General features: G+C 49.7%; 27 protein-coding genes (1 of these 27 running past the window's edge). 11 read left to right on the top strand and 16 right to left on the bottom strand.

Annotated elements, in window-relative coordinates:
* A partial coding sequence (locus tag ACN0YH_RS23760) for a DUF1559 domain-containing protein (RefSeq protein WP_417382085.1) occupies positions 1–215 on the bottom strand: 215 nt, incomplete at its 3' end.
* A 664-nt stretch (positions 216–879) separates the two neighbouring features.
* On the opposite strand from ACN0YH_RS23760, the gene ACN0YH_RS23765 reads away from it, so the two are divergent.
* The 3 genes from ACN0YH_RS23765 to ACN0YH_RS23775 all read left to right on the top strand — a co-directional run bounded on the left by ACN0YH_RS23765 (position 880) and on the right by ACN0YH_RS23775 (position 4,877).
* On the top strand, positions 880–1,104 hold the full coding sequence (locus ACN0YH_RS23765) for a FeoA family protein (RefSeq protein WP_417382177.1): 225 nt from the start codon (positions 880–882) through the stop codon (positions 1,102–1,104).
* Between the two features lie 75 nt (positions 1,105–1,179).
* Entirely contained in the window at positions 1,180–3,483 is a 2,304-nt protein-coding gene (feoB, locus tag ACN0YH_RS23770) for a ferrous iron transport protein B (RefSeq protein ID WP_417382086.1), read from the top strand.
* Positions 3,484–3,938: 455 nt separating this feature from the next.
* Positions 3,939–4,877 carry an SPFH domain-containing protein gene (locus ACN0YH_RS23775; protein ID WP_417382087.1) on the top strand — a complete coding sequence of 313 codons (939 nt, stop codon included), beginning with the start codon at positions 3,939–3,941 and terminating at the stop codon, positions 4,875–4,877.
* A gap of 14 nt (positions 4,878–4,891) precedes the next feature.
* On the opposite strand, the gene ACN0YH_RS23780 is transcribed toward ACN0YH_RS23775, so the two are convergent.
* Complete coding sequence (locus ACN0YH_RS23780) at positions 4,892–7,228, bottom strand: aminotransferase class III-fold pyridoxal phosphate-dependent enzyme (protein ID WP_417382088.1); 2,337 nt, start codon at positions 7,226–7,228, stop codon at positions 4,892–4,894.
* Positions 7,225–8,055, bottom strand: a complete 831-nt coding sequence (locus ACN0YH_RS23785; RefSeq protein WP_417382089.1) for an HpcH/HpaI aldolase family protein — start codon at positions 8,053–8,055, stop codon at positions 7,225–7,227. Before ACN0YH_RS23785 ends, ACN0YH_RS23780 begins: the two co-directional genes overlap by 4 nt.
* Before the next feature lie 224 nt (positions 8,056–8,279).
* Between ACN0YH_RS23785 and ACN0YH_RS23790 the strand changes: the two genes are divergently transcribed.
* A complete protein-coding gene (locus tag ACN0YH_RS23790; protein WP_417382178.1) occupies positions 8,280–8,945 on the top strand; it encodes a FadR/GntR family transcriptional regulator in 666 nt (221 codons plus the stop codon).
* 296 nt (positions 8,946–9,241) lie between these two features.
* Here the strand turns inward: ACN0YH_RS23790 and ACN0YH_RS23795 are convergent, their stop codons facing one another.
* Together ACN0YH_RS23795 and ACN0YH_RS23800 are read right to left on the bottom strand one after the other, a co-directional pair.
* Complete coding sequence (locus ACN0YH_RS23795) at positions 9,242–10,918, bottom strand: hypothetical protein (RefSeq protein ID WP_417382090.1); 1,677 nt, start codon at positions 10,916–10,918, stop codon at positions 9,242–9,244.
* Positions 10,918–11,463, bottom strand: coding sequence for a sigma-70 family RNA polymerase sigma factor (locus ACN0YH_RS23800; protein ID WP_417382091.1), 546 nt, complete (start codon positions 11,461–11,463; stop codon positions 10,918–10,920). Before ACN0YH_RS23800 ends, ACN0YH_RS23795 begins: the two co-directional genes overlap by 1 nt.
* A gap of 414 nt (positions 11,464–11,877) precedes the next feature.
* On the opposite strand from ACN0YH_RS23800, the gene ACN0YH_RS23805 reads away from it, so the two are divergent.
* Positions 11,878–12,471: a hypothetical protein gene (locus ACN0YH_RS23805; RefSeq protein ID WP_417382092.1), complete on the top strand. Its 594-nt coding sequence runs from the start codon at positions 11,878–11,880 to the stop codon at positions 12,469–12,471.
* 156 nt (positions 12,472–12,627) lie between these two features.
* A complete protein-coding gene (locus ACN0YH_RS23810; protein ID WP_417382093.1) occupies positions 12,628–12,969 on the top strand; it encodes a hypothetical protein in 342 nt (113 codons plus the stop codon).
* Between the two features lie 77 nt (positions 12,970–13,046).
* On the opposite strand, the gene ACN0YH_RS23815 is transcribed toward ACN0YH_RS23810, so the two are convergent.
* From ACN0YH_RS23815 to ACN0YH_RS23830, 4 genes are all read right to left on the bottom strand, one after another.
* Positions 13,047–13,751 (bottom strand): hypothetical protein, encoded by a 705-nt coding sequence (locus ACN0YH_RS23815; protein WP_417382094.1) that lies wholly within the window; start codon positions 13,749–13,751, stop codon positions 13,047–13,049.
* Positions 13,751–17,494 (bottom strand): hypothetical protein, encoded by a 3,744-nt coding sequence (locus ACN0YH_RS23820; protein WP_417382095.1) that lies wholly within the window; start codon positions 17,492–17,494, stop codon positions 13,751–13,753. Before ACN0YH_RS23820 ends, ACN0YH_RS23815 begins: the two co-directional genes overlap by 1 nt.
* A gap of 50 nt (positions 17,495–17,544) precedes the next feature.
* Entirely contained in the window at positions 17,545–19,959 is a 2,415-nt protein-coding gene (locus tag ACN0YH_RS23825; RefSeq protein ID WP_417382096.1) for a hypothetical protein, read from the bottom strand.
* Positions 19,960–20,032: 73 nt separating this feature from the next.
* The gene (locus ACN0YH_RS23830) at positions 20,033–20,494 is read right to left on the bottom strand and encodes a hypothetical protein (protein WP_417382097.1); all 462 of its coding nucleotides are present in this window, start codon (positions 20,492–20,494) and stop codon (positions 20,033–20,035) included.
* 426 nt (positions 20,495–20,920) lie between these two features.
* Between ACN0YH_RS23830 and murC the strand changes: the two genes are divergently transcribed.
* Both murC and murB read left to right on the top strand, forming a co-directional pair.
* Positions 20,921–22,381, top strand: coding sequence for a UDP-N-acetylmuramate--L-alanine ligase (gene murC / locus ACN0YH_RS23835; RefSeq protein ID WP_417382098.1), 1,461 nt, complete (start codon positions 20,921–20,923; stop codon positions 22,379–22,381).
* On the top strand, positions 22,338–23,216 hold the full coding sequence (gene murB / locus ACN0YH_RS23840) for a UDP-N-acetylmuramate dehydrogenase (protein WP_417382099.1): 879 nt from the start codon (positions 22,338–22,340) through the stop codon (positions 23,214–23,216). Before murC ends, murB begins: the two co-directional genes overlap by 44 nt.
* Before the next feature lie 59 nt (positions 23,217–23,275).
* On the opposite strand, the gene ACN0YH_RS23845 is transcribed toward murB, so the two are convergent.
* The 6 genes from ACN0YH_RS23845 to ACN0YH_RS23870 form a co-directional block, all read right to left on the bottom strand.
* Positions 23,276–24,550 (bottom strand): PQQ-binding-like beta-propeller repeat protein, encoded by a 1,275-nt coding sequence (locus ACN0YH_RS23845; protein WP_417382100.1) that lies wholly within the window; start codon positions 24,548–24,550, stop codon positions 23,276–23,278.
* Between the two features lie 47 nt (positions 24,551–24,597).
* Entirely contained in the window at positions 24,598–26,007 is a 1,410-nt protein-coding gene (locus tag ACN0YH_RS23850) for a DUF1501 domain-containing protein (protein ID WP_417382101.1), read from the bottom strand.
* A 19-nt stretch (positions 26,008–26,026) separates the two neighbouring features.
* Positions 26,027–29,386, bottom strand: coding sequence for a PSD1 and planctomycete cytochrome C domain-containing protein (locus tag ACN0YH_RS23855; protein WP_417382102.1), 3,360 nt, complete (start codon positions 29,384–29,386; stop codon positions 26,027–26,029).
* A gap of 198 nt (positions 29,387–29,584) precedes the next feature.
* On the bottom strand, positions 29,585–30,949 hold the full coding sequence (locus tag ACN0YH_RS23860; protein WP_417382103.1) for a DUF1501 domain-containing protein: 1,365 nt from the start codon (positions 30,947–30,949) through the stop codon (positions 29,585–29,587).
* A gap of 105 nt (positions 30,950–31,054) precedes the next feature.
* Positions 31,055–31,825, bottom strand: coding sequence for an HpcH/HpaI aldolase family protein (locus ACN0YH_RS23865; RefSeq protein WP_417382104.1), 771 nt, complete (start codon positions 31,823–31,825; stop codon positions 31,055–31,057).
* Positions 31,826–31,990: 165 nt separating this feature from the next.
* A complete protein-coding gene (locus ACN0YH_RS23870; protein WP_417382105.1) occupies positions 31,991–32,950 on the bottom strand; it encodes a hypothetical protein in 960 nt (319 codons plus the stop codon).
* 520 nt (positions 32,951–33,470) lie between these two features.
* On the opposite strand from ACN0YH_RS23870, the gene guaA reads away from it, so the two are divergent.
* Both guaA and ACN0YH_RS23880 read left to right on the top strand, forming a co-directional pair.
* Positions 33,471–35,069 (top strand): glutamine-hydrolyzing GMP synthase, encoded by a 1,599-nt coding sequence (guaA, locus tag ACN0YH_RS23875; protein WP_417382106.1) that lies wholly within the window; start codon positions 33,471–33,473, stop codon positions 35,067–35,069.
* Between the two features lie 283 nt (positions 35,070–35,352).
* Positions 35,353–38,415 (top strand): PVC-type heme-binding CxxCH protein, encoded by a 3,063-nt coding sequence (locus tag ACN0YH_RS23880; protein ID WP_417382107.1) that lies wholly within the window; start codon positions 35,353–35,355, stop codon positions 38,413–38,415.
* A gap of 83 nt (positions 38,416–38,498) precedes the next feature.
* Here ACN0YH_RS23880 and ACN0YH_RS23885 read toward each other — a convergent pair whose 3' ends face one another.
* On the bottom strand, positions 38,499–39,725 hold the full coding sequence (locus ACN0YH_RS23885; RefSeq protein ID WP_417382108.1) for a hypothetical protein: 1,227 nt from the start codon (positions 39,723–39,725) through the stop codon (positions 38,499–38,501).
* Positions 39,726–40,562: 837 nt separating this feature from the next.
* On the opposite strand from ACN0YH_RS23885, the gene ACN0YH_RS23890 reads away from it, so the two are divergent.
* On the top strand, positions 40,563–57,671 hold the 5' portion of the coding sequence (locus tag ACN0YH_RS23890; RefSeq protein WP_417382109.1) for a choice-of-anchor Q domain-containing protein. The gene runs 105 nt beyond the window's last position; the window shows 17,109 of its 17,214 coding nt (coding positions 1–17,109); its start codon is at positions 40,563–40,565; its stop codon lies beyond the right edge, outside the window.

Genomic DNA, 57,671 nt, shown 5'->3' on the forward strand with positions numbered 1-57,671 from the left:
TCTCCCGGGGGGAACATCTGGAAGTTGTCATGATAGTTGTGCAAAGCGAGCCCAATCTGCTTGAGATTGTTTTTGCACGTTGAGCGGCGCGCTGCTTCGCGTGCCTGTTGAACTGCAGGTAACAGCAGGGCGATCAGAATTGCGATGATGGCAATCACGACCAGCAGTTCGATGAGCGTGAAACCACGCTTTTTAGTGAGCAACACTTTTTCCATTACTTGAACTCCAGAAAAGTTAAAAAAGAGGTCGACAAAAAATGTCGAGTAACAAAATATGAGTCTGCGTTCCTTCGACGTACTTTGGGCGTCAAAAAAGACAGTACGTGGAAAAGAAAAAAGCAGTTGAGCGCCGGTTCTCTCAGATATAAGTAATAATTGTGCCTGCCTGAAAGAAGTTACTCTGGAATTTTTGAAAAACCAGGTTCAGGGTAGCTGATAACTGTATGTGTAGAACACAAATTAAGTTTAAGCAACAGCTTATAGCCACACTGTATTTTACGAGTTGAGTAAGCGAGAGGCAATCACTTGATTCACAAAATCTTCATCAAACCCCCTGTTTTTAATGTGGAAAAGTATGTTTTTATGTACATTTTCATCTGGGGTGTGTGAGGTAAGTGACCGGAGTGATATGGCTTTAGTATATCAAGCCCTGTCACCAGTATTCTCAGGTCGTTTCCCTGAAATCGGGAAAAAAACCACAGAATCCTAATCCACATTCGATCCAGCAGGGCAATAGGTTACATCCATTTCTGACTCTGATAAATTCAAGATCTGAGTTGAAACTGAGTCTCAATTTCCTTATATTGGAGTGCTCTCTGCTGAGTGTTCACAAGATGACTTCCTTCCTCCGGCTTCTTTTGCGTCGAGTTTCTTAACAGTGATGACATTGAATCAGCTTATTAAAGGTCAAAGTGCTCGTATCACACAGATCAAAGGTGAAGATGCCATTTCCATTCGTCTGATGGAAATGGGACTTATCGACGGGGAACAGATTCAATTGCTCGGTAAAGCACCACTGGGAGACCCGCTGGAGTATGCAGTGCGTGGTTACCGGTTATCACTGCGTTTAAACGAGGCTAAGTGTGTTGAAGTCGAGCTTGTATAAAACAATCCCTCCTCTGATTCAGAGGGGGCTGCCTGTCCTTCCTGATGAAAGCTGCGCTTTCAGATTATAAATTCCATGACCAACACTTCCACCGTCCCAAAACAACAAGCTGTGCAACAACAGAAAATGACGATTGCCATTATCGGGAATCCGAATACGGGAAAGAGCACACTGTTCAATCTGCTCTCGGGGGGGCATGCCCATATTGGTAATTTTCCCGGTGTGACTGTCGAAAAAAAAGTGGGCAGTGTGAATTGGGACGGGCGGCCGATCGATCTGATCGATCTGCCAGGTACTTATAGCCTGGCGCCACGCTCGATCGACGAGATGCTGGCAGTGGATGTGCTGTTGGGCAGGCAGAAAGGTGTTCCGCGCCCCGACGCCATTATCTGTATTGCCGATGCCTCGAACCTGGAACGGAACCTGTACCTGTTCAGCCAGGTACTTGATCTGTCCACACCTGTAGTGCTGGTATTGAATATGTGTGACATGGCCCGGTCGCGCGGTATTGAGATTGACGCTACGGCGCTTTCAGAAAAACTGGGGCAGCCTGTTGTTTGCACAGAAGCACATCGCGGTAAAGGGATCCAAGATCTCAAGGCGGCGATTTTAAATATTGACCCGGGTAGCCGGCATGAAGTTCAGCAGTTGTTTCCGGATTCATTTTATGCAGAGCGTTCACAATTGCGGGAAAAACTGGAGTCGAATCAGGATGAGAGTCCACCTGATTTTCTCATTGATCGTCTGTTACTGGATGTCGGTGGATATGTCGAATCTTACTTTGAGCACCAGACTCATATTGGACTGATTGATCATCTGCATGAAGCGCGGGCACGCCTGAAAGAAGCGGGATGTGCGGTGCCTGCAACCGAAGCCCGTGTGCGTTATGGCTGGACACGTGAGCTGTTAAAGGGAGTGCTTCAGCAACCAGAGGTTCAACAGGAAACGACTTCAGATAAAATCGATCGCTGGCTGACACATCCTGCTTTTGGTTTTTCGTTCTTTTTCGTTCTGATGTTTTTTGTGTTTCAGTCTGTGTTTACCTGGGCAGGTCCTGCGATGGATCTCATTGACGGTGGGGGAGGGGCGGTTGCAGGAGTGGTCGAGTCGATGATTGCCCCCGGTCCCCTGCGGAGTCTACTGGTGGATGGTGTCATAGCGGGAGTGGGAGGGGTTCTGATCTTCCTGCCACAGATTGTAATTCTCTATTTCTTTATCGCCGTTCTGGAAGACAGCGGTTACATGGCACGGGCTGCATTTATCATGGACCGGCTGATGCGCAGTCTGGGACTGAGTGGGAAATCGTTTATTCCCCTGATGTCATCCTATGCATGTGCAGTCCCCGGGATCATGGCGACGCGGGTGATTGAAAATCGCCACGAACGTCTGACGACGATTCTGGTGGCACCTTTGATGAGCTGTTCGGCACGCTGGCCCGTTTATGTACTGTTCATCGCCGCATTCATTCCCAATGTTGTTTACTTTTCGATCGGCAGCGTGACGTTGGTGACTCTGCCTGGAATCGTGCTGTTTGCCATGTCAACCATTGGAGCCGTCGTCGCTATTCCTGTCGCCTGGTTTTTGAAGCGAGTCTGCTTTAAAGGGGATGTGGCACCTTTTGTGATGGAACTGCCCGGGTATAAATGGCCGTCACCGCGGAATGTGATCTATCGCGTCTATAGCCGGGGTAAATCATTTGTCGTGAAGGCAGGCACACTGATTTTTGCAACATCGATTCTGGTCTGGGCGGCCGGTTATTTTCCCGGCAATCATAGCGAGCAGTTCACGCTGCAGGAGCAGATCGAAACGGTAGATGCTTCTGTGGAACATGCTGAAACTCAATTGGAAGTGGCCCGCTTAGAGACTCCGGAGAATGTGGAAAGCCTGGAAATTCAGCTGACTAATCTGGAAGCGACTCAGTCACTTCTGTATGAACGACAGAACCATGTCAGCAGCCAGCTGATCGAAAACAGTTATCTCGGCCAGGCAGGTCACCTGATTGAACCGGTTGTGAAACCATTAGGCTGGGACTGGAAAATTGGTGTCGGCGTGATTGCTTCGTTCCCTGCACGGGAAGTGATCATCTCCACGTTGGGAACGATCTACAGCCTGGGGGGGGATGTGGGAGAAGACGACGAGGGACTAATTGGATCCATTCGCGCTGCCACCTGGCCGGATGGTCAGAAGGTGTTTAATATTCCCGTGGCAATTTCGATCATGGTCTTTTTCGCCTTGTGTGCCCAATGCGCGGCAACTCTCATGGTGATGCGACGGGAAACCAACAGCTGGTTCTGGCCGGTGGTTTCATTTACTTATATGACGACGCTGGCCTATCTGGGGGCCCTGGTTTCTTACCAGGTCGGTATGCTGCTAATCTGATTCCGATGTGTTTCGGGGTTGGAGATCCATTCTGATAGAGAAGGGGGCACGATGAATCAGTATGACTGGCAAATGTTAATGACAGTGCTCTGTATAACCGCTGCAGGACTGTTTCTGGTACGCCGCTGTATCCGATTCTTCAAACAGCGTTCGGGGTGCGCCGGGGGTTCCTGCTCCGGATGCCCTTCTTCTTCCGGGGAGCCTGCGAATTTTATTTCGCTGGATCAACTGAAAAAAACGAAGTAGCTTTCGCTTTACCGCCCCTGCGAACTTTTTCATGTAAACAACCGCTCTGCTTTCAATTGCTGGGGGAGACCTTATTATTCTGGCAGGTCGCAGCCAGTTTCACTTTCAAGCTGTTTTAAGGCATGAAATTATTTTTAATCCTTTATTGAATTGAGTTCGTTTGACAGGGTGTACCGCTGAAACGAGCCAACTCAATCCGGAGCATGAAAATGACTGAAGAACGTGTCTATCATCCAATGTCGGGCTGGTTCCCGCTGTCCGTCTGCCTGGCGGGCCTGCTGACAGCAGTGCTCTTGATTATTTTTGGGGCTGTTCAAGAGAGCGTCCCGCTGGTTTTGCCTGGAATTTTAACCGGTCCCGCCTGTCTGGTCGGGCTGTTTGGCTGCATGGCGATTGCCCCTAATCAGGCGCGCGTCCTGTTGCTGTTTGGGGAATACAAAGGCTCGGTGATGCAGTCTGGTTTTTTCTGGGTGAATCCATTTTATTCCAAGAAGAAGATTTCCTTAAGGATTCGTAATTTTGAAACCGGGTCGATATCTACGCCGGAGCAGAAGGATCAGGCAGGGAATATCATCCAGCACAAAACACGGTCAGGGGGGCGGCCTTCGAAGGTAAATGATCGGGATGGGAATCCGATCGATATTTCAGCAGTCGTGGTCTGGCGTGTGGTGAATACCGCAGAAGCGATGTTCGAAGTGGATGACTACGAAGACTTTGTGTCGGTTCAAAGTGAAGCGGCATTGCGTAATCTGGCCAGCCGCCATCCTTATGACAGTGAAGATCATGAGCTTTCGTTAAGAGGTAATACTCAGGATATCTGTGATCAGTTGATGGTCGATATTCAGGAGCGTCTGGATAAAGCGGGTGTGGAAGTCATTGAAGCCCGCATCAGTCATCTGGCTTATGCACAGGAGATTGCCGCCGCGATGTTACAGCGACAGCAGGCGCAGGCCGTTGTTGCAGCTCGGACTAAAATTGTAGAGGGCGCTGTTGGAATGGTAGATATGGCGCTGAAACACCTGTCCGAGGGAAAGATTGTAGAACTGAATGAAGACCGCCGCGCAGCGCTGGTTTCTAACCTGCTGGTTGTCCTGTGCAGTGACCGGCATACACAGCCTGTGGTGAATACGGGGTCATCAGGCTCTTAACGTTTCAGGCTTGTTTATGTTTTCGGGCTGGGAGTCAGTCGGGCGAAACCGGAGTGCCTGACCGGTGTTTTGAGGCGACCGGAAAGGTCGCCAGACGACAGGGCCAAGGCGAGTTCAGCAAAAATCGAGTCGGCAGCGGCGAAGTAATTCTGAATATGGCGTGGCTGATGGGCGAGTGTCGGATAAAAGCCACTCCCTGTCAGGAAGCCTTTTTCCAGCATGCGAATCGTGAAAAGAGTTCCCAGTTCGGCTGCCTGTGGATGGTCGAACTGATGATGCAGCAGGACGGCATGGCCGACGGCTTTGACTGGTATGCCATGCTGCTGACCGAGTTTCAGCCAGCCTGCGCGAAAGGCTTCGCCAATCTGGTGGATGTGTTCGCGGACGTTGACTGTCTGCATTTTTCGAATGGTGGCCAAGGCAGCCGTTGAACCTACACCTTCGGTCCAATAGGTACTGGAGATGAAGGACGTTTCCGCTGCATCCATCACAGAACGTCTGCCGATGATGGCAGCCACCGGATGCCCGTTCCCCAACGCTTTGGCGAACACAGCGATGTCGGGTTCAATTCCGTAGTGCAGATGGGCACCACCTAGAGCGAGCCGCCAGCCCGTTGTGATTTCATCAATCACTAAGACAGCGCCGCATTCGTCGCAGATTTCCCGCACTGCTTCCAGGAATCCGGGATCGGGGTGAATGTAACGTGTTGGCTCCATGACGACCGCTGCCAGTTTTGATCCCCGTTCTTTCACGATTTGTCTTAGCCCGTCAAGATCATTGTAGGTAAAGGGGTGAGTGGTTTCAGACAAGCCAGAGGGGACACCGGCCGGGTCGAGTCCAGGCAGCAGGTGCTTATCGAGGGAGGTTCCGGCCTCCGTTGATTTGCGGGGCAGGTTTGTCGCCAGGTACCAGTCGCTCCAGCCATGATAGCCACACAGGGCAATTTCGTCGCGTCCTGTTTTCGCGCGGGCGATACGGACAGCAATGGCCATCGATTCTCCGCCGGTCCGACAGAAGCGAGCCTGATCAGACCAGGGATGCAGGCTGGTTAACAGCTCGGCCAGTTCGACTTCTTCGGGTGAATTCAGCGAACTCATGGATCCCAGTTGAACGCGACGAACGACGGCGTCGGTTACATCAGGATCGCGGTAGCCCAGCAGGCAGGAGCCGATGCCTGAGGTTGAGAGATCGTGATATGTTTTTCCGTCAAGGTCGATAACTTCACATCCATTCGCTTCCTGGTAGTAGGCGGGCCAGCAATCGGGGGCGAACATTTCAGGCCGCTTGCTCAGCAATTGGGTGCCGCCGGGAATTAACTGTTTCGCCCGTTTGTAGGTGTCCTGGGTGATATTTGTGCCTGGGTTCGTTTTAATACCCAGCATGGCACGGGCGTTGTGGCAGAAAATGCGTTCGACGTCCGCGTCGTTCAGGCGTAGCGTATGGCAGGCTTGTTTGATCGCCAGCAGAGATTCGAGACCGACACGGACCGGCCTGGCGAAGGTGGATGATTCCCATTCAACATTCTGTTCGCCCAGCCAGAGGAAGCCATCACCGATACTGACACAGCGACCATATAATTCGCTGACAGAAAAATCAGTTCCGAACAGCAGGCGGCTCGTACCAAATTCGCGCAGGATCGCTTCAAAAGGCTGTGACTCGCAGACGGCAGAAGTGTCGAAGAACACGTTGTCGAGCCCTCGGAGGGACGCGATGCCTTCTGTGGTGTGGTTTCCACAGAAACCCCGGGCCGCATGCGCGAGGATGAGTTTTGCCTGCGGGTATTGCAGGCAGTGTTCGCGAATGTAGGTCTGATTAATGGGGTCTGCGATGGCCCGGGCACGGACCATGTGTAACATGATGGCGAGGCTGTACCGGTTTGAGAGTTCCCAGACCCATTCAGGAATATATTCCTGAGGTTCTGCCTGTAAGGTATCTTTTCGATTGGCGTAGACATGGTAGACTTTGAAGCCGCTGTATTTGCCGGCGAGTATTTGTGCTTCGACTTCTTCGGGTGAATCTTCAGGCGTAACCAGCAGGAGTGCACGACATCCGGGCTGATCTTTCAGTTCACTGAGAATGAATTGATTGGCAGGCTTGCGATCAAGGGTTGGATTGGGAATCGCAAAAAACAGACCGGCAGAAGGACGGAGCGATCCCATCCAGAGTTCCAGGTTCACGCAGAATTCATTCCACCCTGAAAAGCCCTGTTCATTTTCGGCAGCGGCAGGCAAGCTGGGAATGCCATCCTGTGGTCGATACAGGTGGGCATGGGCGTCAAAGCTGTCGGGGGGCACAAAGTCTTTGAGCTGGCTGGCAAACAGTTCCTGATCATCGGGTAAAAACTCAGTCATGATTTCTTTCCCTGCGAGTAGTGTGTGGCTGAGCCTGTCAGCTGGTTATCAAATGTAAAACCGATCTGGCTGAACTGTTGCTGCATCTGTTCGAGGCCGTTTTTGACGAAGATTATATCAGCCATGTGGTAGAGCATTCTTGCACCCCGCTGCATCAATTCCTGGGCGTGTTCCAGGTTAAACGTAGGCATCCCCCAGTGTTTTCCCTGATTTGCAGCGGCGGTGGCAATCGTTTCGATAGCAGCTTGCATTTGTGGATGATTGAACTGACCGGGAAAACCTTCGAGAATCGAGAAGTCGGCAGGGCCCAGCATCAGGGCATCCACGCCTGGGACTGCAGCGATTTCTTCTGCTTGATCGACGGCGGACTGTTCTTCGAGTTGAATGGTGATAAAAGTGTTTTCGTTTGCCTGCTGCACATAATCAGAGACGGGCATGGTGCAGTAAGGCATATCTGCTCCGGACCCGTCGAAGCCTCGTTTCCCCAGAGGGGCAAACTTGGACCACTTCACGACTTCCGCCGCTTCAGCAGCATTACTGCAACGAGGATACATGATGCCTTGCGCCCCCGCTTCGAGCATGCGACCGATTCGCATGTATTCTCCATTACCAGGTCGGGCCAGGATGTCAGAGGAGCCGATGCGGGCTGCCCGCATGAGTTGTGTGGCTGTCTCCAGGCTGTAAGTATGGTGCTCCATGTCCATCCAGATGCCATCGAAGCCCATCAGGCTGGTGAGTTCGAAGAGGGAGGCATCCAGCAGGTGCAATTGAGTAATCAGTACTGGTTCGTTCTGGCTGAGCTTGTGTTTGATACGGCTGGCTCTCATCGAGTCATTCCTGTTTCTGTGCTTTAAGGAGTTAGAATACTTCCGGGTATTACGTTATTATATGACAATAAGGTTCGCAAGTGTGATTAGGTAATTATTGGTTGATGCAGTATAATGTTGCTGATACAGGGTTGTTTAGCATAGATTTCCTCTTCTGGAAATTGACATCACTGGTTTAATTATATGATAATAAGTCCGATATGGCCGAACCACTACAAAATTCGATGGCGACAGTTTTAGCGGAGAAAATCCGTCGGAGGATCATGAAAGAACAGTTGCCTGAAGGCCATGTTTTTATGACTGAGGGACAGCTGGCTGAGGAGTATCAGGTTTCCAGGCCCATTGTGAGAGAGGCGGTTAGTCGCTTACGAGCCTTGGGGATACTGGATGTCAGGCAACGAAAGGGGCTGGTTGTGCAACGTCCTGACTTGATGCAGCTACTCTCCGACAGCATTCCCTTGTTGGCTGTTTCGCAGCAGGAGCAACGTGAATTGGGTATGTTGCGTTATGTGCTGGAAATTGGTGCCATCGAACTGGCGGTCAAATATGCGACTGCCGACCAGCTGGATCGACTGGATCAGATCGTGGCTGAGATGGAGCAGTATCTTGAGCGAGAGGATTGGGAGCAGGAAATCGAACTCGATCTGGCATTTCATTCGCTGGTACTGGAAATGACAAACTCCGTTTACGTGTCTGGCATGCAGCAGATTCTGGCGAAGTATTTTCGGAACATCTCTGAGACCGGTCAAACCAGTTCAGGCCAGAAAGCCCGAATTATCTGGGAGCATTCAGAGTTGGCGGCAGCGATTCGCAATCGGGATCTTGAGCATGCGCGTGTGATGATCCGGATGCAGTTTCAGGGGCTTGTTTCAGAAGTTCCAGGACAATAAAAAATGGGGCTTGAGCAAATACTCAAGCCCCACCGTTCAGGGACTAGATGATTATAATACCTGAGAACCAGGTGAATTATGCCTGCTAACGATCAAAGGTCGCCTGCTGTAGAATGATTGTCGTTCAATTCTTGATTTTTACTATTAAAAAGCGGAGATAAATAAATTTATCGTGAAATCGCGATATATGAGGTTAATGCCTGTCTTTTGGCATGGGGATTCACCTGGCGGCGTGTTGCAAACTTCCTGAGATATGCCCTGGGAAATTATGAGGCGAATCTGAGCCAGTCAGAAGATCAGGGAGCCAATTCTGGGGATTGGGTATTGATTACAGAATCCCATGTTGTGCCAATGCGTAATTCGTCAAACAGAAATTCTGCATTGCGGGCGGCGTGCAGCCTGATTTGATCGTATACGGAGGAATCCCGGAAGGGGGCGGTAGCACAGGTCCAGACCGGGGGTTCATGGCTGGGAATGGTTTCTTCAGGAGCAAACGCACGCATGAAGACCTGGTCCGAAGCATTTTCGCTGGCAACAATCTTGGCGACAAAGAAATAAGTTTTCCCTGTCTGTAACGGGGGAGCGTTTTCAATCACTTCCATTCCGGCCTGCAGGGTTGAGAAATTAGGGGAAGTGATGCCAAGTAAAATTCTAGTCTGATGTTTTGCCGGCTTCGAAGTTTGCAGAGACAGGTTCCCGTATTGGTTATCTGCCCCATTCCCTGTATTCTGTTTCTGGATGTAGAAACTCAAATAGTAGATCGCGTCTTTATTCAGGCGGACTGGTCGTTCCAGGGTGCGCCAGGCAGTATTTCCTTTTCTGAGTTCGACGAGGCCCAGTTGGTCTTGAGCCAGTTCGGAGCCCGTCAGTGATTTGAGAGGCTGGCTGTCACCCCGCGCGGGATCACCACCATTGAGCTTGTTTCGCCAGGGGTTCTTCCAGCCAATTCCGGCGTTTCTCCAGTCTGAGAAGCTTTCCGGGTCACTGATCACAACAGGATGAAAGCTGTCGTATGCTCTGGTTTCCTCGCGAATCGCCTGAAGGTTTTTGGGGTTGGTGGGGACTTCCCGTTTAAAATCTTCCGGTTTGAGTTCAATATCGTCGATGCGATTCTCGTTCAGATGCTTCGCCTGTCCTTTATTGATAATGATCGATTCCGTAAACATTAAATTATCCTGATTTGGATCGACGCGGACGGCGCCTTCGAACACATGCAGATCGACTTCTCCGTCGGCGTCGATTTTGGCGCCGTATTCCGTTCCAATATCGTGGAACGTCAATTGAGGAGTGATTAATGCAAATTCAGGAGCCGCTTCATAACCATGCAATACAACCTTCCCGGATGAAACGGTCGCACAGCAGGCGGAATTCATTTTGATTATTGTTGGGCCTTCAATCACCAGCCGAACTCCGGTGTCAAAGCGAAATTCTGCATAGCCTTCTTCAAGGAAGAGGTCTTGTGATAACAGTCTCTGTCCGGAAAATTTGGGGGGGGAGTCTCCCCCCCAGACACAATCAGTAGCACGGGTGAGTGTTGCGATATAAGGCAGGTCAACTACCTGTGGTTCGGTTTTGACGATCTGGGGCCCATTCCAGAAGAAGCGACCGGTGATACTCCATTCCATGACCAGGAGTAACATCATGGATGCGGCAGCCACCAGCACGTAGTTGATTAGTGAAGGGCGTCGTGGACTCGGTCGATTGATCTGCGTGTCGGGAAGAGTAGGGGTAATAATAGCGGCGGAAGTTTCGTGAGTGACAATCTGTTCGAGGGACTTGAGCCGTTCGTTCCAGTTAGATTTGATACCGGTATTGATGTCGATGTATTCAAAATACTGGCGCATGGCCTCGGGGGAGCTCTCCAGAATGGTTTGAAATTCATCGAATTCAGTAGACGAAAATTCTCCCTCTGGGCTATCCAGGAGCCGATTCAGCAGTTCTTCAAATTCAGGTGGGATGTCCTGTACCGACATTATGTTTGACGCTCACTTTGAAGCTTACGGGATATACAAGCCGCTAGTTCTCGTCTGAGGAGTGAGAGGCGGTTATAAAGGGTTTGGATGGTTTTTCCAGCAGTCCTGGCAATGTCTTTCACCGACTGATTTTCAAATACAGCATTTTTGAGTAACTGCTGGTCTGAAGTATTCAAGTTCTGCAGACAGTCCTGGAGAAAATCGAGGCGAATATCGTGGTTTTTTAGATGTTCTTCACGTTCATGCGACATTGTTTCAATGAGTTCCTGATTGAAAAAATGTCGATCCCTCCCAATGCTTCTTCGATAATTGCATACAGTAAAAAAAGCGACTCCACAGGCCCAGGAGAAAAAATCCCGATCCTGATCGAATTCATCAAACTTGTTCCAAAGTGTTAAACAGACATGCTGATAAACATCTTCTGCATCTGAATTATTGGGGACAAGCGTTCGTATATAACCGAAAATCCGTAAACGATCTTTACTCAGTAAAGATGTAAACAGCCCCCTGGTATCTGGATGTAACGACGATGTGGAAGTCGACATAAAAGTCGGGAACTCCGTTCGGTAGAGACAAAATCGATTTGCAATCGTTTAATCATAATGAAATTAGCAGATCATTAAAATTAAATAGAAGCAAACTTTGCTTTAGAACGGGAATCTTCGCCGATTCTTACGTTATCCACAATACATATGGTTAGTATTCTTTCAAGTAAATAATGCTGGTTGTCTATTGAAACTTGTTCTCAAAGCGTTGCGATTTACTATATAAAATTGCGAAAAATGAGAATTCATCTCAGGAAACCAAAAAGCGTCGGATTTCTTAATGAAAGTCGTGTTATTTCCTTTGATTGATTATCAAGGATTTAGATGCAACTCTTTCCTGGATATGGTACTCTGACACTTCAATCTGTGTAGTTTCTGAAATCTCATCATTGAAAAAATGGACGAGTGTGAGCGATGACAAAGAAGACACGAAGTATATTGGGGAGTATCAGCCTGCTCTTAGCTGGAGTGCTGGTCATGCTGGCAGGAAATGGATGTAAGGATCCTAATGAAATTGCCCGTCAACAGGGTGAAGTAATTCAGGAACAACCACCGCAGAAAAAACCACAAGAGCCGGATGCGGAAAATGCAGCTGCCGAGGAGCAGGCAGGCAAACCGAATGACAATAAGAAAAGTATTATCCACAAGACAACCGCTGTAGTTGTGGATGCAAAAAAAGCACTGGAGAATCCGGACATCATTGTCGTGGATGGGAAAATCAAAGGGGTCGATCCTTTCACCCAGGCTGGCAGTGCTTATGTCTCCATGGCGTCCCGGGTCAGTACATTGGGAATGCAGCAGGCGATCAAGGCACATAAAGCGCTGAATGACCGGTTCCCCACTTATGATGAATATATGCAGATGATGAAAGAGAATCGCATCGAATTCGCTCAGCTTCCTCCTTACAAAATGTATGGCTACGATGCAGAGTCCGGAACGATCCTGGTTCTCCAGGATAATAAGAAAAAAGAAGAGCTTTACAAAAAGGCAGGCATTCCGCTCGACTGATCGAAATTGATTGTGACTGGCATACTATCTGCGTCTTACTTCTTCATCCCCTGAATTGAAGAGTGAATGTTGATCCAAATCAACATTCGTTTCAAAACAGTATCAGCATGTTGTAAAAAATCAACGTGTTGAACAAATTCTGAAGAGGTGAGTCTTATGAAATTCCAAAAATCTGCAAAAATCGGAAAGTCTACAACACGATTATTGATGCTTGGAATCTTAACAGCCGCTTTAAGCATCAGTACTGGTAATCAGCGTGCAGAAGCAGAGAACTGGGCATTTAGCCGTTCCTACTACAGCCATGAGATGCCACCAGAAGTGGCGGCACGTTATCCGCGTCCCGAAAGTCGTTCTGCATACCGCACACCTGAATTGGCTACGACTCCCGGATTTGCATTGCGGGGAGCCCGTCGCTGGAATTACGTGCGTCTGTATAGTGGAAACAGCTACGATACCACGATTTATCGCAGCGACACATTCAATGTCGTTGCTCCCTGATCATAATCAGATTCGTCTGCTGTTCAAAATCGCAAAGTTGCTCTAAAAAACGTACTTCTCTGACTTTCCCGAAACAGTCAGGGAGTGCGTTTTTTCTTTTCTGCCAGGGCTTCATAGTAACGCCGCACCTGGTCTTCGTACTGGGGTAGAAAATTCTCCGTGTAGATGTTCAATAGCTGTTGCCTCATCGCGGGGGGCAGATGTCCCCACGCATCTTTGGCATAATTATTTTTCTCATTTAGATTACCCGGGGTCGCCTGGCCTGCCTTCTGACGATCGGTAGACTGTCGCGCGGGTCCTTGAGAGAGCTGACTTTCGTTTTTCTGCTTCTGCATCCCTTCACGGTCTTGCCGATTTTGCTGCTGTTCCTGTTGTTGCAGATTATTCTGGTTCTGCAGGCGCATCGAAGTTTTGGGAGCCTGTTCGACCAACTGGATCAGTTTTTCCAGGTCTGCTACGAGCTGTTTCTGAACCTCTTGAACTTCTTTACCAGTATTCTGATTTTCAATCAGTTTCCCGGCACGTTCCATCTCTTTAATGATGGGTTCTATGGGTAATTGGTTTTTCTGAGCCCACTGTCTGAGTTTTTCAACCTGTTTGTTTGGCTGATCTTTTTTGGCAGGTTCGTCCCGTTCTGGTTCTTTTGTCTGATTTTTGATGGCCTCTGTTTTTTCGGTATTTTCATCTGCCCTCACCGGCTGAACAGGAACAGACAAAATGATCGTCGTACCGATTGCCAGCAGATACAGTAACAGTGTCAGTTTTTTATATCTGGATTGCATTATTGGATCTCAAGTTTCTGTTCCGGGGCGTCAGGCAGGAGTTGATTAAAAAGTTGCAGTATTTCCTGTGAGAGTTCTGCCAGATCGGACTGTTCTTTGGAAAGTTGTTTTCTAAATTCAAGCTGTTGCGGTGTTAATTTTTCTTGTGGTGTCAGTTCCTCATTGAATGCGGTGGTTCGATCAAGAATGTCCTGTTGCAGAAGTTTGAGTAAACGAAGTTGTGCAATGAGGGGAATCTGATCAGAGGGCATTATCTGCGGATCCTCGCCTGGCTGCGCTTCTGCCTGTTCTGAATCGGTCTTGTCATTCAGTGCCTGCAGCAGAGTTTTGAATCTGGATTCCGCTTTCTGTTCAGCGTTAAGTGTCAGTTGGTCTGTCAGTCTCTGATCCAGTCGGTCTGCTGCTGTTTTCAACTGATCGATCGCTTTGTTCATAGCCAGTTTAAAAACAGGTGCTTTTGCCAGCTTCTGTGCAACTTTTTCTGCCTGGATTTGCAGATCTTCTTCCGTCTGTTGTAGCAGTTTAAGAGATTTCAACTGCCCCCGTGACCAGCGACCACGGGCAAGGCGGACCTGTTCCAGCCGCGTGGTTTCCTCAATGACAGCCTGCTGCCGCTCAATCAGTCCTTTGATTTCAGATTCCAGCTTGATAAATTCTTCAAAGGCAAGGGATTCCTCCAACTCGTTGCGCCGGGCCGCTAGCTCACGTTGTGCCTGCTCCAGGTCGTCAAGCGATTCCTTGAGCTGTTCTTGGGCTTCTGCCGTATTACCCTGTTGTAATGCATCATCAATCTGAGATGTGCGCCGACTACTCCGCTGCATCGAATCAGCCGCTTTGTTGAGGCTGAGCCGCTGCAGTTTCTGTTCCAGCTGTTGCATCTGCTGTTTCAGTTCCTGTTCCTGTTTTCTCAGCTTCTGCAGTTCTGCCTGCTGTTCCTTGCTGTTGGGGGCATTCTCAGTTTTCTTCAACTTTCGTAATATCTCTTCCTGTTTCTGTTTGATCAGATTTAATTCCTGCTCACTCTTTATCAGTTCGTTTAAGACCTCTGCAGTCGAACTGGCTGGTTGATTTTCGAAAATGTTTTTTAAAGTCTGCATTGATTCCTGAAGTTGCTGCTGTTCCTGTAAAGCCTGTCCTACCTGATTCTGTTTTAATCTGTCGGCTGTCTGCTTCATGACTTCGGATATCGGATTTTTTCGCAGGAAGTCGATTGCTTCCTGATTTCGTTGCTGTTCTGAACTGGAAATTTCCTGGTTCTGGTTATCCAGTGTATCAAGCAGATTGCGAAACGCTTGAAAGTGATCCGCCTGTTGTTCCTGGCGATGAGCCAGCTTTTCCAGGTCTGCCTGCTCCTGCAGTTTCAGTTTTCCAAATGCTTTAGTGATCGTCTTTCTGGCCAGTTTTTCGGTCTGATCTTGAATGTCTGCCTGCTGATTGATCTGTTCATCCAGTTCGGAAACCAGATCCCTTGTTTGCTGCCACTGCGCCAGTGATTTTAACACATTGTCCAGTCTTTCGATCACGCGTTGCTGACCTTTCTCAGCGACGGTGAGTGATTCCAGCGGTGATGTTTCTGCTCCCGTTTTTGCTCTTTTCTTCTCTTCAGTATCAGCAGACTTTGTTTCTTTGTTAGACGAAGTGGTATCCGGATCCTGGGAATCGCGGGCATCCACTTTGGCCTGCATCTTTTTTCGAGCTTGTGTGATCTGTTCCTGGATCTCCGGAAAGACCTGCTGATTCAACTGGGTCAGCTCCGTGTTGAGTTCAGCGAGCCGCTGTTGCATCGCCGGATCTTCAATGCGGTTCCAATCCAATTCCTGCAGCAGTTCTCTGGAGCGTTGTTCCAGTCCTGTACGGGGACTGTGGAGTTGAGAGGCAATCCGCTTCTGATCCATTTCCACCTGTTTGATCGTATCAATTTCTTCGGTACGTGCCTGGCCTACTCGCTGCAGTTGATGCTGGACGTCCTTGATTTCAGTATGCAGCAGTCGCTGGTCTTTCAGGATACGAGCGAGTTCTTCGAGCAGGTTTGCCTGGCGGTTCGCCAGTTCATTGGCTTTAAACTGAGGGGTGACGATAGTCAAAACACGCGAGATACTGGTTCCGGTATGGGAGTCTGCAGATGAAACTTCTGGCGAATTTGTTGAGGTACTGTCTTGAAAGAGATCACGGGCTTCGGCTCGAAAAATAATCCGATCCCCCTCATTGAGCGCCAGCTCGGCGAGTTTCCAGTTGTCAGTCAGTGTCAGATCTTTCAACTGGTTTTCGCGCTGGTTTGCCGATGACGCTGAGCTGAATGGCAAGAGAAAAGAAAAGTTTTCGCGGTCAGTCCGCAATGCGCGCGAGAGTGACTCCTGGCTGGATGATTTCTGGTAGCGGATGAGTGCACTCTCGATTCCCAGGTCATCATGCACGACGACCATGAGGGGGATTTGAGCAGCCGGCGTCACTTGCAGGTCGGTATCCGGGATTTCCAGAAAGACTTCCGGAACGTCATCGCTGATGGCCGTGATTTCAAAATGTTCCGGGGCGGGAGGCTTGAACCCCTGATCGTTTTCCGCTTCAAACCAGTAGGAATAAGTTCCCGGTGTATCCACCACAAAAGAGCCTGCAAAATGTTTTCGATCCGGTTGCAATTGAAGCGGAACGGGGTCACTGTTTTTGATTCGCAAGGCTACTGTTTTCAGCAATTTGTTCGAACTGGCTTTGAACTCAACGCGGGTGCCGACCAGCGCTTTGAAGTTGCCTATGCCGGCAGGCAGTATTTCTGCGGAGAGTTGCGTGTAAGCAGGCGGTATGAGCCTGACCTGCTCCAGCTGAATCATGGTGGGAGGAACTGAGACGATATTGAGCCAGGGCATCTGGTGATCATCGCCGCCAACCGCGCGCAGCTTGAGCAGCTTGTTAGAAATCACTAAAGAACCTGTGCCCAGGTCGTGTGCGACTCCTGAAGTATCGGGCACCGATACAATTCGCAGAGGGTCAGAATAGATTTTGCCCGCAGTCTGTAGTTTCTGACGAGACTGATATTCAAGACGAAGGTCTTCGGGGGGAGTCCCTTTGCGGTTTTCAACGAAAAACTGAAAGGTCTGCCCTTCGACTACCTGGTAGGGATTATTTGGCCCGGTTTCGATGGGGACGAGATTTTCGTCCAGAATCTGCAGTTCAACCTGTTGAGGCCAGGCCGGTGCCGAGAACGGGAGTATCAGGCGATGGAGTCCCAGAATCACTTCCTGCGGATGCAGCAGGGTTAAGAAAGCCGTTATCAGACAGAGAAACGCTGCGGAAAACATGATTTTTCTGAGGGGGTGCGTATCAATAAGTTCCAGAAAATTAATCTGAGAGGCACGTTGAAAAGTATCTTCGATCACAGCCTGACGCATCTGTGGCGATCCGGCAAATTGTGTGGTTGACTGGTGATCAAACTGAATGCTGCTGGAAAAGCTGTCCCGCAGAGTCGGGTAGCGACGTTCGATTTTCAGTGCGAGGTCTAAATCGGTCAGCGGCGTTTTTAACGGGACAATGAGGTGTTTCCAGAGAATCCAGATCACCATGGAACCTGCTGCGAGGCCCAGTAATAGTCTGCTGGCAGGATCTGTAATATCCAGCATCCAGTCCAGGCTGATGATTAATGCCGCCAGTCCGAGAAAAAGAGTCAGACCCCAGCATAAACCATTCAACCAGATGAGCTGGCGAATTTTGTGATGCAGTTGTTCCAGTTGTGCTCGTATGGAATGTTGCATGGTGACAGTTTCAGGAGAACTTCGGGACGCAATAAAATGACTGCAGTTTATTATACTAAGCGAAAACGTTTTCTTAACAGCCATTCTGCTGAGATCAGCAAAGTAAACAAAATCAGGAATTCCCAACGATTCCAGAGAGGAATCGGTTCTTCATTTTCCAGTGGAACAGGATGGCCCGCTGGTATGGATCGAGGCAACTGCTCAGCAGCAAAGATGGGGAAATATTTTCCACGAGATTCCCGGGCTGTTTTTTTCATATCACTCTGATTCATATCCCGGTTGACCAGTTCGCGTTGCGAAATTTCGACACGAAAATCAACCGAAGGCGGGGTTCCCTGCAGAATGGGCTGAGAGACCCAGCTGTGATAGGCACCTTCCTGGATATTCGAGACGCTGCCTTCAAAAATTCCGGGTGATTTTTCGAGTGGGGCTAACTGCAGGGGCCGCGAAGCCTCTCCCTGTCGTTCGAGCATGACTGTCACTTTTTTTAAGTCAGAGGGAATCAACTGCTCATCGAGAAATTTGACACGAAACTGTACGGTATCGCCTTGTTGATAGGTTTTACGATCCAGAGTCAGTTCCACTGCCTGTTCCTGGTTTAAGAGTCTGGATCGGCTCAGATAGCGAATCGTTTGCACCCAGAACCGGGAATAGTACAGGTCCCCTACCAGGTCCCGCCATCTCCACAGGTCGTCCGTGGCATTAAAAATCACTTTTCCGGCGCCGACACGCTGAGTCGAGATTATGGGAATTCTCTGGCCATTTTTTCCTTTTTGAGTGGGATGCACTGCAAATACGGAGGCGCCCGGTTTGATTTCATCTGCTGCATAAAACCAGTATAATTCGGGAAGGTTATTCCAGATCGCCTGGCTCGCTTCCGCATTATCTGCAAAGCGAAAGATGGATGTGCTGTACTGTCCTTCGGTGGTCAACTCCGGCTGAAATCCTTCGATTACAGGTTTGTATTCTGCCGGTTGCCGGTTTTTGAAAATCTCGACTGGTAGCAGTTCTTCCAGACTGGTGTTTGCATAGGCGTGTGGAGAAAAACGAGGCCCGGCAACCATAATCAGCCCTCCCCCCTTTTCCCGAACGAACTTGTCCAGATTCTCAAATACTGCCTGGCTGAAGTAGGCTGGATCGGCATCACCGAGAATGACGACGTCGTATTGGTACAGGTCTTCTTTTTTGACGGGAAAATAATCGAGGGCGGTGGCATCCTCTGAGGAATATTCCAGATCCGATTCCTGCAGAATACTGCGAAGCTCAATCGTTTTGTCGCGTTCCAGCATATGTTTGAGATAGCGGTATTCATAACGGGGAACCGAATCGACCAGCAGGACACGAATCTTCTGATCGAGTACAGAAACCTGACCCGTCTGCTGATTATTCTTAAGATTGACTTCTCCTTTCACAGGTTCCACCTCGATGACATATTCGAGTAACCCGGGTTTCGTGGGGGTAAAGGTCAATTCAATTTTCTGAGAATCTTTTTGGGGATTGATGGGGAACTGCCGTGACGTCAGCGGGCTGCCCGTGCGCGCTTCCTTAAGGCTGACCGTCATGTTGCCGGACTGGATGCCGAAGAATTTAACCTTGGCAGACACCGTAATCGGGTCGTTGATAAAAGCGACATCATCAACCAGCAGATCATACAACTGCAGGTCTTTCACCGGTTGTTCGCTGCCGACTCCCACGGGAAAGAGGGGAACCAGTTTGGATTTTGCCAGCTCACCCGCCCGTGACAGGAGGTCGAGGTCACCAGTGCTGGAGATCCCATCGCTGAGCACGATAATAGCCGTGGGTGGGGTTCCCCGAAAGTCGTTGAGAACTTTTTGGACTGCGTGAAACGGTCGAGTCTCTTTCCCCACCGGTTCCAGTTGTTTTACGAGTTCCTGTGTCCGCTGGTAGTCCTTAAGATCAATCAGGCCCTGTTCACCCAGCGGCAGGCATTCGTCTGAAAAATGATAAAGTCGCAGTTTGTGTTTATCCTGAAGCTCCGTCAGGAACCGGGCTTCGTTTTGCAGCAGGAGATCTTGTACGAGTTCCAATCGGTTTTTTCCCCGACTCTCCTGCTGAAACGATTTGCTTACGCTGGGAGATGCGGATTCTGCGTAATCATCTTCAAGTCCCATACTGGCAGAATCATCAATCAATACGGCTACGAATGGCAAGCCCGTTCTATGAATGGTTAATGTAAACCGGGTGAGGAACAGGATGACAATGGCAAACAGTGTCAGTCGTATCCCAATCAGAACAGTGCGTTTTTTTAAATCCAGGTGAGCGGTATCTTTCAGATACGCATAGATCAGCAAAAATACAATCCCGCTGCCCAGCAGGAGCACGGCCCAGTCTGGCAACCAGCCAGGCCAGGGAGAATTCCACTGAAAATTCCAGGCAGAACCCTGGCCCGGTCCCGCAGCGGGGATCTCGAAATAGGATTCCAGAAGTTGTTTCAGCTTATCCATAGATTTGTGCAAATGTATCGTGATATGAAAGCAAAGAGTCTCAGTATCGAAGTGATCGACAGCGAATCGACCTCTATATTGTATTCAGATCATCGAGCAATTGCTGTTTTTCATCGCCTTTCAGATCCGATTCTGCGATTTTTTTAGCCTGATCGACGTAAGTAGCCACTTCTTCCGATTTATTAGAGATAGCGGCGGCACGGGCCAGCGCTTCATAGGCATACGCGAGACAGAATGGGCTTAAATGTTTGTCTTGAGTGATTTTGAGGCAGAGCATCGCAAAGCTGAACGCATTACTGGGCTGATTCGTTACTGCATAAACTCGTGATAACTGCCAGTAAGCGATGGAAATATTTTCGTCTGTATGCCCTTCAAATTGCGACCAGTGCCATAAGGATGCATGACAGGTGGAGATCATCTCCAGGGTTTCTGTTGGGGCACGGTCCTGTTTTTCCAGGAACTCCCACGTCTTATTGAAACTATCAGCGGCAAAGTATCGATGGGCAGTTTGTAAATCAAAATCCGATGTCTGCATGCTGATTATCCTGGCAAAAAATTTCTATCGAATCGAGCAACGGGGGGAATAGTGCCTGAAAACTGATCTTCAGGCAGATTCCATTTCGAGGCATAATGCATTGTATCGCAGCCGGAGAAGAATTATAAGAACTTACGAAATTTGGCAGGATAACAATGATTTGTGTTCGATTCGGGTAAGAATCTGGTTGAATCTTCCTATCTTATCAATATTCACCAGCCGACCGGCTTGATGCAACAGGATCTTGCTATTCGATAATGTTTATCCAGTCGAAACAAAAGTCATAACCAATGGATTCAGAACGCGCTGACTCCCGATAGTAAGAGACGTAGGATTTCGGACCGATCCAGCCGAGACCTGCTACTTGTCTGGGAAGACCCCTGCGAGAAATATCATCGGGAACTTCAGATAAACATTAAGGCGATTATGATCCTGTCAAAAGCGAACATTGATCAACAAAGTCAGTCAACAGACGGACTGCGACTGGAGTCATCTGCATTACCAGCTTCGGCCCATCTGGTCGGCATTTGCGGTTCCGGAATGAAGGCCCTGGCGGAATATCTGGCCAGTGCCGGTTGTCGAGTCACAGGATCCGATTTGAGCCCTTCTCTCGCTACAGAACCTGCACTGCGCGCAGGCGGATACCGGGTGCATCAGGGGCATGATAAGCGGTTTGTTCCCGAGGGGACGAATGTGCTCGTCTACAGTCCTGCCATCGGTCTGGCGAATCCGGAACGTCGATTCGCGCAACGGATGGGAATTCCCCAGTTTTCATATGCACAGATGCTGGGACATCTGATGCGTCAGAAACAGGGGGTCTGTATCGCTGGAACACATGGAAAAAGCACGACCACAGCGTTAACAGCCTATGTTCTGCAGAATGCCGGTGTTTCACCATCAGCAGTCATTGGTGCCGAACTTTGCAGCCAGAATCTGAATGGCTGGGCAGGCGAAGGTCCATTGTTTGTTGCTGAGAGTTGTGAATATCAGCGTAGTTTTCTGAATTTATTCCCCTTTTATACAGCGATCACAAATATCGAACCTGACCATTTTGATTATTTTAAAAATCAGGATGACATGACAACAGCCTATGCTGAGTTTGTCGCTCGGATTCCCAAGGGGGGGGCATTAGTGTTACCCTCGACATGTATGGGCTTACAGAAGCTGCGTGAAGCCTGTATAGCAAAAATTTCCACCTTTTCACTGGAACGAGGGGCTGACTGGTGGGCTACCGATATTAAGTCGACGGCGTTCGGCTTACGGTTTCGACTATTCCATCAGGGAGAATACTTTTCCGAGATTTCTCTGCAGAAAAAGGGAAAACATAACGTTTCGAACGCGATGGTCGCTGCCATTCTCTGTCATACTGCCGGGATTGATGCAGAACAAATTCGAGATGGTATCTATGAATTTCCCGGGATTCACCGTCGCTATGAGCGGATGGGATCCTATAAAGGAATGATGCTGTTCGATGATTATGCCCATCATCCCACAGCGATTCAGGCAACTTTGAAGATGTTAAGGCAGGAATATCCGGATCGCAGAATCTGGTGTCTGTATGAACCGCATCAGGTTTCGCGTACACAGGCTTTGATGGATTATTATGCCCGCAGTTTTCAGCAGGCCGACCGGGTTTTGATTGGACCTGTTTACGCAGCCCGGGAAAAGCTCAATGAAGAGCCTGTAGAAACGTCCAAAGAGCTGGTTCGGCGAATTCTTCTGCATAATGCTTCGGTCAGTTTCAGCAGTTCCCTTGACCAGATGCTCTCAACTTTAGAGACTGAGGCTCAATCTGGTGATATCATCATTACTATGGGAGCGGGCGAAATAAATCGGATCCATCATGAGCTCAATCGAAGACTTCAAAGAGATTCTCAAACTATCTGAACCACTGGCCAAGTATTCCTATTTCAAAATAGGGGGGCCAGCGCAGTTTTTTCTGGAGCCACGGAATGCAGACGAACTGCAGGCTGTGATCAAATGCTGTGTTGAGAACGAAATTCCGGTACGCGTTTTTGGCGGTGCCTCGAATATCCTGATTAAAGATTCCGGCGTGCAGGGAGCTGTCATCCGCATCCATGCCGGCGATTTCTCTAAAATCAGCATCGAAGGTACAACAGTCACTGCCGGCGCGGGGGCCTTACTCTCCAATCTGGTCTCAGAAACGGTCAAAGCAGGACTGGCGGGCCTGGAGTCTCTGGTAGGAATTCCGGGAACTGTTGGCGGCGCGTTACATGGCAATGCCGGCGGCCATAATGGGGACACAGGCCAGTTCGCCACTTCCGTTACGGTTCTGACCGCGCGAGGAGAAAAGTTCGTAAGAACTGCCGATGAGCTGAGCTTCAGCTATCGTGAGAGCAGTATCAATGAACTGGCAATCATCGAAGGAGTGTTTGAACTCACCGCAGATGATTCGGAAGAAGTCACAAACCGGATGAAAAAGAACTGGATCATGAAAAAGGCGAATCAGCCTTTGACGCACCAGTCAGCCGGCTGCATCTTCAAGAATCCTCGTGGCATGCACGCGGGTGCTTTGATTGAGCAGGCTGGTCTGAAAGGCACACGCATTGGTGGGGCAGAAATCAGTGATCGGCACGCAAACTTCATCATTAACGATGAGAATGCGACCACCGAAAATGTGCTCGATCTGATCAATCTGGCCCAGCATACGGTCTCTGAAAAGTTTGGCGTGGAACTCGAACTGGAAATTGAGCTCTGGTAAGTCCTGAATTCGATGGACCTGCTGAAATCGGTTCTGGCTTCAAAACTTTCTTCTGCGGCTCATTTTCCGATGCAGTAGAGATGCTGAAAGGTTCTGATAAAGACCTGCCCGTCAGAAAATGCAGGTGTGGAATTGCTGCGTTCCTTCAGCGGGTTCTCAGCAACTTTTTCCAGCCCGGTAGTGCTTGGTTGGAAGACGTGCGTCGTTCCATTCTGATCGGTGACATACAGATGTTTGTCGGCTAAGACCATGGATCCCCAGCAGGCGGCTCCACCGGAACGCTCCTGCCAGACAATTTCCCCTGTAGCAGGATTCAGACATTGAAACAGATTCGGGCCCGCGTTAGCCATGAACAGATGCCGGTTCGTAAAGATCCCGGTTGAGATGCGTTGCGGATTCGGTTCTTTCTGCCACAATCGTTGTGCATCCGTAATATCGCCGCTGCCCTGCATCCTGAAGCCGATCGCGGGACCATTAAAGCCACCCATGGCGACACAAATCTCGTTCGCCAATACAGGGGATGTATAGGCGAGATCCCCTTTTTTACCGTGTAACCCTTCACAGCTCCAGATGATTTTACCGGATGTGGGCTCATACGCATTCACACGCAGCGCCATGCTGCAGATGATAAGCGTCTGACCGTTCACATTCGCGATTACCGGAGTACTCCAGGAACCCATGTACTTCTTCTGGTCATTATATTGACCATCGCCGGCAACCGGCTCATCGGTTTCCCAGAGCGTTTTCCCACTTTCCAAGTCGAGTGCAGTCATGAAAACCCGTTTGCCTGGTCCACAATGCAGAATGATCTTACCTGCATGCAGGACCGGAGAAACGCCGTAGCCCCAGATGTGTTCAAAATCACCCAGGTTGCGATTCCAGAGTTCTTTGCCAGTAAAGTCATAACAGTATAAACCGGCAGAGGAATGCCAGACGACAATCCGTTTGCCGTCGGCGGCGGGAGTCGACCCGCAATAACTGTTCGTCTTATGGGTGGGCATGACTTTGTCATAGTTTACACTCTGAACCCAGAGTTGCTTTCCACTTGTTCTGTCAAAACAGTACAGACTCCGTTTGCGACCTTCGTTTTCAGCACAGGTGATAAAAACTTTGCCATTTGAAACGATGGGGCTGCTATTGCCGGGAGCAGGCAGTGGTGCTTTCCAGAGAATATTTTCTTCGGCGTTCCATGTGAGCGGTACATCGGTTTCCTGGGAAATGCCATTTCCCAGAGGACCCCGAAACGCGGGCCAGTCTTCCGCGCGAAGCTGTTGCGCTGGGAACATCAGATAAATCGAAAAGACACAACAGAGGGTTTGCCAGCGTGTTATCATGTGAGCGCCTTTTCAGAACAGGCAATCGAATATGATTGCAGTCATTTTTACGCGATGACGTCATGAATTACATGGCCATGTACGTCAGTCAGACGCATGTCGCGCCCTCCAAAACGGAATGTAGACCTGGTATGTTCCAGGCCCAGCAGATGCAGCATAGTCGCATGAATATCATGAATTTCAACACGATTTTCGACGACTTTGTAGCCCCAGTCATCGGTGGCGCCGTAGGTCATGCCCCCTTTGATGCCACCACCGGCCATCCACATGGTAAAGCCGAACGGATTATGATCTCGTCCGTTCGTACCTTGCGCGAAGGGTGTTCTGCCGAACTCGCCTCCCCAGATGACCAGGGTCGATTCTAACAGTCCTCTCTGTTTCAGGTCTTTCAACAGTCCGGCGATCGGTTGATCGACAGCGCGGGCATTATTTTCATGATCCTGTTTCAAATTTCTGTGCTGATCCCAGCGGTCCGCTTTCACATTCGGGCATGTTAATTCTACGAAGCGGACTCCGCGCTCGACCAGCCTCCGCGCGAGCAGGCATTCCGCAGCATAAGTTCGGGTGGGCTCATACTCGGCATCGAAACCGTACAGGTCCAGCGTGGCTTTGCTTTCGCTGTTGAATGTCATCAGGTCGGGAATGGCCATCTGCATTTTATAAGCAAGCTCATAATTTGAAATGGCAGATTCAATTTCATCATGGACGCCGGTCTGCTGCTGTTTGAGTAGATCCAGCTGCTGCATCAATTTGAGTTTTTGCATCTGTGACTGGCTGGATTTTTCCTGCCGTTCCACATTGGCGATACCGCTGCCCCCCGGTTTGAAGATGGAGCCCTGAAAGCTGGCGGGCAGAAAACCGCTGTTAAAACAGTCGAGTCCCCCGGGAGGGATCAGTCCGCCATTGATCACCACAAAGCCAGGCAGGTTCTGACATTCACTGCCTAGACCATAATTCACCCAGGCCCCCATGCTGGGACGCCCCTGCAGTCCACTGCCTGTATGCAGGAAGTAGTTGGCAAACGTGTGTTCCGGGAACTGTGAGACCACAGAGCGAATGACCGCCATGTCATCAATGCAGGTGCCGATGTGAGGAAAGAGATCACTGACCGGGATCCCACTCTCGCCATACGGTTTGAAGTTCCAGGGACTTTCCAGTACTTTGCCGACGTTGTCAAACTGGGTGGCTTCCACTTTGAAAAAGTCGCCGGGACTCTTTCCATTAAATTTCGACAGCATCGGTTTGGGATCGAAGGTGTCAACTTGAGAAGGGCCACCATCCATGTACAGGAAAATTACATTTTTTGCTTTAGGCGGGAAATGCGTTTTCCCGGTCGACTCACTGGCGAAGGCACGATCCTGCAGCAGGGCCGTGAGTGCGGCTGCGCCGAAACCGTTCGCGCACTGCTTGAGAATTTCTCTTCTCGTGAATTGCTGTCGAAACCTTCCGCAGTGCATACTGACGACTTTCTGAAATCTAAAAAATGTAGATAAACTCTTTGAGATTGAAGATCACATGTCCCAACCCGGACCAGGCTTTGACTTGCTCGGGTTCGGCAGGATTGACTTTCACCTGCTGTTCAATGAAACTTCGTGCAGTCTGCAGTTCTTCTGGCGTGGGAAGCCGACCCAGCGCTGACTCATACATCCAACGAATCCGATCCTCGGTTGTCTGCAAACCCGATTCATTCAATACACGTTTGCCCCACAGGTCGGCCTGTTGAAGTACAAACGGGTCATTCATCATGATCAGCGCCTGTGCGGGAACATTGGAAACGTTGCGTCGGCCCATTGTGCTGAAAGGACTGGGGGTATCGTAAGCGAGCATCATCGGTGAAAGGAAATTGCGCCGAACCTGAATATAAATGGAGCGTCTTCCTGCGCCATCCAGCGGACCATTCACGGGGGGTTTGCCACGTCCGTCCATAAATTTTGTCAGGTGAACGGGAATCGAGGGCCCGTACAGCGTTTCGTCAAGTCGTCCCGAAATCTGCAGCAACGCATCGCGAATCGCTTCTCCTTCCAGACGTTTCAATGGCATCTTGTAAAGCAGGATATTGTCGGGATCAATGTCTGCAACATCCTGGGTGGTGGTGCTTGACTGCTGGTAGGTCTGGGTCAGCACCAGATATTTGATCATCTGTTTGAGAGAGCGACCTTCTTTGACAAACTTTAGCGCCAGAAAATCAAGCAATTCGGGATGCGAAGGGCGTTCGCCAAGCACGCCGAAATTATCAACGCTGGGAACAATGCCTCGCCCGAACAGATGGGCCCAGATACGATTCACAATCACGCGATGTGTTAATGGATTCGCAGGATTATTGATGGCTGCAGCCAGTTCCAGACGTCCGCTGCCTGCTGCACTGCGAGGTGAATCGCCCCCCAATGCTTCCAGAAAACGGCGTTCGACTTCAGGGCCCGGATTCTGATGGCTGCCTCGAATCAGGACATGATCATTTTCAGCACTGCCATCCATGATAGCCATGGCGGTTTGGGACGCAGTCTGGATTGAACTTTTCAACGTATTCCGCTGCTGCTGCCAGTCATCGATTCCTGCTTTGAGGTCCTGCATTGCGGGACTCAGAGGTTCAGAGAACAGATCAGGATGTGTCAGTACCCAGTTGACCAGAGCCACAGACTGAGATGTCGGATCAGGCTTACCGGTAACAAAGTCGTCAAAAGCGGTTTCCAAGGCAAGCGGTACTTTTGGTCCCGTCAGACTGACCGTTGTCAGGTCAGGTTCAAGAAGAGACGCTCCCTGTCTGACCTGGTAAACTTCCAGGGGGGACTGATCGATGGGAGTGAATTCGAGATGGACGCGATGGCCTTTGTAGCGGGAGAGATCGTGAGTGACCCAGACCGGCTTGCCATGGGGACTGGCTTGCACTTTTTTGAGTGTGGAGCCATGCAAAGGGCCAAACAGCAGTCGATGGGAATCGACGCAGGCGTAAACCCAGCAGTCTCCTTTCACGCGATAATTGACTGCTCCCTGGACTTCAAATGTGGGGGTACGCAGTGTTCTGCCGGCGCGGGGGTAGGACCGCAGTTTATTTTTCTGGTTCAGTTGTGGCGATTTCGTGTCAACCAGATCGTTCCAGAGTGGATCACGCCGGGCGGCGCCTTCGGTTTGTAAAATCAGATTGGGATCAGCGCTGGACGAATTCAGGACCAGCGTTCCTCGCGAGCGAGGTGCCATGCCAAAGATAAATCCATCCGTAATGAATTCTTCAGGGGCAGATTGCGAATAATCGATGATGACGCGTTGATCCGTTTTGTCAGCTTGATTTTTTGCAAACGGTGAAGGGGGCGTGAGGGAGGAATCTTCATCCAGTATAAATCGGACCGACATCAGCTGACTGTGATCCTGGTTCGACTGCAGAAAGCTCACCCAGTTTTTCAGAATTTGAGGCGAGAGACTGCCCTGCGTCGCTTGTGACTGCAGTTCCGCTTTCAGGGCGGCTGTTTTTTCTGCAGGATATTTTTCTGCCAGCGCTTTGGCTTCCCAGTAGTATTTCGAGAAGTTTTGAATGCCTGCATCGAAAGCATGTTTGATTTTTACTTTGAGAACTTCCTGCTGCCGCTGATCGAGTTTTTCAGCCTGTTTCGCGATTTTCTGATTGTGTGTCTTTGATTCGAATCTGACCTGGTGGTAATTACTGCTCTGCAGATATCCATACAGGGCGTAATAATCCTTTGTGGAAATCGCATCGAATTTATGATCGTGGCAGCGCGCGCACGAAACAGTCATTCCCAGAAACGATTTGGTCATGACGTCAATCGCGTTATCGAAGCGGTCGGTTTCGTCTTTGCGAATATCGACAGGCGAGTGCACCCATTCGCCCAGGTACCAGAAAGCGGTTGCCAGCACGGACTCATTGAACTTTGATACGGGGTTGAGCCGCGGCTGCTTCACGAGATCGCCGGCAATGTGTTCTGTAACAAACTGATCGTAGGGGAGATCCGCATTCAAAGCGCGAATCACATAGTCACGATACTGATGGGCATTGGGGGCATCGTTATCGAATTCGTGCCCACGGGATTCTGCATACCGCATCAGATCAAGCCAGTGCCGTGCCCAGCGTTCTCCGAAACGGGGTGATGCCAGTAAACGGTCGACGACCTTTTCTGTCGCATTCGGAGACGAATCTTCCAGGTAATGCTGAATCTGATCGGGAGTGGGAGGCAGTCCTGTCAGGTCGAAACAGAGACGGCGGAGTATCGTGCGCTTGTCTGCAGGAGAACTCGGATGCAGATTTTTTTCTTCCAGTTTCGCCAGGATGAACTGGTCCGCAGGGTGCGTTGACCAGTTTTTCTGTTTGACAGTGGGAGGCTTCACATCCTTCGCTGGTTGCCAGGCCCAGTGTTCCTGTTTGCGTTGTTGCAGATCAAATTCATTGGTCGCATCAGATGCGGCGGGCGTTTTTTCGTCAGGCCAGGGAAGTCCCATCTCAACCCAGCGGGATAACGCTGAAATCTGCTCGGGCTTCAGCCGAGTATCGGGAGGCATTTCATACGACTCGTATCGGACCGCCTGCAGTAGCAGACTGTCATGTGTCAGTTTCAGGTCTGCCGCCGGACCTGAGTCGCCGCCTTTCAGGAGTAGCGAGCGGGCATCCAGTCGCAGTCCGCCTTCCAGACGCTTGGACTGACCGCTGTGACATTCGTAACAATGTTCGGCTAGTAACGGCCGAATCGATTTTTCGAAGAATTCAAGTTGCTCGTCCGTAAAACGGGGCTGTGTATCGACATTGAGTTTTTCCTGTTCCGCAGAGTCTGAAAAACGACTCAAGCCGATCAGGATTAAGACCAGAGATGTAATCTGAATAAGCTGCTTCATGCGCCGGCTTTTCTTACGGTGTTCAGGTAATGATCTGGCTGAAGTCTGTCGAGACACTGTGATATACGAAGTGTCTCACTTCAATGGAGGGAGTATTCTTGAAATCGCGTTCTCGTTTTATTCTAACGTGAATCCAGACAGCGATTCAAGTTTTAATCGACTGTACAGTTCAAGCGGAACGAATTCCACCCCGACGCGTCAGATGAGTTCAGGCAATGGTCTGGCATGTCCTTCGACCAGATACTGCGGGCGTCCACTGAAGTCTTCCACGGTGGTATGTTCTGTTTCGATACCAAGATTGTGATAAAGGGTAGCGAACAATTCGGGGAACGTGACCGGGCGATCGACGGCTTCGCCACCCAACCTGTCAGTGGCTCCGATGACCTGACCGGTTTTCATGCCTCCGCCAAACAGAATGGCCGAGTTGACGCGCGGCCAGTGATCGCGGCCGACCTGGGCACTGATTTTGGGGGTTCGTCCAAATTCACCCCAGATGGCAACCGTGCAATCCTGATCCAGTCCGCGCTGGTGCAGATCTTCCAGCAGCGCACTGACGCACTGGTCAAAGACAGGGAAGTCTTCTGCTTCACGTTTGAAGATGGAATTGTTTTTCCCGCCGTGCCAGTCCCATTTACTGTAATTGAGTGTAACGACGCGGGCACCAGCCTCAATTAATCGACGTGCGACAAGCATACTCTGTGGGACGCGGGGGGCACCGTTACTGTCAATGAATTTGGTGGGATCACCCGTGCCATAACGAGCGACTGTCTGGGGATCTTCTTTCGACAGATCCAGTGCTTCTGCCAGTTGAGATGAGGTGAGGACTCCCATAGCCTGCTCGGTGAAAGTGTCCAGGCCAGTCATCATGCCAGACGCATCTGCTTCGCGTTTGAAGTTGTCGATGCTCTGCAGCAGTTGTTTGCGATCGGCCAGTCGTTCCAGTGAGATTCCATTGAGAACCATGTCATGCCGGGTCGGGCCCATCGGTCGGAAGGGAGATTGTGACAAGCCGAGGAAACCTGGTCCCGGTTCATTATAAGGACCGTGAGTGCAGGGATAGCAGAGACTGATAAAAGGGGGCGCCGATTCGACATGCGGACCCTGCAGTTTTGCGACGGTGGAACCAAATTGAGGCCAGCCACCCTGAGGCGTCAGTTTGCGGGGATCATGCCCATTAAAGCATTGGATGGCATCGTGGCCACTTTGTGAACCGACGATCGAACGGACAAGAACCATCTTATCCATCGATTGTGCCAGTCGCGGGAATGCTTCACAGATTTCAATCCCGGGAACATTCGTGGCAATGGGCCGCCAGGGACCGGCAATTTCTTTGGGGGCTTCCGGTTTGAGGTCGATCATATCCTGGTGAGGGGGGCCACCTACCAGGTAAATCATGATGACTGACTTCTGTCGCTTCTTTTCCGTTTTTCCCGCTTCGGCCCGTAACAACCGGGGTAACGTCAGACCAGTCAGTCCCAGACTGCCGATCTGCAGGAAATTGCGCCGTGATAACCGATCACAGAAAGATCCTTCTGTGTGATTCTGTCCAGACAGTGTCAGCATACCGTTCTCTCTCCCGCAAAACCTGAAAAAGTCTTTAGCTGGTTTGAGATTAATTGTATCAATTTGCGTTTATGTGTTCCAGAGGAGTCAGAGCAGTTCCTCAGATTATTTTCGGGCTCGTTCCCGTAGTTCAGGCAGGACCGATTTGATGCCATTGGCGCCCAATGAAGCGATTGATCCGATATTCACGAATCGATAGCCTTCATCTATGGCCTGCCGACAACGGTCCAGATCGCCAAAGGTGATTCCCGCAGGTTTATTGGCCTTGGCAACCCGTTTGGGGAAATCGGCCAGCAGTTTCTGCAGTTCGGGATGTTGGATTTGACCGATGATCCCCAGAGAGGCAGACAGGTCCATGGGGCCTGCGAAGACCACATCAATTCCGTCTACCGCGGCGATGGCTTCGATGTTTTCGATGCCTTCCGGGGACTCAATTTGAGCGACGATGGCAGTTTCCTGATTGGCGTAAGGCAGGTAATCATCAAAAGTGTAATCCAGGAACATCACCCAGTCCGGTGAAACTCCGCGTGTCCCTTCGGGAGGATATTTGGCATATTGTACGGCCAGTTTTGCTTCTTCCGCATTATTGATTTGTGGAACCATGATGGTATTGGCGCCAATATCCAGTGCTTTTTTAAAGTACATCGGATCCAGGCCCGGTACGCGGATCATCGGCATGCAACCCTGTCTGCGGGCAATCAGCGGAAGATTCTTGACTTCGTTGATGCCGTAGGGGCGATGTTCAAGGTCAATCCATAAAAAATCGACCCCTGTGTCGACGGAAAGTTTCGCCAGAATTTCCGATGCGTCGGGCATACCCACTCCCAGCGCGACATCACCTCGAGCAGTCAGCGTTTTAATTTTATTTTCAAACATCAGAGGATCCAAAACAAAGATGAGATTGAAGGGGTATCAGACGCCTTGGCGAACCCAAATATCATAAGCGGAAAAATATCAACGGCATACCCTGAGGGAGTATGCCGTTGATGAAATATTCTGATTTGTTTCAAACGATTCTCTATTTGAGATCCTTATGTTTGACTAGCGGCTGATGTAGTACATCGCCGGATCGTCGATGATCCACTCCGTGGACCAGGTTCGTCCGTTATCCTGATTACAGACATTGAAGAATGCTGTGTGGAATGACTGGATTTTGGTGCCATAAGGATAATGTGAAGCAAAGCGGTCAGCCTGGGTCAGGGGACCAACGCCTGGTTTGGCGTAGTAGTGAGTCCGTCCATCAGGAGTAAACGACATGCCTAATGTCCACCAGCCGGTCTGCTTGATTTCGGGGCCGATAAAATCCTGACCAGAGCTGTCTGCCCGGACCACAAACATGGCTGAATCTTCGCCATTCGGGCTGTCTGTTTTGCTGTTAAACTGGATGAACATACCCAGGTAGATGGTCTCCATTTTGGTAGAAGAACTGGTGCGGAAGAACCGTCGGCGTGAGCGGGAGCTGGATTTCATAGGCGCTTTGACAGCAGCACGAAAGCCAAAAGAAGTACCGGTTTTATCTTCCCATTCTTCGAAGGGGGGAAGATAGACACGCGTGATAATACTGGGAGAGTACGCGACAGAGACCATGGAGCCGGACATGATCAGGTCGTCCTGATTTGAGCCACTGCTGCCTTGTCCGGGCACACCGGTATGTAGTGATTTCAGAAGTAAAGAACTTTTACTGCCGGGCAGTCCCCCTGCTGGAGTGGGAACGCGTTGAACGACATCAGGCTGGCCGCGTTTTGCGCTTTCTGTCCAGACACCGTTGGAAGATTGTCCCAGTGGGTAGCGAGTGTCTTTATCAACATTCGTACTACTCTTCGGGAGGTTGGTAATATATTCCCAGGATTCATCTTCAAAGTCATCCCAGGCACCATCGATGCGGGTCCCTGTACCAGGAAGAACCTGTGCATTTGCCTGGCCGCCGGCGATCAGAATAGTGGTTCCTGCAAACAGAGCCAGACAGTGTCTGGAGAGAAGATGTTTCCATGAGAAAAACATGTGATTGGTTCCTGGCATTGAGATAAAAGAGAGAGGAAAAGTACCAGTTTCCTGACGTGTGGCTGATTCCTGCCTGAAATATCTGAGGGCGTAGAAAATCAGGGGAAGGTTACTTTTCCGCAGTTGTGCTATTACTGGAATTATCGGACGGATCGATAGAAATGGTTCAAACGCTCATCGGAAACGATTATTGCCATAAGTTGTTTAGTGGAATCGGTTTTGCGATGTAAAACATCACTCATGCTGGAAATAGAAACAGCGAAATTTGCGATCACCGAGCATACAGGCTTTGTAGCTTTTGTATTTTGACTGAATCGCAAAGATTCCAGTATTAGTTGGTTGAATTGAGCGTGCAGAATTGGATTTCGAAAATGGAATCGCTAAGATGGCGGTTTGCTTTTCATACCAGTTCTAACATAAGTCAAACAGGCTGTTTTTTAATCGTAGAAACCTCTTGGAAGGGCTTGGCGTGAGCACCTCACAAGAATATTGACGATTGATTCTAAATTTCGAGAACGTAATGACTGATCCACATGACTCTGAGCAGGATGCTGTTCCACAGAGTGTTATTGATACCAGACAGGAGGAGTTGATCCTCGTGCTGGACTTTGGTTCCCAGACCGCTCAACTGATTACCAGGCGTGTACGTGAACAAAACGTGTTCAGTCAGTTGGCCCGCCCCGAACTGTCAGCAGAACGCATCCGCGAGTTGAATCCGAAGGGGATTATCCTTTCCGGAGGTCCCGCCAGCGTTTACGGTGAAAACTCACCCCAGCCTGACCCGGAAATCTTTAATCTGGGGATTCCAATTCTGGGAATCTGCTACGGGATGCAACTGGTCTGTGCTTCACAAGGCTGTGAAGTGAAGGGGGGGGAGTCTCGAGAATTTGGACGCACTCCGAGTACCGTTTTAGACCATTCCAATCTGTTTTCAGGAGTTCCCAGCAATTTTATTGCCTGGATGAGCCATGGAGATCAGGTTCAGAATTTGAGCGAACATTTTGAATCTCTGGCTTCTACCGAAACCTGTCAGTTTGCCGCAGTCAAACACCACAGTAAACCCTTTTTTGGTCTGCAGTTTCATCCCGAAGTAACGCATACCGAATTTGGTGGTCTACTACTCTCTAACTTCGTGCACAAGGTATGTGGTTGCGAGGGGACCTGGAAAATTTCCAACCTGATTGAGCAGGAAATCGAATCGATTCGCCAACGTGTAGGCAATAAACAGGTCATCTGCGGTTTATCAGGGGGAGTCGATTCCTCGGTGGTTGCCGCGCTGTTGTATCGCGCCATCGGGTCTCAATTATCCTGTATTTTTGTGGATAATGGCTTACTCCGAAAAGGGGAAGCAGATGAAGTGGAGCATCGTTTTGGGGAGCATTTTAAAACCGACTTACATGTGGTTGATGCACGCGATCTGTTTTTATCCGAATTAGCAGGGGTCACTGATCCCCAGGAAAAACGGAAAATCATCGGCAGATTATTTATCGAGGTCTTCCAGAAGGAAGCGGCCTCGATTGAGAATGCAAAGTTTCTGGCGCAGGGGACGTTGTATCCGGATGTGATCGAATCGGGGGCCAACCCCGATGGACCAGCGGCAACCATTAAGTCGCACCACAATGTAGGCGGTCTGCCTGAGAAGCTGGGTTTTGAGTTAATCGAGCCACTACGGGAACTGTTTAAGGACGAAGTCCGGCAGATGGGGCATGAACTGGGATTACCGGATGAACTGATTTACCGGCATCCCTTCCCCGGCCCCGGACTGGCGGTGCGCTGCCTGGGTGAAGTGACCGAAGAACGACTGAAGGTACTTCGTGAAGCCGACCTGATTGTCATTGAAGAATTGCATAAGGCGAACCTGTATCGCAAAACAAAACAGGCATTTGCCGTCCTGCTGCCCATCCGATCGGTGGGTGTGATGGGAGATGGTCGTACCTATGAAGATGTCGCCGCCATTCGCGCCGTCGAAACAGACGACTTCATGACGGCGAACTGGTCACCGCTGCCTCACGAGGTTCTGGAACGAATGTCGACCCGGATTACCAACAACGTTCGCGGCATCAATCGAGTCGTGTATGATGTGAGCTCCAAACCTCCCAGCACGATTGAATGGGAATAAATTCCCTTTCCACCACTCTTTCATCTCGGGTTCTCAAAAGAACTGACGTAGAAGGAACAGCTGCGCGCTGAGTTCTGCAATTCAGCGGATCTGGACTTGATTTCCCTACCAATCAGGCTAAGGTAGGGTGTATTCGTTAATGTTCTTTATAATTATCGGACTGGCTGCGCGGGTGGTGTCATTGTGCACTTGACCTGCTGGGATTTCGAAAATCAGTTGTTTTCGGAGACGCGGCTACCTCCCTCCTGATTCATGCCTTTGCTGAAAGAGAAAGTCGGATTATATGCGTTCGGTTTCCAAAAGAAGTCTATTCTGTCTGGCCACTGGTTGTTTATCACTCACGTTACTGGTTAGCGGCGGTTATTTTTCTCAGGCCACTGCCCAGAAGCCATTGCCTGACGAAGGGGATTTGGCCAAACGACTCAAACGCATTCCCGCGACGTCGCCGAAAGACAGTCTGAAAGGATTCGAACTTCAGCGGGGATTTGAGCTGGAACTGGTCGCCTCTGAGCCGGATGTGATGGATCCCGTGGATGCCTGTTTTGATGAAAACGGTCAGTTGTTTGTGGCGGAAATGCGAGGGTATCCTTATCTGCCGGATCAGGTTCCTGATTACTTGGACCGGCCAGTGAGAAAAGAAGCGGGGGTGATTCGCCTGTTAAAGGATACCACCGGCGATGGAAAAATGGATCAGAGCTTTGTCTTTGCCGACACGATTACCTGGCCGACTTCCGTCTGTTGTTATGATGGCGGCGTCTATGTCATTGCCCCTCCTCATATCTATTACTTCAAAGACACCGATGGTGATCACAAAGCGGATATCCGTGAGACCGTCTTTACGGGGTTAAAAACGAATAATGTGCAGGGGCTGGCGAATAATCTGAAATGGAGCCTGGATAACCACATTTATTTCGCCGGTGGTACCAATGGTGGTTCGATTCTCAAGGACGGCAAAGAAGTCATCCCTGCCGGTCGTCGCGATCTGAAACTGAACCCGAAAACCAGAGAGCTGGAGCCCGTTTCTGGTGGTTCTCAGTTCGGACATTCCATGGATGACTGGGGCAATCGGTTTGTCTGCAGTAACAGCAACCATATTCAACACGTCGTCTATCCCAGTCATTATCTGAAGCGAAATGAATATCTCGCGGTTCCTGGAGTCTTACGAACCGCAGCGCGGAAAGGGGCAGCCGCTCCTGTATACCGGAAAAGTCCACCCGAACCGTACCGTGTCGTTCGTACGGCGCGACGGGCAGCTGATCCCAATTTTCGTAAACGACTTTCCCCCACGGAACTGGTCGCCACAGGTTTCTTTACTTCAGCTACCGGTGTGACAATTTATCGCGGTAGCGCTTATCCGCAAGAGTATCAGGGGAACGCGTTTATTGGTGATGTGGGAGGAAACCTGATTCACCGGAAGACGATGGATGAAAACGGAGCCACCTATGTGGCAACCCGCGCGGATGAGCAGACCGAATTTATCACATCCCAGGATAACTGGTTTCGTCCTGTGAATTTTGTGAATGCCCCTGATGGGACGCTCTGGGTGCTCGACATGTATCGTGAAACCATTGAGCATCCCTTTTCGATTCCCGAAGATATCAAACGCCATCTGGACCTGGAAAGTGGGCATGATCGGGGACGTATTTATCGCCTGGTACATCCGCAGGGAACTCAATTTCCTGTACAGAAACTGGGGACGATGCCAGTCGAGCAACTGGTTCTACAGCTGGAATCTCCCAACGCCTGGAACAGGGAAACAGCACAGCGTTTGATCTGGGAACGACAGGATCAGGCTGCCATTCCATATCTGGTCAAACTGTTTGAAAATTCTCAACAGCCACTGGCACGCCTGCATGCTCTATGGACCCTCGATGGTTTAAATGCTTTGAGTGCAGATCTGTTGTTGAAAGCACTCAAAGACCCCAAACCAGGGATTCGCGAACAGGCGATTCGTCTGGCTGAAAAACAGGCGCAGGACAGTCCTGAACTGTCAACAGCGGTACTGGCGTTGACTTCTGATCCCGAGTATCGCGTTCAGTTGCAACTGGCGTTCTCGCTGGGTGAATTTGACAATCAGGCTGCGATTACCGGCTTAACCAAACTGGTTGATTCAACCCATTACGATGGCGATATGCAGGTGGCCGTGCTCACATCTTCCGCTCAGATCTCGGGGCCACTGGCTGTGAATTTTTTAAAGGCTGCGAAAGGCAAGCTGTCAGGCAGCAAGCGTTCGTTGGTGATTGAACTGTTACGGATTTCAGGAGCGAAAAAAGATACGTCAGATGCTTTAACCGTGCTGGAATTTGTCTCCGATAATGCTGTTTCCCTGACGGAAAAGCAACTGGTTCTGGGGGCTTTAGGCGAAGGCCTGGGGCGTCGCGGTGCCTCACTGGCGACGCTGTTGAAAGATCCGAATCTGGATCCCGCTGTCAAGCAGCGCTTTGATCAAACAATTGCCGATGCGATTGCCATGGTTGCTGAAGAGGAAAAACCGGTTGCCGACAGGGTGGCCGCGATTCGACTGCTGGGATTCTTTGACTTTAGTGTCTCCGGGGAGGTATTGGCTGAAGTGTTAAATCCCCGTTCTTCACCTGAAATTCAGCTGGCGGCTGTGGAAGCGTTATCGCGGATGGATCATCCGGATGTAAGCGATGCGCTTTTAGAGAACTGGTCTGCATTCAGCCCTGCTGTACGCGCAGATGTTGTTGATGCACTGCTGGGATCATCCTCACGCATTGACAGTCTGCTGAAGGCAATCCAGGGCAAACAAGTCAAACTGAATGAGCTTTCACGAGACAAAAAAGATCTGCTGATGAATCATCCCGATAAGGGGATTCGCAAACGGGCACAGAAGGTGGTCGGTGGTGAAGTCAACAGCGACCGGGCCAGAATTGTTCGCAGTTATGAAGCCTCTCTGGAGCTCAAGGGGGATGCAGTCAGTGGTAAGAAAGTCTACATGAAGAATTGTGCTGCCTGCCATAAGGTTGGGGATCAGGGGCATAATGTCGGTCCTAATCTGGCGACCACCAAAAACAAGTCTGACAATGACCTGTTGATTGCGATTCTGGATCCGAGTCGTGAGGCACAGTCGAATTATAACGCCTACACGATCGTTACTGAGCAGGGGAAATTGTACACAGGAATTATTGCTGCAGAAACAGCGACCAGCTACACAATTCGCAGAGCCGAAGGCAAGGAAGATATCATCCTGCGGAACAACATTGATACACTGCTCTCCAATGGTGTTTCCCTGATGCCCAATGGCCTGGAGAAAGAGATCAATCCTCAGCAGATGGCTGATCTGCTGGTATTTATCAAGACCCTGAAGGCACCTCCGGAAAAGTAAGGTTCCGGCCTGAAATAAAAAAACAGCCCTGGCAGAGTTCTCTACCAGGGCTGTTTTTGTTGAGTATTATCTTTGAGAGCGGGTTACCAGTCCATTCCCAATGTGATCGATCCACCGAGCAGGCTCAGGTCACCCGATTCGCTGGCAGCGGAACCGGCACCACTCCACCACATTCCGTCCCAGGCAGCTCTTACCCAGACCAGGGCTCCGGTCTGCAGGACAAAGTCAGCCTGCATACCGACTTGAACTTCTGTGATATTCAGTGATTTCTTTGAAGTGGTTTGAGCTGTGGCAGTTACGGGACCGGGTGTCAGGTCTTCTGCAGCGTATTTTGAATTACCCCAGAGTGCTGCATATTTTGCACTGGTAATGAATGACAGGCTGGAAGTTCCTTTGGAGCGGCGGTCAAACAGTCCTAACGGACGGCGTGCTTCACCAAAGACGACGATACCGTTTCCGTCGAAACGATGTCCTGCATTGGAGGAGACTGGAGCACCGCTGGCGGTTCCGACAGCACTGTATTGCTGGCTTACAGATGCGTGACGGTAACCACCGCCGAATGTCGTCTGCCAGCGTTCAAAATTCAATTCCTGACTCAAATCAAGATCAATCGTATAGAGTTTGATATTACTGGAAGTCTGGATGGAATCCCCTAATTGGCCGCCCGCACGAAGACCACCAATAGCGGTTTTGGTAGGCAGGCCATTAAAGAATACGAAGTTGCTCGGGGCGATGGCACCGTTGGAAGAATCATCTTCAAACTGGAACCAGCGAACCTGGGCACTGAGCCCTTCGTTGTCAATAACTCCCAGGTTAATACGGGGAGCAGACTGATAGTTGTAGGGGAAGTCATTTGAAGTGGTGACGGTGCCTGCTCCTGACTGATCTTCCGTCAGAAATGCTGTGTCAGTATCGAATCCCGGTTTTACAAAGACTGCAGCGGCACCGGCGACGATTCCCAGGCGTTCATAGGTCGCGTCCTCAAGGTACGGATCATCAATCCAGTCACCTTGGGGGTATTCTTCGAAGGGACCGTAGTATTCACCTCCGTCGCCGTAATACTCGGTTGAGGCATACTGCCCCCCTTCCGGCATGGCGATCGGGGATAAATCAGAAGTTCGCGGAGAGGACGGCGCGAAGGAGACGGCGTCGACTGCTGGCCCTGCATAGTCGGACGTATTTGATATTCTGAAGACCCCTTCAGATTCATTTGAAGGTTCGACTGGGAAATCTGACTGAGAATAAAGTACCTGCGTCGAAAAACAGCAGATTCCCGCAATCATCAAGCCAACGAATCCGTTCGTTCTCATAGCTCAATCTCTCCATTTCAGTACCTGCAGAATCTGAATGATTCGGCCGACCGAAAGATGCTAATTAAAACTAACCTCTCCGACAAAACACAAATTGTGCTCTCAGAGTTTTCTTGTTCGTAAGTACAGCAGCAACCGGGCATGTGTAGACAACCCGCTGTCATAATTGATCGGCTTGGTTCTGCCACGAAGACCATTAAAAACGTTACATCTTGAAAAAACAGTACGATTTTTCGGAATAAATGATGCGATTGTATAGGTCTTTTCGCTGTGAAAATCAGCTTGTTTTCTACGTCCTACGGGGTGAGAGTAGTCGCAAGTGTATTATATCATTGTTCTTATGGATAATAAAAATATTTAGAAATGCGGCACTGAGGAAGTGAATCCTCGTTAGCTTTTAGATTGCCATTCGTCACTTATGTGAGAATTTCGAGTTGCGTGGGGGAACGTTTCTGCGTTTGAGGTGTACCTGCTCCAGGCCATCACTTGCTGAGATTGGTATCCTCAAACCGCTGGCATGATTGTTATAAGCGGAATACACCAGTTATAAATTACCTATTTTGCACAAATTTCTTTGACATCGGTTCAGAGTAGTTTTTAGCATCAAAGGCTGGAGTTCTGTAAATAGACAGGTTTTACGTGTTGCGTAGGTGTTCTAATGATCCGTGACATGTGAGCTGTCGGCAGAATTCATTGAGCTGAATCAGTAAATTGACAACTAACAATACAACAGAATGGCGTTTGAATTTGTTCTGAAAATATGAGAAGTGGGATGTGATTACCTGCTCATATTTCAGTAAAATGCCATGGCAAATTAGAGTTTATGGGAGACAGCAGATGTTACTGACATCTTGGGTTGAGTCGATGCGAGTTGCGTTCGAAAAAAGCCGTAAGGCAACTTTAAATCCTCGTCGCAGACTTCAGCTTCGAAGTGTTCCTTCTTCCGCCCGCCAGAAGGTTCAACGCCGTGTCGCGATTGAGCAGCTCGAAGATCGAACTCTTCTGACGTCGCTTATCATCAATCAGCTGACCGCTGGTCTGGGAGTGACGATCAACAACTCCGTGCTGGACCCGGATGCCGATGGCTATTCCAATTACGACTCGATCATCTTCGAAGACCTGACCGTCAATTCCACATCGGGAGCTGGTATTTCGATCGATTTAAGTGGATTAGACTTCCAGAATGATGAACTTACAGACAATGTTCCGTTCTCCATTCTGTTTGATAATGTCACTGTCAACGCTGCTGCCGGAAGCGGAATTGACATTGACCTGGATGGTCTGACCGCTGATTCCATCTCGATCGCCGTGGATAGTTCCACTATCACCGGCGCAGTGGGAAATGCATTCAACATTGATCTGACAGATATTATCATCAATGAATTCAATATCATTGACTCGACATTGTCCGGGCAGTCCGGCGCTGGTGTCACCGTGGCGATGAGTAATACGTTCCTCGAAGAAACTTCGATCAGACGTTCTAACATTGATGGTGTTTCCATTGACGTTGCCGATGGGTCTACTCTCCTGCATACAACACTGGCCGATAACACGATTGCCGGCACTTCAGGTAATGACGGTGTGAGCGTCAACATTGTGGATTCAATTGCAGAAGAGCTGCGGTTGACCAATAACAACAGCATTGAAGGGGTGAGCATCAACGTTGATGATACCGCCGCGGATGGTGCTGCCTTGCTGACCGAGTTATACATTCATTCGAATGTCATCACCGGGAATACCGCCGGTGCTGGTGTCAGCCTCAATCTGAATAATGTCGATCAGTTTGTCTCGATTACCGGCAACTCGATCAGCTCAAACAGCGGGCACGGGATTGTCTTCGATCAGACAGACGGCGACCTGAGCGGTGATATTTCAGATAACGTTATCTCCAACAACACCGGCCATGGAATCTACTTCACTCCTTCAACCACCAATCCGGTTCCAACGGACGCGGCTCCGGGTGTGCCCGCTTACGCTGGGGTTCCCGGTTCCACGGACAAAATTGATTTCGCTGCCCCGCGCAATGAAGTCCAACTGATTTCCTTCGCAGGAATCGCAGATGATGGAACATTCACACTTACTTACACAGACAGCCGCGGCGTTCAGTTTGTGACCGCTGATATTTCTCATGTGGCGACAGCGGCACAAGTCAAAACCGCTTTGCTGCATGCGACACCTGTCCTAGGCGGGGGAGAAGAAATTGATATAGATGTCGATGATATTCTTGTGAATGGGAATGTCACCGATGGTTACGAAATTGAATTCGTGAACGACCTGGCTGGCCGGAACATGAGTCTGCTCACTGTCGATCCCACTGGCTTGCTGATTGCTCCTGCTACTGTTGAGGAGACCCAAACCAATGCAAATACCTCAGAAGTACAATTTCTGTATCTGACAGATCCTCTTGATATACCCACGTATGGCTACTTTTCTGTCTCTCTGTATGGGTTTTCAATAGATCTATCCTACGATCTTTTGACTGATTTGAGTAATCCCGTTTCGGCTGCTGACGCTGCTACTGAGATCGCGAATGCGATTAACTTAATGGCAAATGCGGAATTACAACTACCAACGTTTGATCCTCTCTTGGCCAGCGTCGTCTACAATGATACTGAAAGCCGGTTTGAAGTCACTTTTGATTCCACTCGGGCGCTACGTGGGACGAACGTACCACAGATTACAATCGATGACTCGGGGTTAAATTATAGCGTACTTGTTACAACAATTCGTACTGGAACATCCGCAGTTGATGAACAACAACGGCTCCAGTTTCGGTACCGAGATGGCAATTCGAATTCATTGGAGAGCTTCAGGGTAAACCCATTTGATCTGGATGGCACAACTGGGTTTATAACAAATTTATCAGGCACGCCGCTCCCCAATGATAATACGAATCCCTATTATGTTGATCTTTTCTTTGATGATTCTGGTGTACGCGTCTATCTGAGCGAAGATCCTGTGGAATTCAGTTCTCGTCTTGAAGCAGCCCTGAATTTTTTAGATGGAAATACAACCGACGACGACTTTAATGTCTCAGGGGATTTTGCATCTGGCTTTGTCGTTACATTTATTGGTGCACACGACAAAGAAAATGTCGATCTGATTGAGACAACGTCTCCACTTCTGGTTGACCTTGAAGAAGATACTGATATTGAAGGTTTCGGCCGAAATGAGGTGCAGACGATCACCTTTGACATCCCGGCTCAGGGTGGATTTTACACAATAACTGTAAATACAACTGCAAACGGATCTGAAACTACAGGCGATATAAACTTCGATGCAACAGCAGCAGAGGTTCAGAATGCATTGGAAGGGTTAGCAGCTTTTGATCCGGGCGATGTCATTGTTACCGGTTCAATGGCCTCAGGTCAATTTCAAGTAGAATTCACAGGCCAGTATCGTGCATTGGCTGATCCGAACGGTTTACCAGGGCTTCTAGATGTGAATTCCGATAATCTCGACCCCACCGTACCACATGTAGTTGCGATCTCAGAAGGAACCAGCCTCAACGAAGTCCAGGAAATCGTGATTAATGGAATTCCAGACTCTGGTGATTACACACTTGAATATAATGGTCATTCAACTGGCTCAATTGCCCATAATGCAACCGCACATGATATCTGGACGGCATTGACAGATGGTTCTATTCCTGCCCTGACAGGAAATGATGTCTTCGTTCGGGAAGTCATTTATGGCGAAGACCCCACCAATCAGGGGTTGGAGTTCTCCGGTTTCGAAATTGAATTTACCGGTCATCTCGCGGGAGCAAATGCCTCTCAGTTGCAGATCGTGAATAACTCGCTGGCAGACGTTTCCAGTAATCCTCTCGCCATGGTTGTCAAAACAACCACTGTTGGTGGTTCCCTCAGAGGGATCAGTGGTAACACGATTACTGGTAACACAGGTGCCGGAATTGAAATTGATCTGGCAATGTATACTTCGTTCTACGGGGATATTACGGGTAATACAATCAGTTCCAATGACACTATAGGGATTAACCTGGTTGCTGCAGATCCGACAACACTGAAGAGCATCGACTTCAGCCTGTCTGTCGAGTCAAATCAGATGGACAGTAACCGGGGAGCCGCAATTGCTGTCAATATGGAAGACACAGCAACCGGTGATGTAAGTATTCTTGGGAATACAATTACAAACACCGTAGATGACGGTATCGCGTTAAATGAGTATACGGGGGATGCGATTTACGTTCACCTGTATGGAACCGATGTTGAATTCGAAGCATTTACTCAGTTGCGAGACCTGACGATTGCCGGTAACTACCTTGGCACGAATTCTGTGAACGCAACTGGTCAGGGAAACGCGGGGAATGGAATCGGGATTCACATTGAAGAATCCACGATTATTGATCGTACTCAGATCTCCAGCAACGTCATTACAAATAATACCGGTGACGGAGTGAACTTCCATCGGGAAGATGATGCTCGCGTTGGTGCGGAAGATATCAATCCAATTGTTGGTGAAGATCGTGCTGTAATGATTTACAGCAACTTGATTTCCGGAAACAGAAGTGGTGTTGATATCCTGGCTCAGAATGGAAATATCACGACGACTGACTTTGAGCTTAAAGAGAATGTAATCGTCAGCAATGTCGAGGATGGGGTCAGTTTGCATGCTGAAGCAGATGCGACTATTTACGTAGATATTATCAATAATCAAATTACGAATAATTTCAATAACGGTATTGAAGCGACGACTCGGACCACAAGTTATTTTCAGACAGACCGTCGCGATATTTCTGGTACCTGGATTCAGAATGACATCAGCGAAAATGCCCATCACGGGGTCAGAATATCTGGACGAATTGGTAATCGGAATATGTTATTTATCGGTCTGGATGGAGTTGATCCAGCAACAGGTCTGGATCGAGGAAACCTGATTGAGTTGAACGGTCGTGACGGGGTACAAATTGCAGCACACCGTGATCGTATTGAGGGGAATGTAAAAATCGCCAATAATGCGATTCTTTCAAATGCGACTGGTGGTGTGGAGCTTCTCGGGGAAGGGTTGAATTCGTCGATCGATAATAACCTGATTTCCAAAAATAATGGCAAAGGGATTGACATCAACTCTAATGGCCAGACCAGTTTTATTCGGAATAATGTCATTTCCCTAAATACTGCCGATGGGCTGGAAATTCTGGCGGCCAATTTTATTGCACATAATGAATACAGTTTTAATTCCTCAGTGATCATCGGTGGAGACAATCTGACCAGCGTGACGGCCATTGGCAACTTTATTGATAACAATGGTGGCCGCGGTGTAGATATTCAGACCGAAGAACAAGCCAATTCGGACCTGATTTTCGGTGATGGCACAGAGTTGGGGGCTAACCGGATTGTATCGAGTGCTCTGGAAGGCTTTTATGTTGTGACCACCGCATCGCGCGGGCAGGATCAGGATGCAGACAGTACGGATGCACTGGATGCAACAGGGGCTGTTGAAACTTCACATGCTGACATGTTGTTGCAGCTTAACACAAACCTGATACAGGATAATGGTGATGGCAGTGGATTCTCTTCAACCGGTCTGGTTATGCGAATTGGTACGATGTTTGGAGAGCGAACTCAATGGTATGATCAATCTCCCGGGTTCGCTGCGGGGACGGGGGATGAATCTCATTTTGGAGGCAATGGACGGTCAAACGTCTCTGTTACCAATAATGTGTTTCAAGGAAACTATGGGGAAGATGTTTATATCGAGTCATTTGCTTCTACCGTAGATCCCAATTCCACCACCGATGTCTGGGTGGCTCCGACTGCCAATCCCGCCTTTCGGGTTTTGCCAGGTTATGAAGGAGACCCACTAGCCAGACTGAATCTGGTGTTTGAAGGGAACACTGGTAATGGTCTGGATGTCACGAATGTGGGAGCTTTTTACGATAACTCTGAAGGAGATTTTAAATCTCGCACCGATGATAAAACGGGTACAAATCCTGATGGTCCATTCACGTCTGCGACGCGTCGGCGTAATGCACAACGTGTTGCTTCGCGTACTGGTTTACAACCTTCGGGTGGTCCGAATGCAGCACCGACCGCAGTAGGATCAATAGCTGATGCCTTCCTGGCGAGTCCCGGTGGACCGATTCAGATTACGACGACAACCGAGCATGGTCTGAGTTCCGGATCTGTTGTGGAGATTACGGGGTTAGAATCGGATGAACTCTTTCCTCTGGGTGATAACCTTAATAGAGAAGATAATCTAAGCCCTGCCAATGGTGTTTTTTATATCACTGTGATTGATGCCTTTAACTTTACCCTGAACAGTACCGATGGGGCTGTGATTGGCAATGTAGCTGCAGGAAGCGGAACATGGTCTAATAACAATAACTTCGCATTTCTCTATCCAGGGATGGGGGTCAGTACCTTCCGGATTGCCCAGGGATTTGATGGAGTGGGCAACGGTTTTCAGGCTGGTGATTCCTTCGTCGACGAAGCCAATCGACCGGGAACAATTTTCGGTGAGCTCAATTTTGACTGGGATACATGGGTTCCAAACCCGAACTCTACCTTCGTGACACCATTCGTCGGTACCTTCCTGACGGCTGATATTTCCGTGGCTGCTCCAGACCCGACGAATACTTCCAGTGTGGGTGATTTCATCATTTCGTTTACCGAAGATGTCGTTGATATCGATCTTGGCGATTTTCAATTGTTCAGGAACAATATAGATATTCCTGACTTAAGTGATGCTGTTTTAACTCGCATTGATGCCCGTACCTTCAGTTTAAATATCGACGAGATCCTGGACGATTATTCAGATAGTGGCGAATATGAGCTGCACTTGATCAATAATGGTAGCATCTCGGATGCCAAGTATCTCTCTCCATTCTCCACTGCCAGTAACTTCCTGATGTTTGGAGATGTCGAGCGGTTTACCATCGATATGGCTCGACCTACTGTTGAGATTGACAATGTCTCTCCCGATCCGCGCAGTGCGGCTGTGGGTGAGTTGATTGTCAACTTCTCGGAAGATGTGACCGGCGTTGACCTGGGTGACTTTACCCTGGATGGTCCCAATGGTTCCGTCAATCTGGCTGCGACACCAGCAACTTTGACACAGGTCACAGGCAGCCAGTTTGTATTGGATCTCAACAAAGTGACCAGCCTGTCGGGTCCATATACTCTGACGATCAATACTGCCGCTTCATCGTTTATTATCGATTCAGCTGGGAACGCCTTGACTCCGACAGACAGTATTGCCAGTGTCACCTGGGTGAATGATACCCAGGCCCCCACGGGTGACTTTGATTCGGTGCCCGATGATGCAATTGCAACGTCAGTGGAAATCACTTTTGATGGTGATGTTACGGGCGTTGATGCTGATGATTTCAGATTATTCCGAGGTGGTGTGGATATCACCGACACGATAGAATCAGTCCCCACCATTACCAGTGTCACTACTACAGGGTCGGCAAGCGTTTATACAGTTAATATCAATTCTGACTACACGGCTCCAAACGGCGAATATCAACTGGTCTTTGTGGGAGTAGGCTCCGGCGTCACCGATACCGCAGGCAATGCGGCTGTCAGTTCGTCTGATGTGAAATGGAGTAAAGGTACCGATTTCACTGCTCCCACCGCCGGGATTGAGGATGTGTCACCCACGGGGAGTACGGGGACTAATTTCTCGATCGATTTTTCTGAACCGGTGATGAACGTCGACGATTCCTATATTGATACCAGCGTGGAATATTTGACAAACTTCGAATTAGAGTTTGATAATGGCAGCGGCTCTCCTGAGACTATTAAAGTTCCCCTTATATCACTGACCGGTTCAGGGGCATCGTATTTCCTTGACTTGAGCCTTGTGATTCCTGCTGAACTTTCCAATCCTGCAGCTCCGGAAGGTCAGTACACATTAAGGCTGCTTGGTGAGACCGGGACAATTGTGGATGAAGCTGGAAATGCCTTTACTGCAGGTGCCACTTACACTTGGCGGATTGGTGAGCCTGTGCTGCAGGCTACGATTCAAGAGATTCCGGATGAGATTCTGACCGATGCCGGTCTTGTCTCGATCAACTTTGGTGATGGATCCACCCCAATTGATGTGGATGAAGTGACTCTCAATGATTTCCGACTGACGCTCAATGGACAGGTAATCGACCTGGCTGCTGCCGGCGTCACCCTGACACCAGTCGACCCAGATATTACCACCGGACTTTCCTCAGAATATACTCTTGATTTAACGCAGGTTACCCAGGCAACTGGTGCATATGAGTTGACACTGGTCGCGGAAGGGTCAGACATTACAGGTGGCGGTAATCCATTGCTGAGCAATGCTTCCCGAGCCTGGGTCAAAAGTTCTACTATCGATTTAACAGGCATCGACCCCACTAATGTTGACCGTGTCGACGATACTGCCGGTGATGGGATTATCGGTGATGGGACTGATGGAACTGTCACGTTACGTGCCGCTATTCAGGAAGCGAACGCTCTGGCTGGTTCGAATACCATTGTACTGGCTGCGGGGACTTATACTTTAGGTATTGACGGCATCGACGAAGATCAGTCTGCTTCCGGCGACCTGGATATTCGCGACAACCTGACTATTCGTGGTCAGGGTGTGGGTGTCACCATCATCGATGGTGCAGAACTGGATCGTATCTTCCAGATCTTTGCCGGTGTCACTTTGAATCTGGAAAACCTGACCATTCAAAATGGTAAACTGACAGGCAGCGACGATGGTGCCGGTATCCGCAATAGTGGTACGACCACCTTGACGAATGTGACAGTGACAGGAAACTCTTCAGAAGACAGTGCCGGCGGTATCAACAACACCGGGCTGATGATCATCGTTGACAGTACGATTTCAGATAATACCGCCGTCGGTAGCGGTGGTGGCTTGCGAAACACCGGAACCCTGCAGATTTCCCGCAGCACAATCAGCGGAAATACCACGGAGCGTGATGGTGGTGCGTTGTTTAATGCGGGAATCGGAACGGTAACTGTTTCGAACTCAACCTTCTCGGGGAACTCTGCCGATCGAAGTGGTGGAGCGATCCGCAATACAGCAACTCTCAGTGCCATCAATAATACGCTGACATTGAACGACGCCGGGACAACCGGGGGGGCGATCGCCAACAGTGGAACTACCGAAATTCAGAATAACCTGATTCTGGGAAACACTTCAACCACAACGAATCCAGAACTGGATGGTAGCTTTACCAGTCTGGGCGGCAACCTCACAGGGCTGGTCGGCTCGGCAACCGGTTTTGGAGCTAGTGATATTGTGGGTGTCCTCGACTCCACAACAGTGCTGGATGCCAATCTGGCCGACAACGGTGGACCGACTCTGACTCACGCTTTGCTCCTGGGGAGCAGCGCCATTGATGCCGGAATCAATGCCAATACGGATGCTCTGGAACAACGGGGATCCACCCGTATCCTGGGCAAGAACGTCGATATCGGGGCTGTTGAATTTGGTGCATTCTTTGTGAACAGTCTCCTGGATACCGTTGATGATGATCCCGGTGATGGCATTGCCGCTGATGAAGATGGCAATGTCACCTTACGTGCGGCCATCATGGAAGCTAATGCTCTGGCTGGTGACTCTGTGATCATTCTGGGAGCAGGGATCTATGATCTGACATTAGTCGGATCAGCCGAAAACACATCTGCGACCGGTGACCTGGATATTACCGATACCACCGGCAGCCTGACGATTCTTGGTGCGGGAAGCGGGCAGACCATTATCAATGCAGCCGGACTCACGGACGAACGTGACCGTGTCTTTGATATCTTCTCTGGTGCTGACCTCACCCTGCAGGGAGTCATGATTACCGGTGGTAAAGTCATTGGCGACAGCGGTGGTGGTATCCGCAACGTGGGGACTCTGACGCTGATCAATTCACTGGTAGACGGCAATGCCGCCGAAGTTGATGTAGACGACATTACCGCTGTCGTTAATGGTGGTGGTATTCTGAATGGCCAGCTTGGTCTGCAGGGAACCCTGACTCTGACCAACAGCGATGTTACCAATAACAGTGCCGTCGACGGCGGTGGTATCTTCAACAACGATCAGTCTGTCATCACGATTGTGGATTCTGAAATCTCAGGCAATACCGCTTCCAGCGATGGTGGTGGTCTCTTCAACGACCTGCAGGCGACTGTTGATATTCTGCGAAGCTCGATTTCCGGTAATACTTCCACAGAAGACGGTGGTGGTATCTACAACAATGACCTGGCGAGCGTGACCATCGCTGACAGTAAAGTGAATAACAACACTGCTGACCAGGGGGGGGGGATCTTCAATGAAGAAGCTGCTTCGCTGACGATTGCCCGGACTACTGTCTCTGGAAATACTGCCACCCAGGATGGTGGAGGTATCTATAACGATGAGGGTGTGGTCACACTGAATCAAGTCTCCATCCTGACGAATACGGCTGCTTTTGACGGCGGTGGTTTGTATAACGCCTCTGCAGGTCAGGTCACGATCACTGGTGGTATGTTTGACGATAATACAGCGAACCGCGATGGGGGGGCGATTGCCAACTTCGGTGTCAGCCTGTCGTTAAACGGGACCATTGTGCGAGACAGTGTAGCCGAAGGGGACGGTGGTGGCCTGTTTAACGAACAGGAAGAAGGGGCTGTCGATCTCATCAACACAACCTTCATTAACAACGAAGCTGTTTCCGGTGGTGCCATCTATAACGCGGAACTGGGAACCATTAACCTGGATCTTTCCGACCTGTTGAATAATACCGCCAGCGCGAACGGCGGTGGTATCTTCAATACCGCAGAAGGCACGGTGACCGTACACCGAACAACCGTTGATGGAAATATTGCTCTGGATGGAGCCGGTATTTTTAACGATGACATTGCTGAACTGAACCTGGTTGACAGCACCGTTTCCAATAACGTGGCCTCCAATGATGGCGGCGGCTTATTCAATAACTCGCTGGTTTTTGCGAACATTGTGAATGCAACCATTTCAGGGAACGAAGCTGACAGTGGTGCCGGTATTTACAACAGTCAAGATGGCACGCTGGAAATCACCAACACGACCATCACCGACAACGACGCTGAAACCGGTGGTGGTATCTTCAATGAGGATGGGTTTGTCCGAGTCGTTAATACAATCATCGCCGGTAATACAGCGACTACAGATACAGATAGTGATCTCTCGGGGGCATTCATTTCTCGAGGAAATAACCTGATCGGCAATGAGGGAAGTTCAACTGGCTTCAGTGTTGTCGATTTTAACGACAAGATCGGTGTCAGTGCGGGACTGGGCGCCTTACAGGATAATGGCGGTGCCACATTCACTCACGAACTGCTGGGAGGGAGTGAGGCCCGAGACGCCGGTAATAACTTCTATGCACCGACAGACGATCAACGTGGATTTGCCCGCCTGTTCGATGGTGACGGAAATGGATCACTGGTCGTCGATATCGGGGCATTCGAATCTGGTTACATTGTCACCAGTTTCCAAGACTCAGTCGATGCAGTACCCGGTGATGGAGTCAGTGTCGACTCCAATGGCCGCAGCACGTTGCGTGCAGCGATTATGGAAGCCAATGCCCATCTTGGTGCTGATACCATTCTACTGGGAGCCGGCGATTATATACTGTCTCTGTTCGGTCTTGGTGAAAACGGTGCCCTGTCAGGTGACCTGGACATTACCGACGACCTGACTATTATCGGTGCCGGTTCGGATCGAACCTTCATTGACGCCAACTTACTGGACCGTATCTTCCATATCTTTACCGACATCAATGTTTCCATTCGCGGCGTGACGCTGATCAATGGAAGTGTCACAGGTGTGGATGACGGTGGTGCGATTCTGAACTTTGGTAACCTGACATTGGAAGATGTGACAATTGAGAACAGTCTCGCCAACCGTGGTGGTGCCCTGTTTAATAATGGGATTGTCACCATGACAGACAGCCTCTTCTCCGGCAATACCGCGATTGCCGACGGGGGAGCCATCTTCAACAGCGATTCTGGAACGGCAACCGTCGATCTGAGTACCATTTCCGGCAACGATGCGGAAAATGGTGGTGGTATCTTCAACTCGACAGGGGGAACCCTGGTAGTCAACGACACGACAATCGACGGCAATACTGCAACGGTGGCCGGTGGTGGTGTCTTCGTTTCGGATGAAGCGGCTGTGGGGAATGGTGAAGGGGGGGGCGGAGTAAATGTGCCTGCCGCCTCAAGTGAGTATGTGGTAACAGGATCGGACTATGATTACGATTATCCGGTCTATGAATCCGGGTATGAATCTCACTCTCTGCCTCAATACGATAATGGTGATACAGAAGCTGCCATCTTGAGCGAGGTTCCTCCGTTTCCAGTTATTGACACGTTCAACCTGAGTTCTCTGCCCGGGGCGAACCACACAATTTATCTCGATTTCAATGGCCACACAACAACGGGCACACAGTGGAATACTTCCTTCGGTAACATTGTTACACCTGCTTATGATACCGATGGCGACGTCAGTTCATTCAGCCTTGCTGAAATCGAAGTGATTCAGCGCACCTGGCTGCGGGTTGTTGAGGACTTTGCTCCGTTTAATGTCAATGTAACAACCGCGGAGCCACCAGTCAGCGATCTGATGCGGACTGATGCCTCAGATACACGTTGGGGCATACGTGTTGTCGTTGGTGAAAATACCTGGTTCAGCACTGCTGGGGGTGTAGCGTATGTTGGTTCGTTCTCTGACAACCTCGACACACCAACCTACGTATTTAACACAAGTCTGATTGGTGTTGCCGAAGCAGCCAGTCACGAAGTAGGACACACACTGGGGTTAGTCCATGATGGTACGTCATCCGAGGAATACTACGGCGGTCATGGCAGCGGTCCAACGGGTTGGGCTCCGATCATGGGGGTTGGTTATTCCCAGGATCTGGTCCAGTGGAGTCAGGGTGAGTACACCGACGCCAACAACAGCGAAGACGATCTGAATATCATCACAACCCAGAACGGTTTCAGTTATCGAGCCGATGATCACGGGAGCAGCATTGGCACTGCGTCAAATCTCATCGACGGCACGGCTTCCGGAATCGTCGAGCGAAACACAGATATGGACTTTTTCCAGTTCACAACCACTGGTGGTGATGTCATCATCGATCCCTTCTTCGAGAGCCCCAACCTCGACATTCTTGCCATATTGTACGATTCCAGCGGCACTCAGATTCAAACGAGCAATCCAACTGGCGCGCTGAATGCCTCATTCATCGGACTGGCAGCAGGCACTTACTTCGTGTCCATCGAAGGGACGGGGGAAGGCGACGTGTTGGGAACGGGTTACTCAGATTACGGGAGCCTGGGACAGTATACAATTACGGTTGGTGGCCAGCCTCCTCCAACGGTGACCGCCGGTAACGTGGCGATTTCCAACAGTACCATTTCGAATAACTTCGCCGGTACCCGTGGCGGTGGCTTATTGAATGAAGACACTATCGATATCTCTAACGTTACTTTCTCAGGAAACGAAGCCGGGAAAGAAGGGGGAGCCATTCATAATACCGGTGATCTGACGATCAATAATACCACGATTTACGATAACTTTACTGAAGGGACAGGCGGGGGTATTTATTCTGTCGCTGATACTGCCAGTGTGAGCATCACAAATACAATCGTGGCCGGTAATAATTCGTTTGTCAGTGGATACGACCTGGCAGGGACGTTCACTTCCCTGGGGTATAACCTGATTGGAACCAGTGATTCCGCTACAGGATTCATTGATGGTTTCAACGGTGATATTGTGGGAACGAATGCTCAACGCATCGACCCTGCCCTCGGCGAACTTCAGGATAATGGTGGCCCGACTGAGACACATGCGTTACTCGCAGGCAGCCGGGCGATTGATGCCGGTGACAATACCGATGGCATCTCCATAGACCAACGAGGTGCCACGCGACCTACCGATACGACCAGCGACATTGGTGCCTTCGAAATCGTCACGCCGACCATCAGTATTTCTGATGTCAGCCAGCTCGAAACAGATGGCGATACCGTGTTTAAATTTCTTGTATCTTTATCCAACACAAGTATTGATGAAGTTACCGTTGATTATAAAACAACCAACGGGACTGCGACGGCAGGTGACGATTATGTATTCACAACAGGCAGCGTGACGTTCGCGCCAGGTGAGACCACTCAGATTATTGAAGTGGTTGTGAAGGGGGATATCACAGAAGAAGATCATGAAACGTTCTTTGTAAATCTGTTAAATGCCGTCGGAGCATCGATTGGTGGTCAGCAGGCTGTGGGAACCATACAGAATGACGAAGCTACGATTACTATTGCATCCCTTACACTAAATGAAGGGAATCAGGGCGAAACTACCAACTTCGATTTTGTCGTCACGTTATCGCGTCCCATTACCGAGGATCTGGTGCTGGATGTGGCAACAGTGCTGGGGTCAGCTGATGCCGACGACTTAGCTGACTACGACGCCATAAACGGCTTGGTCCAGCGAGTTACCTTTGAAGCGGGAGGTCCCCTGACTCAAACTGTAACCGTTGTCGTGAATGGCGATGCCGATATTGAAGGCAATGAAGACTTCGATGTTACTGCGACAATCGTGAATACTCTTGTCGATGCGAGCGTTGATGTATCAGGTGCAACCGCAACAGGAACAATCTTGAATGATGACACTGCCCAGTTATCAATCAATGATGTAACCATGGTGGAACCTGATGGTGCTGGTCCCGCGAAAATGATATTCACAGTCACATTGTCACACCCTGCTCCAACTGGAGGAGTGATTTTTAACTATACGACAAATGATGGAACTGCAATAGCAGGATCTGATTATACCGCAGCAACTATGCTTAGCGGGACTATAAATGGAGATGAGACTTCGACTACCATCGAAATTGATATTCTCAGTGATACTGATGTGGAACTGGATCCTGAGTACTTTACGGTTATCATCTCTTCAGCCATGGAAGCCACCTCTACAGATCCGATTGGTATCAGCGATAATACAGGTGTGGGTACCATTATCGATGCGGGGCAGGCACTGTTTGTGACCACTTTTGATGATGAACTAGATGCCGGTGACCAGGATGCGGGTTTCGACCGGGCTGATCTTTCTCTCCGAGAAGCAATTCAAATTATCAATAATGGCATTGGGAGCTACCATACGATCATCCTGGATGTAGGTGTGTATGATATGTTTCTTACAGGAATCAATGAAAATAATAATGCGACTGGTGACTTTGATATAGAGAATGATCTGACCATTATCGGTGCTGGTTCCGGCTTGACGACCATTGACGCAAACGGTCTCGATCGTATTTTCCATACTGATTCTGGCGTTACACTGAACCTGTCTAACATGCAGTTGATAAACGGTGATGCAGACAACGGTGGTGCGATTCTGGCTCAAGGAGATACGGTTCTGAATCAGATCATCTTCCAGGATAATCATGCTGACTTCCTGGGGGGGGCGATCGTCAGTAACGGGCAGCTTGATATTACCGATGCACAGTTCCTGAATAACCATGCCGACTCTCAGGGGGGAGCCCTCTACCAGTTCGCTGATACAGCAACTGTCGGGCGTACCACCTTCTCTGAGAATACTTCGGGTGGACGTGCAGGAGCCGTGTATGTAGGCAGTAGTGCGACTTTTGATGTTTCACAGTCTCTGTTCGTTCTGAATGACGCGGGAAGCCGTGGTGGGGCTATCTTTAACGAAGGCATTGTTACTTCTACCAATGTCACCTTCTCTGCGAACCATGCGGGAACTCGTGGTGGTGCGATCTTTAATACGGGTCGTTTGACTCTGCTGAACAATACTTTGACTCTAAACAATGCAGACCAGACTGGTGGGGGAATCTCTAATGATTCCGTAGAGAATACCAGTGCCTTCGTCTCGTTGAGTAACACCATCGTCGCCGAAAACAGCGGCTTCCTCGGGAATCCCGATCTGGGCGGTGCTTATGATACCACAACCAGCTTTAATAACCTGATTGGTGATATCGGCGCTGCAACCGGGCTGACGGATGAACTGTATGGAAATATTATTGGTACTCTGGGCGCACCAATTGATCCGAAGCTGGGGGGACTGCTGGATAATGGCGGCCCGACCAAAACACATACATTGCTAGCTGGCAGCCCGGCGCTTGATGCCGGTAAAGATACTGATCCAGTAACTGATCCAGTATTTAATGCACCTGATGTTGACCAGAGGGGCGATCATCGCCCTATGAAGGGTATTGAGGGTGGTACAGAAGCTGTAGATATCGGGGCTGTGGAAGTTCAAGTGGCCCTACCGGATTCAAGTGGTCCTCTGTATGGAACAGGCGGGGATGCTTCCCTTGCCGATGAGAATACCAATATCCAGCTTTCCGTTGTCAAGCAGAAAACGGTTGTTGCCAGCAATGGTCACACAGCAGCGTTGCCCGGGAATGAAGACTGGTTACAGGAATGGGATTCCTTCTGGGTCGAAGTCTGGGTCGATACTGCCACCGGATTCGGCATCAGCGATGTCCTGACCGATATTGCCTACAACACAGCGTACTTTTCCGCGACTTCGATTGAATTTGGTTCCAGTTTTGCCTTTAACAGAACGGCTGTGATCGATGATGCAGCGGGCGTTGTTCGAAACCTGGGGGGCAGTACGCTTGTTTCGAATGTCGGTGGGTCTGGTTATGCCCTGTTGGCTCGCATTAAATTCGAGTCTCTCGCAGGTGATCAGGTCGAGGTTGATCCTACAGACCTGACGATTGAGCCACTGCAACTGGGACTTGATATTCAGAATACCCAGATTGATATCGGCGGAGTGGGCGAAGTTACTGTGAATGTGGGAGCATTGCCTGAGACGGACCTGTATCCGGTGATCTACGACATCGATGACAATGATAAGATTGATTATCGTGACCTGATCTTCTTCACATCTGCTTATAACCAGAATGTATTCAACGCAACTTCACCTTATGCCACTGCTCTGGACTTTGATAAGAGTGGTAAAGTTGATCATCGCGACCTGATTTCTCTGGTTGGTAATTACGGCAAGAAGAAAAGCGGTAATACTCCCGTCAACTTCCCGGCAAACTTCGGTCAGAAATGGGTGGGTAGTCAACTGGAAATTGCCAGTGGGGACGACAGCATTGATCAGGTGATCGAGGCAGCCATCGATACCTGGGAAACTGCTTTGGACGTTGATAACCTGGAAGTGCAAGTTGTCGTACGCGACTTTGGAACTGCTCAACTGGGGTCAGGACTGACTACGGAATACAGCGTCGATGGTATTCCAGTCGGCGGTCGGGTCGTGATTGATAACGACGCCAATGGATTGGGTTGGCACGTGGATGTGACCGATCTTCCTTCAGGAAGTGCCTATGACCTGTATACGGTATTGTTACACGAAATCGGACACGTACTGGGTTTCACCCCTTACTACAGTGGTTTCGCAAGTCTGCTTGAAGAGAATGGTAGCGATCTGGTATTTGTCGGTTCTGACTTTACTGTGATGCTGGATGCAGCGGGATATCATGTTGATGATCCTGCATACGCAGATGATCTGATGAGCGATACACTCGATCCCGGTATCCGCAAGTTGATTTCCGATGTGGATGTGCAGATGTTGCTGGAGTCTTATGCCAGTGCCCAGTCAGGATCTGGCAGTGGTGCAGCGGCTCCTGTCTTTGGGACAAATAATGTACCCACAACTGATGTCGCGGAACCTGTCCTGATTCAAAGTCAGGAAGCTGCCCAGACATTTGTCGAACAGTCTACGATGAACCTGGTTGCTCCTGCAGTAATCAAATCGACTGAAGAAGAAGATTCGAATACTGGAATTCAGCAGACAGTTACCTTTGATGCCTACCAGCCGTCGGTCCTCTCAGAGCAGCAGGTGAGTGACGAACTCGAACTGGATACAAGCCTGTTTGAAGACCTGTATTCCTCATCCGAATTTGAAGACTCGCTAATGGATTCTGAGACCGATGATCGTCAACTGGTCTTC

The organism is Gimesia sp. (assembly GCF_048262075.1).
Lineage (GTDB): Bacteria > Planctomycetota > Planctomycetia > Planctomycetales > Planctomycetaceae > Gimesia.

Coding starts and splice junctions, on each gene's coding strand:
- ACN0YH_RS23850 (WP_417382101.1), bottom strand. CDS start 26,007: ATGCACTGCGGAAGGTTTCGACAGCAATTCACGAGAAGAGAAATTCTC.
- murB (WP_417382099.1), top strand. CDS start 22,338: ATGAGCTCAATCGAAGACTTCAAAGAGATTCTCAAACTATCTGAACCA.
- ACN0YH_RS23780 (WP_417382088.1), bottom strand. CDS start 7,228: ATGACTGAGTTTTTACCCGATGATCAGGAACTGTTTGCCAGCCAGCTC.
- ACN0YH_RS23820 (WP_417382095.1), bottom strand. CDS start 17,494: ATGCAACATTCCATACGAGCACAACTGGAACAACTGCATCACAAAATT.
- ACN0YH_RS23855 (WP_417382102.1), bottom strand. CDS start 29,386: ATGAAGCAGCTTATTCAGATTACATCTCTGGTCTTAATCCTGATCGGC.
- ACN0YH_RS23830 (WP_417382097.1), bottom strand. CDS start 20,494: ATGCAGACATCGGATTTTGATTTACAAACTGCCCATCGATACTTTGCC.
- guaA (WP_417382106.1), top strand. CDS start 33,471: ATGACTGATCCACATGACTCTGAGCAGGATGCTGTTCCACAGAGTGTT.
- ACN0YH_RS23885 (WP_417382108.1), bottom strand. CDS start 39,725: ATGAGAACGAACGGATTCGTTGGCTTGATGATTGCGGGAATCTGCTGT.
- ACN0YH_RS23800 (WP_417382091.1), bottom strand. CDS start 11,463: ATGTCGACTTCCACATCGTCGTTACATCCAGATACCAGGGGGCTGTTT.
- ACN0YH_RS23880 (WP_417382107.1), top strand. CDS start 35,353: ATGCGTTCGGTTTCCAAAAGAAGTCTATTCTGTCTGGCCACTGGTTGT.
- ACN0YH_RS23765 (WP_417382177.1), top strand. CDS start 880: ATGACATTGAATCAGCTTATTAAAGGTCAAAGTGCTCGTATCACACAG.
- ACN0YH_RS23825 (WP_417382096.1), bottom strand. CDS start 19,959: ATGGATAAGCTGAAACAACTTCTGGAATCCTATTTCGAGATCCCCGCT.
- ACN0YH_RS23865 (WP_417382104.1), bottom strand. CDS start 31,825: ATGTTTGAAAATAAAATTAAAACGCTGACTGCTCGAGGTGATGTCGCG.
- ACN0YH_RS23790 (WP_417382178.1), top strand. CDS start 8,280: ATGGCGACAGTTTTAGCGGAGAAAATCCGTCGGAGGATCATGAAAGAA.
- feoB (WP_417382086.1), top strand. CDS start 1,180: ATGACCAACACTTCCACCGTCCCAAAACAACAAGCTGTGCAACAACAG.
- ACN0YH_RS23775 (WP_417382087.1), top strand. CDS start 3,939: ATGACTGAAGAACGTGTCTATCATCCAATGTCGGGCTGGTTCCCGCTG.
- ACN0YH_RS23860 (WP_417382103.1), bottom strand. CDS start 30,949: ATGCTGACACTGTCTGGACAGAATCACACAGAAGGATCTTTCTGTGAT.
- ACN0YH_RS23805 (WP_417382092.1), top strand. CDS start 11,878: ATGACAAAGAAGACACGAAGTATATTGGGGAGTATCAGCCTGCTCTTA.
- ACN0YH_RS23815 (WP_417382094.1), bottom strand. CDS start 13,751: ATGCAATCCAGATATAAAAAACTGACACTGTTACTGTATCTGCTGGCA.
- ACN0YH_RS23870 (WP_417382105.1), bottom strand. CDS start 32,950: ATGTTTTTCTCATGGAAACATCTTCTCTCCAGACACTGTCTGGCTCTG.
- ACN0YH_RS23795 (WP_417382090.1), bottom strand. CDS start 10,918: ATGTCGGTACAGGACATCCCACCTGAATTTGAAGAACTGCTGAATCGG.
- ACN0YH_RS23810 (WP_417382093.1), top strand. CDS start 12,628: ATGAAATTCCAAAAATCTGCAAAAATCGGAAAGTCTACAACACGATTA.
- murC (WP_417382098.1), top strand. CDS start 20,921: ATGATCCTGTCAAAAGCGAACATTGATCAACAAAGTCAGTCAACAGAC.
- ACN0YH_RS23845 (WP_417382100.1), bottom strand. CDS start 24,550: ATGATAACACGCTGGCAAACCCTCTGTTGTGTCTTTTCGATTTATCTG.
- ACN0YH_RS23785 (WP_417382089.1), bottom strand. CDS start 8,055: ATGAGAGCCAGCCGTATCAAACACAAGCTCAGCCAGAACGAACCAGTA.